Consider the following 57,671-nt stretch of genomic DNA (forward strand, 5'->3'; position numbering starts at 1 on the left):
GATATCCAGACCAATCGTCGAAATTGATTGCATAGGCTGCTCCTCCGAATCGTGGGAGCCTCAAACGGCGCCCCATCCTTGGCACTCTCGTGCCCGTGGAGGAGCCGTCCACAGCATCAGGAGCAGACACCAGCTCACCGCCTTCACGACAGACACGAGAAAAAATTCCCGTCGCGGCTATTTTTACGTTTGGTTGAATGCCGAACGGCCCGCCGATGCGCCGATCGTTCGCGGACAATATTGGTCGATCAAAAGAGACCGGGGAGCAGCATTGCGACTCGCTCGCGATACTTGCGGTACTCGTCCCCAAAGAAGGCGACCAAATCCCTTTCTTCCAGCCAAATTCCCAGGAAGATGTAACCCGTGGTGATCGATGCGAAGAGGAAGTGGCCGACCGTCATTAGCGGTGTGGACCAGAAGGCAATTATGAAGCCGAGATAGATCGGATGCCGAACCAAACGGTAAAGTCCCGGAGTCTTGAACTTGATGGGTTGGGCAACCCGCCCCATGAAGTGCGTGATCACCTGGGTCAATCCGAACAGCTCGAAATGGCTGATCAGGAACGTACTGTACAGCACGATGATCCAGCCGATCGCTGCTCCCGCGGCGACGGCGCCGGCGAAGACCGGGCCATCGATCTTCCACACAACGCTGGATAGCGGTTGCCACTGCCAGAACAGCAAGATCAAGCTAAGACTCGCGAGCAGGACGAAGGTACTGCGCTCGACGGCCGGAGCAAAGAAGCGCGCGAAGAACGACTTGAAAGCACGTCGTGCCATCCCGCTATGCTGCACGGCGAAGATCGACATCAGCGCGAGATTGATTGCCAGGGCCGTACTCCACGGCGCGGTCCTGCCGTCGTCGATTGTCTTTGGCACTAGGACCCCCGAAACGAAGCCGATGGCGTAAATGAACGTGCCAAGAAAAACAGCATACGAGAGCAGGCCGTAGACGAGGGCGAGCAATCTTGTCCTGCGGGAGGGAGTAGCCAGATCAAAATTTCGGTCGGAATGCAGTGGCATAGTCATCTCAATCTCCATCGCAATCGAAAAGGTTCGAGATACGTGCATTTTAAAATCGTCGGCCGCGGCCTAGCCGTGCTGCCGCCCAAGCGATCAGCTGGTCGAGGGGGCAGTAGGGAGTTGATCTTTGAACGAGTTGCGAACTCGCGGCGAGCCGCTGCTCCCTCAGCGCAAATTTCATCTGTTCGGCGATTGCGGCCGCAATCGCCTCGTTCGTCACCCGCCTTAGCCGAGCGGCCACGACCAGAACGCGGCGTGACAGGGAGAGCTTTCCCCTGAAACGAAAGGCAAGCAAAGACGACGCAAGTCGGTCAGGTCGCTTCACGCTGTGCGAAAGACGGGTGTGGACCTGAGGTAGGACGGTCATATGGCTTCTCCTGTTGAACGCCATTTCACCGGTCTGTAGATTGCGCTTGTCCGGACTGCTTGGCGGACTCCTTAAGGAAACTCTTATTTTTCCTTTACTTGGTCGTTCGTCCGCCTTGCATTAAGGGGCGCTGGTAATGAAATACCGTTTCGCGGACTTCGAAATTGATCTCGGGCAGCATGAACTGCGCCGGGGCGGCTCGACCGTTCATGCCGAACCGCAGGTTTTCGACCTAATCGTTCATCTGCTGCGAAACCACGATCGGGTCGTCAGCAAGGATGAGCTGATCGACAACATCTGGAACGGCCGGATCATCTCGGAAGCCGCGTTTTCGAGTCGCATAAACGGGGCCAGGCGCGTGCTCGGCGATAGCGGTACTGAACAACGCTTCATCAAGACCTTGCATCGCCGCGGCTTCCGCTTCATAGGCGAAGTCGAAGAAGTGCCGAGCTCGGACGCCGATGCCGTTGGGCTTGTGCCCAGCGAAGCCGTCGATCTGGAAAGTCCGCCGAATAGTTCGGTTAAGGTCGAGATTTCTCGCTTGGATGACGTCGTTTCGGAAGCAGTCAAGGCCGAGGCGATCACCCGACCTTCGATTGCCGTCCTTCCGTTCGCGAACATCTCGGACGATCCCGAAAACCAATACTTCAGCTATGGGCTCACTGAAGACATCATCCGGCTTCTCGCCAGAAACCGATGGCTTTCCGTGATCTCCCGCCATTCCACAATCGGCTTCCTGGGCACGACCGTCGACGCTCGCAAAGTGGGCGCCCAACTTGGTGCGACTTACGTCATGTCAGGAAGCGTTCGGAAGACTGACGACTCGGTGCGTATTGCCACGGAGCTCGCGAGGGCCGCAGACGGACAGCAGCTCTGGTCCGAAAAGTACGAATTTCAGCTGCTGAACATCTTCGACATTCAGGAAGAGATGGCAAGACAGATTGCCGCCACCATAGAGCCCGAGCTGTCGAAAGTGGAACAGCAGCTGGCGGCTCGCAAGCCGCCGGAAAGCCTTGATGCTTGGGACTGCTACCAGCGCGGCCTCTGGAATCTGTGGCGGTTTACGACGCCGGGTTTTGACATTGCGGAAGAATACTTTCAGAGGTCAATCGCCGCTGATCCGCGTTTCGCGAGAGGACACGGCGCGCTTAGCTATGTGAATATTCAACGTTCTCTCTACGATGCGCCGGAAGCCAGGGGCCCTCGGCTCAAAACCGCTTTGCACCAAGCCCGAACCGCCGTATCTCTCGACGAGTTGGATTGCTTCTGCCATTGCGCGCTGGGACGCGCTCTATGCCTCACTCGGCAGAACGAAGAAGCGTTCGCCGCGATCGGCTTGTCGTTGGAGCTCAATCCCAGCTTCGCACAAGGCTATTTTGCGCAAGGCTTCAACCTTCTATGGTGCGGACGCGAGATCGAAGCGGAAACACTGCTGGACCATGCCACGATCTTGAGTCCACGCGACAGCCATCTGTGGAGCTTCCACCACACCCGTTCATGGGCACACTTTTCCCTTGGAGAGTACGATATCGCTGCGGAATTCGCCCGCAGAGCGACGCGCCAAGCGAACGCGACGTATCGTGCCTTTGCGACCTTGGCCGCTTCGCTAGGACGCCTTGGTGACGAGGCGCAAGCAAGCGCCGCGTTGTTAGATTTGATGGAGCGCAAGAGTGATTACACGACCGGAACTGCCCGGAGAGAGCTCTTCTTCTGTAGGGACGCCCGATTCTTGACCAAGTACACTGAAGGACTGCGCTCGGCCGGCGTTCGCGAAGACTAGCTGCTACGCATTAAGTTGCGGCACGGACCTCAACGCACCCCGATGTACCTGACTCGTCCAGGTATTCGTTCAAAGTGAAAGTCAAAAATATGCGTGGGTGATCCGCTCGGCAACGATCGCGGGGGAGGCTTGATCGTCTTGTCTCTCCGGGTTCAAAGACTGCCCTCGTGGCAGGCATGAACTTGGTCTGGTTAGCCGACGGAAACGGACACGCTCGCGCTCTGGGTTAATGTCAGCCAAGGGCCACAAACGGAAGTCGATTGTTAGGGCGCTGCTGCGCGCTTCCACGCGGTTCGAAGCGTCATGCCGTTCGGCGTTCGGGGATTATCGAACTTGAGTTCGTCGGCGGATAGCAGCGTGATGGTTCTCTTCTGATTGGGAATAGCAGCAACGTTCGCGTAAGTACTGGCGGCAAGGTTGACCACCATCACCTTGGTCTGCTCGTCAATGGAGTAGGTGCCGTAATACGCGATGCTCGATGCGACGATGCTCTGAGCCTCTTCGGGCGTGGCCTTGGCACGGTCGTTGGCCGCAATCTTCGGGATTTCTGTACTTGATTGAAATAGGGAGAAGTGGCCGTCGTTCGAGAAGATGATTATGCCTTTTGGAGAGGGGCCGAACGGCTCTCCTTTTTTGCCGTCGTCCATCTCACTGGTAACAGACACTAGGGACCATGCGCCGACAATGGCGTCTTTAGCCGACTTCTGCTGACCAAATGCGGTCCCCGACAGGATGAAGCCGAGTGCAATGGTGACGAAAAGCCCTTTCATCGCAATTCTCCGTTTTGTAAGTATAAATTGTCAGCCGACGCCGACATCAGCGCAAGGCCGAAAGGTAGGCTTCGGATCAAAATCGGCGGTCGACGGCGCTTCTAGCCACTTCCGGTCTTCCCGCGACAGCCGACGCTCGGAGGAGCACTGAGCTAGGCAGCTTTGGGCCAAGAGCTGGCGTCCGTCGATGTTGGTTGTTGGCTAGCGGAAGGCTCTCTGTTGCGGCCAAGCTATAAACTGTTTGGTTACGTTGTCGCGACCCGCACTGGGCAGAACATCACAAGGGCGGTGATTGCTCGTGACTTTGCTCCAGATTTCTAGCAGATTGGATCTACTCGCACAGGTTGAAATTCGCCACTTTTCGGAGGATATCCTCGATGCCAAATATGACTGCCCTCGAACGGTGTAAGCACTTCGGCGTCGCGAACCTTCAGGGCATAGCTTACATGCCGGGTCCAACTAACTACACGAAAACTCAACCAGCAGGCTCGCTGTATGAGAATTCAGATTTCTACAACAACATCTTCGAGGAACTGTGGGGCTTCCTTAACCCCAACGGCATGGGCGAACGCGGACGAAGGGACCTCTATCGCTTTCGCCAGCAATTGGGCGTTAATTTCATTCATTGCTACGACTGGGCAGCGCCTATCTCGCAAAAAGATCAAAACGGCAAACTGATGCTGCTCAGACAGCACACCGGCTTCCTGCGTGTCTGCCACGATCAGGGCATGAAGGCGACTGTTCCAATCAGCAATTACACGATGATGCTCCTGAGCCAAAACAAGATCGCCGAAGCCCGAAAGAATGTCGAGGAGATCATTAGCGAGGTCTATTCGGTGGCTGTGCCCCCCAACAGTGCGCCTATTCCCGGTGTGGGGATGTGGAAGATTTTCAATGAGTATGAATTGTGGTGGGACAAAGATCCGGCGCACGTGGTCACTGTCATGACATGGATCGCTGAATGGGAGGGTAAGAACAACATCTTAGATCAGAATGCCCTGCCGGTGATGGTGTGCACATCGTTCGGTGTGGAAGACAATATTCCCGGCGCGGGCTATCTCAAGAAGGTGCGGGACGTCCTTCTCCAGCGCGGCAGAATCGGCAACCACGATTCGGCCAGTTTCTGGAACGAGCGCATCGTGTTTGCTACCAATCCGCAAAACCCCGGCTCCTACATCCGGGACTACTTGGCCAACAGCTTGCCGAACTACTGGAAGCGTTACGACATTTCCGCTCCGCCCGTCATGTTCACTGAGCTCGGCTCGAGCATCGAGCAGACTGGAGGTGAGGCCCAGCAGGCAGAGTGGCTCTTGGAGCAGATCGCGGCATCAAAGCCCGGTAGCAGCAACGGCATGATGTTGGGCGCCTGCGTATTCCTGAACGAGGAGCGTCCATGGGAAGCCGGCGCGGAGAAGACCTTCGGCCTCATGCGCTTTGGGCCTGATAGCAGCTGGGGATTTCCAAAGCAGAATTTTCAAGCGGATACCACGTATCCCCAGTGGGATCCAAGCGGCTGGTGGTGGCCAAAGGCCGCGACATATCCGGTCGAGCAGCAGGCGCCGAAGCTGAGCTATCGATCTGTCGCAAGGGCCTGGGGGCAGCAGTAACTACTTGCTGTCGGCGGCGTCGTGCGCCGCGCCGAGCGGCACTGCTACCGGATTTCCGCTCCACCTGCGATAGCGACATCGACCAGCACAGGATCCGTTTCGGGTCAAAATTGCGAAACTCAACCTGAGTAAATCTGGTCCGCCGTGTCTCAACAAGCGGACATCTATAGGGATGCCGCCACGTCGCCGATGGGCCAGGAGCGGAACTGATGAGCGGCGCGAACGCCAGAAATTGAGCGCTGCTGTGACCGACTCAAGTGATGGAGAACTGACGGATATCGGCACCACGCGCGGCGAGATCGACAACGTCGCCTCGCACCGAGGTATTGACCCTTGAAGCATCCGATCCGGTGAATGGCTGCGATATCTACCAACTGTGGACGGCCAGGTAGGACCGACTGACTTTCGGTAGAGGTCACGAGCGCTGGCTTGCTGCGCCGGAAGTCCCTTCAGGTCTTCCCTAGACACCAGACATTGGACTGGTGGCGGTAAGACCAGAAGGGGCTATTTCCGGATGTAAGCACCGTACCAGAGAGACGAAGCCTCTTCCTTTAACGGAACTGAGCAACGATACCAATGGTGGACCAGATCATCAATCGCGGGTTCACTAGACGGTTGACGTATCACGTCATGCTGCCCGGAATGAAACAGCGGACACGAGGATGTCCATCGATGTAGTGCTTCCAGACCATGGTCCGTCCAGCAAGATTGGGTTGCTTGATGACAGCGCCATCTGGCACGAGCACCCATTCGTCGTCGATGCGAACGCGATATTGTCCGTGATCGGACTCCCAATTCGGATCGGAGACGACGTAGGCGTCGGAGTCCTCACAGCACTTCCCGAATTCGCTTTGCAGACTCTCGAACCAAGGCTTTAGCGGGGAATTCGCATAGCGCCCGTCATCTCGCGCAAATGTCGCGGTCGACACCAGCAGCAGGCAGATTTGAGCCGCCAAGCGCTTCATCGCTCTGGTCGCCAGCATTTCATCACCTCTCGGAAAATCCGTTTCGATTTAGCGCAGCTGGCGTAATGGGCAAGGAGCGCAGGAACACGAAGCGGGAGGTCACTGGTATTTCCGCGTCGGCGCGGCCATCCTGGCCGATGAGAATGAGACCCGCTCCCCCATTTGCGACGGTCAGGATGACCTCTTCACCAGTCCATATCCGGATCGGGTTCATCCCGATGACGAGAAACTCGCCTACGGGCTGGTCCAGATATTGAAGTCTGAGCTGCGGAGCGATTTCGGGCGGTGCAAGACGAAAGCCGAGTTGCTGCGCGAGTTCGTACATCTGCCGCAATGGCACCGTCTCACCGCTGAAGCCCAGATCGGCGGCGGTCACTGTCAGAAGTGTTACCGCCGTTCTGGTACTGCTGAGCGCAAACGCCGGTCGGGCAAGAGCCTCCGCAGCCGAGTTACCGACGCCGCAACCAATCTTATTCAGCGCGGTGAGGAGAGCGAACGTATCCGGGAAGGTCCCGATGCTGATCGTTCTCCATTCGGCAACATCCGAAACGGACGTTACGGGACCCATGCGCGTCGGGACAACGGGCGCCGCCTTGAGCACTAACTGCCTCTGCAACACATCGCGCGCCGAGCATTGAGCGTGAGCGCGGTTCGCAGAGGCGAGAACGCATACGACCCAGATCAAGAGCCTCGCTGCTGTGGCAGCCCACGTCAGTGCAGCCGTCCGCCTCATGACGTCCTCCCTCGTGACGCGGGATCCGCAAGAAGTTTCTACTGCTCAGCCGCGCACGAGGATGCGCCAAGGTCATGAGAAGCGCTTTACAGGCGCCTTCCATTCTTCTTACCGTCTGCTTACATATCCGCTCCACGGGGTACGATCGTACCGCAGGAGGATGCATTTGCTTTACTCCTTTTCGGATTTCACGCTGGACACGGAACGGCGGGAGCTGCGGCAAGGAGCCGAGACAATCTCTGTCGCGCCGCAGGTATTCGACCTTCTGAACTATTTGATCCGGAATAGGGAACGCGTCGTCAGTAAGGACGAGCTCATCGCCGGCGTTTGGCATGGTCGCGTCGTCTCGGATGCCGCGCTGACGACGCGCATCAATGGTGCGCGGTGTGCAATCGGCGACACTGGTGAAAAACAGGACCTGATCAAGACGCTCGCGCGCAAAGGTTTCCGCTTCGTCGGTACAGTGCAGGAAGCGCAGAGGCCCGCAGTCGAGCCGGTTGGCTCGGCGGCCCATAGCGGCAGCACGACACCAAGCTCATCTTCAGCGCCGCGTCTCTCCATCGTTGTGCTCCCGTTTGCTAATATCGGCGGCGATCCTGAGCAGGACTACTTCGTCGATGGCGTGACCGAGAGCCTGACCACAGACTTGTCGCGAATTAGCGGCTCACTCGTGATCGGACGACACACTGCATTTACCTACGAAGGCAAGACGGTTGATCTCAAGCAGATCGGCCGCGAGTTGCCATCCGCTACGTACTGGAAGGCTCGGTGCAGCGGGGTGTCAACCGGCTTCGCGTGAACGTGCAGCTGGTAGATGCTGAAAAGGGCCATCATATTTGGGCCGAGCGGTTCGAGAAACCCATCACCGATCTATTCGATATGCAGGACGAGATCGTATCGAGGCTCGCCAACATCTTGAATGCCCAACTCATTGAGGCTGAGGCGCGGCGGGCGGAGCGTTCGCTGCATCCAGATGCGATGGAGTTGTATTTCCAGGGCATGGCTTGCTTTAACAAGGGAAGGACCGCCGAATACACGACAGGGGCGCGCGGCTGTTTTGAACGTGCCTTGGCGCTCGATCCCAAAAAATGTCGAGGCGCTGGTCGCCATGGCGGAAGTTAATGAAGCAACTGGTACCAGTTATTTGGCCGATGACCGGGCCGCGCGCTTCGCGGCGGCTGAGACGGCCTTGATCAAGGCTCTGTCGCTGGCCCCACAGCACGCGCGGGCCCATTGGCTTCTGGGACGCGTCAAGATGTTCACCAACCGCGCGGCCCAAGGCATTGCTGATTGCGAGCAGGCATTGGCGCTGGATCGAAACTTGGCTGGCGCGCACGGGGAGATCGGTCACGCCAAGTATTTTCTTGGTCGCGGGGCCGAGACCGAGGCTCACGTCCAAGAGGCACTCCGCCTCAGCCCCCGCGATACGGACGTCTTTGTTTGGATGATGGTCGCGGGCCTCGCCAAGCTACAGATAGGGGCTGACGAGGAAGCCGTCGCGCGGTTCCGTCGCTCGGTCGAGAACAACCGAAATCATCCACGCTCGCATTTCTTTCTCGCCGCGGCGCTGGCGCATCTCGGTCGGCTAGATGAGGCGCGATCCCGGTCCAAGCGGGGCTTGCGCTCAATCCAAGTTTCACTATCCGCCGCTTCCGCGCCGGCGCATTGGGTGACAATCCGACCTACCTCGCTGGGCGCGCGCATACCTGTGAGGGCATGTGCATGGCCGGGGTGCCGGAGGGGTAAGCGACCGACGATACGGTCATGTCTGTTTCGGGTCAAAACGCGAAGAAATCCGGTTGAGCAGATCTGGTCCGCTCTGGCTCAACGAGCGGACTTCCGACCGCCGAGGCGAAACTTCGCAAATGGGGCCACAATCAGACTTCTGGTTGAAGCGCATCCTTATGCAGACCCCCGCGGCCGTGAACGAAAGACCCGCACTGGTTCAGTCTAAGTTGGAACTGCCTCGATGACCTGGAAGTGCGGGCCTGCGGGGGCTGTGCCGCGCATCTCAAATCCGGCCGTTCGACATAGCGCCGAATACTCGTCGTAGCTCCGTTCAAGCGCCCCGAGCATCACTAGCATATTGAGGTCACTGAATTTCGAGATCGGCCCCTCGTTCGGCGGCTCTACCACACGTTCAATGAGGAGTAATCTGGCGTCAGCCGTCATAGCGCGGCGGCAGGTCTTCAGGATCGAAATCGCATCCTTATCGTCCCAATCGTGGATAATCGCCCGCATCACATAGGCGTCAGCCCCCTCCGGGACGGTTTCGAAGAAACTGCCTCCGACGATTTCGCATCTGTCGGCGACGCCGTGTTGGTTCAGAACTTCGGCCGCCTTGCCAACCACGTGCGGCTGATCGAACAGCGTTCCGCGCAGGCCCTTGTTTGCCGCGAGAATTCCCGCCAACAGTTGGCCTTCACCACCCCCGATATCCGCGACGTGACGAAAGCTGCTGAAGTCGTAGGCGGCAATAATAGCTTCGACCGCGCCGCGAGAATTCGCCGTCATGGCTCGGTTGAAGATCGCGTTCTCATCTGGACGGGTGCTGCGATACTCCCATACGCTCTTGCCATTGAGATGCCGAAAGGCACACTCGCCGGTGCGGACGCTGTGTTCAAGATGGCTCCAGGCCTGCCAGGCATAAGGTCGGCCGACATAGGCGGCCCAGCCGTCGAGTGGAGTCGGCGAGTCGGAACGAAGACACTCGCCCATCGGGGTGAGCGAGAACGTTTTGTTCTCGGCCTCATGGAAAACGCCGACTGAAGCCAGCGCCCGCATGAGCCGATAAAGTGTCCGCGGATGGGATCCGCTGAGCTGAGCAAGGTCATTGCTGCTTAGCGGCCCGCCACCAAGGTAGTCGGCTATGCCAAGCCGGGCCGCCACGTGAATGGCCTGCGAAATCTGATAACCGTTAATCAACCGCATAACGTCCGACAAAGCATTGGTCGCCATGGTCTCACCTCCTGCTGCTGTCCCGCACACAGTAAAGATGCATCGAGTACGAGATTGCCCGCAAACGAATGATATCTCAGAAATCGCGGTGCGCACGATGTAACACAATGAAGATCCTTCAGATTCGAGGCCCGCGTAAGGGCAAACTGCGAATAACGCCGGCTGAGTAAGTCTGGTCAGTTCTGCGGCAATAAGCAGACCTCTCTCGGTTGCGCGCTACCTCGCAGATAGGCGATGAGCCGACCTGTGCGCCATCGCCCAGTTGGGTGAACACGTCCCCCCCTGGCGAACTCAGGGAATAAGCGCGGCTGGCAGTGGACCTGTTGGTAGCGGTACAAATTGATTCTGCTGCCCCCGCGCCATCGCCAGGATCGCCAATGTAATTGCAAGGACCACGAAGAGTTTGGCCATCGATCAAATCCGCTGAAATCTTGTCCGTACGTACAAGATCTTGGCCTTTCGCTCCTTCGGAAAGGCAATCGTCGAACAGCGACCAAATCGACCGGTCACGATCAATACAAGCATGCCGAAGAAATCAGCACCGTAAACATGTCCACGGCGAACTCTTTCTCCAAGCTCAGCCCGAACTGCTCCAGCCATTTAGCCTGAGCCAGGTAGGCCGTCTTCTCTCGCGCCCGCGGGCACTCAAATTTGAGCTTTCCTAGATTCTGAAGGTGATGGACCATTTCGTGGACCAGGACCGATTGATCCGTCGGCGAAGCCCCAACCCAATCGTCAGGAAGCAGGATCGTGCTCGTATTGGTGTCGTAGAGTGCTACAACCTCGCGCTGATCTACTTGCCCATCGTTTCCTATGAAGCTTTGGGAAGAGGCAAGGTCCCTTGCACGCAGCCTCGCAAGCTCCATCCTCGATGTAAATTCAGCGGCAGGGCGATCTTTGATGGCAGGCAGGCCAAAATTTGATGAGAGCCAAGCCACAATGTCGTTCAAAAGGTCTTCCGGAGGTTGAACCGCATCAGAATGCAACAAAACCGAGCGCGGCCCAGTGGACGCGCTGCGCTCCAAAGCATATTCGCTATGAGCTCTTGAGGATGTCGCCAACGTGACACAGGCAACTACAGCGACCAAAAGGAATTGTTTGAACATGACCCTCTCCTAGAGGCTGTTCGGAATAGAGACGCTCTTCAAATACCCTCAGTCAGCAGTTGAATGGCTGGAGTCATAGCATTCGCTTGCCGGCGCCATTGTGAACCCATTCACAACCAGAGAAGGCCACAACGCCAGTCACCGAGTATGCTGGTGAGCGGCGCGGGTGGTACCTCGCCGGGATACGAACAGAGCGTCTATCGTAGTGACGGTGGGCACGCCTATTGCCCATTGCCGATCTAGGATGAACGAAAGTCGGTTGGGTCGATGGACGGGTTCGAGGCGACGAAGTCGATCTCACCGCGCGTGATACCAATGTCCATCAGCTCGCTGTCCGTCAGGCAACAAGGCTGCGTTCGCAGCCGCTCGCGTTTGCGCCACTCACAAAACGCATCCCAATATGCTTCGAGAGGGCTGTAATACTGCCGCCTTGCGGTTGCCGGTCCGAACTCAGTGGTCCCGTGGATCGTGCTCATCGCGGTATGTCCAAGTTGGGCTGTTTTCACCAAGCTAAAGCTGCCAGCACATCCGCTGGCGCGCTTAACAGGTGGCTTACATTCTCCTTACCAGCAGCTTATTCTTTGCGCTCCTGCGGCTTCAGAGGTGACCTCGAAAAGGAATGCCAGCTTGCGTTATCTCTTTGAGGACTACGCATTGGATACCGACCGACGCGAACTGCACCGCGCAACGGACGTGATTGTTGTCACACCTCAGGTGCTCGATCTGCTTGACTACCTGATCCGAAACCGGGAGCGCGTTGTCAGCAAAGACGAGCTCATCAGCTCCGTTTGGAACGGACGTGTCGTTTCCGATGCCGCGCTTACGACGCGTCTGAATGCCGCTCGCAGCGCCATCGGCGATACGGGCGAGAAACAGCGCCTCATCAAGACACTGCCTCGCAAAGGTTTCTGCTTTGTTGGTGCAGTGCAGGAAGCCCAAAGGCCGACTGTTGCCCCGGCTGGTTCGGCAGCGCAGTGTAGCGACAAAACGCCAAAGGCGACGGCGCCGCCACGTCTGTCCATCGTGGTGCTGCCATTCGCCAACATCGGCGGCGATCTCGAGCAGGATTATTTTGTCGATGGCGTGACTGAGAGCCTCACGACAGACCTCTCGCGCATCAGCGGCTCCTTCGTGATCAGCAGACATACCGCATTCACGTACAAGGAGAAGGCGGTCAACCCGAAGAAGATCGGGCGCGAGTTGAAAGTTCGTTATGTTCTCCAAGGCTCCGTCCACCGAAGTGGCAACCGGCTTCGGATGAACGTTCAGCTCGTCGATGCCGAAAGTGGCAATCACCTTTGGGCTGAACGGTTCGATAAACTAGTGTCCGATCTGTTCGACATGGAGGACGAAATCGTAGCCCGCTTGGCCAACACGATGGATGCTGAGCTCGTGACAGCCGAGGCCAAACGAGCCGAACACTCGCTAAGCATGGATGCAATGGATTTGTATTTCCAAGGCATTGCTTCATTTAACAGGGGGACTACGCCGGAGCACCTGACGCAGGCGCGCGGGTTCTTTGAACGGGCGTTGGCCTTAGATCCTGACTTTATCGAGGCACTGGTCGGCAGAGCAGGTGTGGAGGAGGCAATGGTCGCTGCCTTGTTGACCGACGAGCCAGCCCCACACCTTATGGCCGCTGAGGCAACCTTGAATAGGGTTTTGTCGCTGGCTCCGCAGCACGCGTTGGCACATCTTCGCTTAGGTATCGTTCTTGTTTTAGGGAACCGCGCGAAGCAGGGCATCGCTGAATGTGAACGGGCGCTAGTGCTCAATCGCAATTTAGCCCATGCTCACGCTTGGATCGGTCTCGCCAAAGTATACATCGGCCATGCAGCGGAAACCGAAGCCTGCGTGCAGGAGGCGCTTCGGCTGTCCCCTCGCGACTCCCGCTCCTACATTTGGCTGATGATCGTGGGTATGGCCAAGTTTCACCTCGACGCTAACGCGGAAGCCGTAGATTGGTTACGCCGCAACGTAGAGGCCAATCGGAACCATCCGCTCGCGCATTTGTGGCTCGGCGCGGCGTTGGCGCGATTAGGAGTGGTCGACGAGGCGAAGCGCGCGGCCCGCGAGGGGCTTGGTCTGAATCCTACTTTCACCATTAGCCGGGCGCGCACCCACCTGCCGAGCATTGATCCGACCTATCTGGCCGGCCGCGAGCGCTTCTATGAGGCCCTGAGAATGGCCGGGGTGCCGGAGGGGTAATGTCCGAATTGGGTCATCAGCGCCGTTTGAAAAGTCGGCCAGTTGCTTCCGGTCTACACCAATAAGCCGACAACTCATGACGCCGCCCGAACCTCGCCTACGCGTCAGTAGAAAAATCACCAGTCGGCGGGCCCCGGTCTATCGCCGCCTTACCACCCATCTCATCAGAACGTACGGGACAGCGAAACTGAGCACGACCAGAGCCGTTCCGAGGTTTTTCCACTCCCTAGGGCTATAGCCCCAGAATACATACCCGACGTAAGAGGCATAACAGACAAGCGGGCATACAATGGCGAACTCAACAAAGCCTGCGAAGACCGCTTCGCGCGGCTCTAATACGTCATACCACTGTGGCTCTTTCATCGCGGTGCCTAGTAACGAATAAGTCGCGCCTCGATCGCGAGAGGACATTCGCATAAGCGTAGGCCAAATATGCCCACCTTTGATGTTGGCGAACGCTCAATTTTGAACGAAGCTGCAAAGTCAACAAACTGAGCCCTTGTTGCGCGGGATCGCGGCTTCCGGTCCACCCTGACAAGCCGACTTGCTAGAAGCACATCAGAACTTCGCCGTCGGGCCAGAAACGGAAGCTCATCCGCCGCAAGGGTCCGTTTACCAGCCTCCTAATGCCGTTCAATGAGCCAACCAAACAGTCGCAACCGGCAATTATTATTGATACTCTTGCGGATGGCGGCGTCGGCAATGCTCAAAGTTTTTCGGGGCGTGAGCCTACTTTGCTTATGCGTCGTGGGGGCTGCGGTCGTTATAGCCCCCTTGGAGCTTCTCTTTTATCCTTTGCTGAAATCCATCGGGTGCAGTTTGTCCGACGGACAGCAAGGCTTCGCCTGCGACGGTGGCTGGATCGGCGGCTTCACGTCGACCGTTCTCAACCTGCCGATCTTGTTCTCTGACGCACGAGAGTTTACGTTTGGGCTGCGAGCGTTGTCTGGGCGCGGAGTGACGATCTATTTGTTCGACGCGATCTTCATTCTCGCGCTGGCGTATCCGCTGCTGATAATTTTTGCTCGGACAGGCAGCCGGCGAGGCAGCTAACGTCAGCAACGGGTCACCGGCACCGGTTTAAACGGCGCCGTGTCACTTCCGGTGTGCCCCGATCGCAGACCATATCTGAGCCGAACTTCGCCATCGCCGGTGCGGCTTACTGATGATATCTGGGCCGACGTGCAATCCACCATTGGCGTAGATATGGAACAAGTAGTTTGCGGGCAGATGATACTGCGCCGCGAGCGCGATCATTCGCGGAGCCTGGACATAGGTGAGCGGATCGCCGAAATCTATTATCGCGTCGGCGTGTTGGGCAGCGGCCGAGGCAAAGGCGAGGTCAAGTTCCTCGGCGGTTGTCGCTTCAACTGTCAGCAGCACTATGCCGAGCTTCCGGGCCACAAGGCGTGTCTCTTCCACTAAGTATAGCATTGGGTTGTTTGGATTGACCAAGATCGCGATTTTCGAGGCGCCGGGAACGAGTTCACGAAGGATTTCGAGACGTTTTCCGAAAAATTCTTCCGGAACGTTGGTCGCAATACCCGTTATGTTGCTACCCGGTCGCGATAGACTTTGCACAAGGCCGAGACGGACGGGATCGGCTACAGCCACGAATACAATTGGAATGGTGGAAGTTGCCGATTTCAGAGCTAGGGTCGCTTGGGGGTCCCGCAGCGATTAGCACATCGGGATTGAGAGCAATCAGCTCGGCGACTGAAGCTGGCAGTCGATCGGGAGGATGGGAAAAGCGGGTTTCGATAATCAGGTTTCCCTCCACCCAGCCGTGGTCTCGCAGGCCATCAAGGAAAAGACGCTCGGCTTGATTAAGGGCCTGCCCGCTCCCATCACCTAAAGCAAGAAAGCCAACCCGACGACGTGTCCCTTGCGCCAGCGAAGGCCGTGGCGAAACGAGCACTGCCGCAGTAGCCGCTATGAACTCCCGCCGCTTCATTCGATCCTCACCGCAGCTTGAGGACGATGGGGTGCAGAGTATCAGATCTTGACGTTCGTCGCACAACGTTAGGTGCAATTCTCCGTGGCGAAGCGGCGCGATGTCGCATGACTGTAATGGGTCACAGGCTGCCCTGGCCAGCTTGCATGGTCCTGTTCGGGTCACCTTCGGGGAGCAGACTTCGCTGCGCTCTGAGCTAAGGTCTGTCTAAGCAAGTAGCAACGCGGTACGATCCGCCGGAAGACGCCTCCAGTCGCATTTGAGCGCGACCAAACTCGAGCCGTCCTTCATTCTGGAAATCCCACCCTGCGAAGACCATCAGCGAATCTTGCATTGTACGTTAGCCAACCTGCATTGCTCGCCAACGACAGTTGCTGGGTCTGGAATTGGGCAATTGTTTTGCTCTTGGCCCGGTCGTCAGCGAGATAGGCCTTGAGCTCATCGCCTGCCTGGGCCCGCTGACCGCTCAAGGCCGATGCCGAGATCAATATCAAACTCGTGTAAGGGTCACGGTATGAGGCCAGCGCTAGCGATCGGCGGGCCGATTCAATTGCGTTGTCGTCCTGACGCAGGATGAAAAAAGCCTCGCTCCTTACCTGATAGAGCCCCGATAAGAACGGGTCGCGCGGACTCCGGCGGATTGCCCTTTCAGTCACCTCCAGAGATCGATCCGGTCGCGCCAGAAAGTTGTTGGCGACACCAATGACCAAATAGCCATCAATCGCGCTGGGATTGAGGTCGAGGGATTTTTCCGCCTCGGCGATCGCTTCCTCATGGCGGCCTTGTGCCATTAGGACCATGCCTTTCGCGACGTGACCGCCGGAGAGATTGGGATCGGCTGCGAGCGCCCATGAGGCGAGTTCGTCGGCCATCTTGACGGCATCTTTCGGATTGTCGCTCTGCGAAATGAAAACCGGGTAAATTGTTGCAAATGCCGAAAGACTAAGCGCAAGTGCATTTCCGCTGTCGAGCTGTATCGCGCGCCGACAAGAACCTATGGCCTCGAGATCTGTCGTTCTGATCAAGCTGGAAAGGCAATGTAGGGCCAGATCCTGTGCCTCCAGGTTTCCCGGGCGCGTCCGCATCGCGCGCCCAAGTCTAACATCGACGAACTGAAGGGACAGCGCGCGCGAGAGGCGAATGACGATGTCATCCTGCATCTCCAGGAGGTCAGAACGATCCGCATCGAACTGTTCTGCCCAGATGTGCGTCCCAGTTTCGGTGTCGATAAGCTGGGCGTTCACCCGCACCTTGCCACTACCGTATTGAGCGCTCCCTTCCAGCGCGTAACGCACGCCAAGCTCCCTGCCGACCTGTTTTACATCGACCCCCTTAGCCTTGTAGGTGAATGCCGTGCTGCGCGCGATGACGAATGCACCTTTGACACGAGACAAGGCGGTCGTTAGTCCCTCGGTAATGGCGTCGGCAAAATAGTCCTGGGCCGAATTGCCGCCAAGGTTTACAAACGGCAGGACGACTATCGAGATTCGCGACGAATCGGGAGCGGACTGCGGTGCTCTTGCCGACTTGATGCCAAACCAGAGACCGCCTGTGATCAGCAGGATCCCCGCAACGCATGCCGCGAGCACGGCAGGACGCTTTCGATACGAGGATCCCGGTGCTTCCGATGTCGAGGGGAACGCGGGCAGCGCCGCCACGGCTTCGGCACTCAGGGCGTAGACACGGACCGGCCGCGAAATATTCTTGAGCTTGTGCTCGCCCCTATCGACAAACGGATACGGAATCTTATCGCGAACCTGGTCATAGGCAGTGTGTGATATGCATATTCCACCGGGATCGGCTAGCGCTTCCAACCTTGCAGCGACGTTGATGCCGTCGCCGTAGATGTCGTTGGGCTCCACGATGACGTCGCCTAAGCTCACGCCGATACGAAATTCGATGCGTCGATCTTCCGGGACAGTGGCATTACGCTCTTTCATACGACGCTGGATTTCCACGGCGCAGCGCACGGCATTAACGACGCTCACGAACTCAACGAAGGCTCCATCGCCGGTGGTCTTGATAATCCGACCCTGGTGCTGGTTGATCCGGGTGCCGACCAACTCGCGCTGCAGCATGCTCAACCGCCGGTGGGTCTCCTCCTCATCCAATTCCATCAGGCGTGAATAGCCCGCTACGTCTGCGATCAAAACCGCAGCTAGCTTGCGCTCGACACGCTGCCGGACCATGAAACCGCCCTCTACGCCGTCACAGCTTGAAGTGTATCAGGCCGAAGCCCATTGGCCAGATCTCGCGACTTCCGAAATGGGTCAAAATCGGCCTTGCGATCATTCGAATTGGACGCAAGTACGTCTCCAATCGTCTAGAAGCGGACGCCGGATTGAAAGGGCTCCCGGTCGAACATGACCCGCCTCACTAGCTGAGGAAGTCAACATGACCATTACAGCAAGCACTGTCCCCACCGCCCCGAAGCACGCTCCTTGGAACAAGGGGAAGATCGTCGGCGCAAAGCCGGCGCTCCGTCCGAAGCACGTCTGGTCAATCCGAACCAAGCTCCAAGTCGAGGGGCGAACGCGCATTTGGCAATGTTCAACGTCGCCATCGATAGCAAGCTGCGCGGCTGCGACGTCGTAGCCTTGAAAGTTGATGATCTTGCGCCAGGCGGATATTCGGCCGACCGCGCGACCGTCCGACAGAAGAAAACCGGCCGGCCAGTCAAATTTGAACTGACGGAATCGACTCGGCAGGCAATCGACGATTACCTGCGGGCTACCGGAAAGAAGTCAGGAGAATACCTGTTCACGGGCCGCCGGCGGAGTGGACACATGACGACCCGCCAGTATGCCCGACTCCTATCTCACTGGCTCGCTGACATCGGATTAGACCCGCATCTGTTCGGAACCCATTCCCTTCGTCGGACCAAGGCGACATTGATTTATCGCCGAACCGGCAACCTGCGAGCCGTACAGCTCCTTCTGGGGCATGCGAAGATCGAGAGCACCGTTCGATATCTCGGCATCGTGGTCGACGACGCGATCGCGATAGCAGAACAAGTCGACGTCTGACTTCGGGGGCAGAGCAGACCCGCTCTGCGCTGCCCTCACAGACAGCTCCGGGCCAACAGGGGAACTCGGACAGTTCGGGAGATTGGCCGCGCGCCCACATATTTTTAATGGAGGCAAATAAAGCGAAACCTATTCGGGCAGCCCCGCCTTAGCCATTGCTTCGAAGAGTTCGGTTCTAAGTTTCGGCGAAAGGTGCGGGGCGGCGAAGGTTGACTGCCGTGAGCCGGGAGACAGGCGGAGGCCTGCTGCCATTAGTCTGCGAGCATCTTCAAATCGTTCAGCGCCGTTGTAGCAGAGAATGGCCTGAGCTGTTCCTGCATAGAACGCCGGAGGAAACGCTCGAACGGCTTTGTCTGTCCATTCACACGCTTTTGCATGCCTACCGGCATTATGATGCGCCAGAGCAAGGCCCAGCATCGCCTGATAACTAGCTGGGTCCCGCGGACTAAGACGCATCGCTAATTCAAGGTCCGCAATGGCAGCATCGGATTTCCCCTGCCAGCCACGAATCAGGCCCCTGTAGAGAAGCGCCCGTGATGGATTGGTTCCAATCGCGCGCTCTATGATGTCAATTCCGCCGTGGAAGTCGAGCGCGAACCAGAACAGAAGAAAGCCCACGAGGGCATCGTTTGTTCGAAGCTCTTTCAAACGCTCGGCGAATCCTAATACCCGCGCGTTGTCTCCGGCGACATCTCCAGGCCAATTGTTAGCGCGCCGCCAACCGATACAAGCTGCAGCGCCGCCATATGCGGGCGTAAAACTTGGATCAAGAGCAATTGCTTGCTCAAAACACCTCACAGCAGTCTCGTTGTTCTCTGGAGTGGTAGGATAAATAATCAGAGGCAAGCCACGATAATAAGCCGTCACCGCGTCTATCTTGCCGATCCGCTTTCCGATTGCTCGTTCGATCTCGGCCCGGTCAACTTCTGGCGCAATGGCGCCCACAACCTGTTGCGCGAGCCTGTTCTGCAGATCGAAAATGTCTCCCAGCGCGCCGTCAAATCGATCGGCCCAAAGGTGTGCGCCAGTTGAGACATCAATCAACTGTGCGTTGATCCTCAGCCGACTGCCTGCCTTTCGGACACTGCCTTCGAGCACGTAGCGCACTCCAAGCTCGTGTCCGACCTGTCTGACATCGACCGCTTTTCCCTTGTAGGTGAACGAGGAATTGCGAGCGATAACGAAGAATGATCTGAAACGTGACAGTGCGGTAATGATATCGTCCGCTAATCCATCGGCGAAATACGCCTGCTTAGGATCTGCCGACATGTTTTCGAACGGCATCACGGCAATCGCCGGTTTGTCGCATAGTCCATTAGCTGGTGTCGTAGGCGGAACTACACCATTTGAGGGGACAGCCTCATTCAGCTCAGTCACTTCACGCACCGCGCCGACGAACCGAAAACCTTTCCGGGGTAATGTTTTGATGAAGCGCTGTTCCTCGCCGGAATCTCCGATTGCAGCCCGGGCGGAATTTAGGCGGGTTGTCAGGGCCGCGTCGGATACGCTGCGCCCATTCCAAACTGCTCTGATGAGGTCGTCCTTGCTGACAACCCGCTCTCTGTTGCGGATCAGGTAATCGAGCAGGTCAAAAACCTGCGGTGTGACCGACACCGCATCGGTCTCCCGATGCAGCTCGCGCCGATCGGTATCGAATACGTACTCCTCGAATAGATAGCGCAAGGTGCCATCCTCGGATTGTCTGTCCTGGGGCTTAAGCCCCACAAAGATGCCGTTCTCCCACTCGGAATGCGAAAGGATAAGCCGCCGATAAGGAAAATGTAAGCCGCTTGTAAAGCGCATGGGCCCGGGATTCGGCACTCTAGCCGGGAGTGAGAGGAAGCGCCGAGGCCCCGATGAGCGCCACTTACGACGAAGACAGAATGGGATCGGCAGCGGCATCTGCAAAATGCGCGGTCCTACTTCTTTGCAGTACGCTTATCCTCGTACCTGTGGACAAGGCCAAGGCTCAATGCACCGCGCAGGATGTCCTGCGCAATCACCTGGCGCTTAAGGCGGCTGCGCCGGCCGCCACCTCCCCGGTTACAGTTAGCTCCGCCGCTGACATTCAACTTTGGAAAAAGGTTACGATAGGGACCTTCACGGATCTGGCCGCGCTTCGCAGCAGGATGGGTGCATTTGGCCGCAGCGTTGGAAGCTTGGCCGATGAGATTATTGCTCGGCCGGCCTTTACCCTCAGCGGCGAAAAAAACGAGGTGGACCTTGTTGCCATATCGGCCGCCGAACTCGGCTTCGAGGGTGAAATGGCACCACTGGGGAACATCTATGCGCACGCGCAACTGCTGGGTCTTCGACTTGCTCCCGCCGAAGTCGCGCCGCAGCTAAGGCTCCAGTATCTAGACCGGCCAATCGGCGAATTTCTAATTATCGCCATGAAGCCGATCAGGACATGGGCTGGTGAACCAGTCATCTTAACAGTGGCCAATGGTGGAGCAGGCCTTATCCTGATTGGTCAGAACGGCCAAGACGATTTGGAGGCGCCGGTGAGGTCGCGTTTTGTATTCGTGCGGACCGGTACATTCGGCCCGGCCCTGCCCGCAGGATTCGGGTCGATATCCCGTTAAAGCGTTTGTCGCACTTCCAATCCCCCCGCATGGGCGCCGAGGGGAGTTAGCAGACAACGTGCAGGAGGCCGTTTGCAACAGCGTGGAGACGACGGAATGTTCGCGAGAATACACGTATCGTTATTGCTAGGCCTGACTGCGCTGGCGACACCGGTGTTCGCCCGAGATGACGGGCGCTATGCCAATTCGCCTCTGAAGCCTTGGTTCGAAAAAACTGCAAAGCGAGTTTGGGAAGTGCTGTACGAATGCCGACGGTTACATAGTCCTTGACCCGGATTGGGAATCGGATCGCGGGCACTATCGCATCCGCATCGAAGGCGAATGGGTCGTGGTTCCTGACGGCGCAGTCGTAAAGGAGCCCAATCGGGCCGGACCGACTATGGTTTGGAAGCACTACGTCGACGGCCATCCGCGCGTCCGCTGCTTCCTGCCGGGAAACATGACCTGAGGACCACCAACTGGCTCACATGCGGCTAAGAGCGAGTTAGGCGATGATCGTGATGTATTTGCGGCGAGCGGCATCGTTTGGGCAGGGCGTTGCTGGCATCAACGCGGGCATATTGAATCGTATCGCATCCTGAAGGAGCGCCGCCATGCATTTGCGGTCATCTTTTCTTCGAAAAGCGCTTGCGCTCGCGATTCTCGTCGCCGCTTCGGCAGGCATAGTGTCGCCCTCGTTCGGCAACGAAAGTTGGCCGACCCGCAACGTCAAGCTGATCGTGCCGTTTTCCGCGGGCTCCGCCAACGATATCAGCGCGCGGCTGTTCGCCGATGGGCTCGCAAAGCGCTGGGGCAAACCAGTGGTAGTCGAGAACAGGCCGGGCGCGGACGCGATCGTGGGCGGCGCCGCCTTTGCCAACGCCAAGGACGACCATACGCTGCTTTTCGGCACCGCCTCGATGATCACTGTGAACCCGCTGTTGCAGGAAGGGCTCCCCTACGATCCGGCGCGCGACATGGTCCCGATATCTTCGGGAGCAAGTTCGATCCTTGTCGTGGCGGTTCACAATGCTGTACCGGCGAGGTCGCTGCGAGAGCTGACCGACCTCGTTCGCACCAAGCCCGATGCGCTGTCGTGGAGTTCGGGGCCGAGCCTGCCGCATTTCGTGTTTGCGGCGATGCTCAAGCGCCATCAGCTCAAGGCGATTTTCATCCCGTATCGCGATACGACGAACCAGCAGGCGGATTTCAGTGAGGGGCGCGTGCAAGTCCTTTCCCATGCCTGGCAGGCCGTCAGAGGCCCGGTCGAAGCCGGCCAAGCGAGACTACTTGCGGTGAGCGGTGATGAGTCCTCGGCGCGAGCCGGCAATGCTGGATGTGCCGACGGTGGCCGAGGCCGGCTTCCCGGAAATGGAGATGGAGGGGTTGGCGGGCCTGTTCGGCTGGCGCGACATGCCGCGCGAGTTGCGTGAACGGATATCGGCTGACATGCGGGCCGTCGCCGCCGACCCGTCGATCGCCGCGCGGATCGAGGCGGGCGGCCAGCACGTGCTCGGCAGCACGGCCACCGAATTTGCTGCGGCGATCGAGCGGCAACGAAGCCATATTCAGGAGATCAATCGCATCGTCGATCTGAGGAATGCAGCCAAATAAGACGGCTCCCTGCCGGCATGCAGAGGAATATCAATGACGGGCAAGCGGCTAAAGGTGGCCATCGTCGGGGGCGGCATCGGCGGGCTTTCAGCTGCGCATGCCATGCTTCAACGAGGGATCAACGCCACGGTCTGGGAGCAGGGCGACCCGCTCGTTGAAACCGGCACCGGCATCATGGTCTTTCACAATGCCTTGCGGCAACTGCAACGCATGAGATTGGGCGACGCCTTGTCCGAAGTCGGCGCCAGAATCGGCGAAGGTTCCGGATTTCGCCGCATGGACGGCAGCTTTGTCAGCCCGACCGTGATCGCGGATTCCAGCGGCTGGAACGGCATGTATGGTATGCACCGCGCCGACCTGCTGCGGGTGCTGGCGGAAGGTCTGCCATCTGGCGTGGTGCGCCGGGGTCGCCGCTGCATCGGATTCCAGCAGGATGCTTTGCTGGCGCAGTTGGAACCGGCCATGTCGAGACGGCCGACGTCGTCATTGCCGCGGATGGAATCCAGTCGAGCCTGCAGCAATACGTCGTCGCGCCTTCGAAGCCGGAATATTCCGGCTCGCGCGCCTATCGGGGCTGGATACCGCGGCATCTGGTTCCCGATTGGCCGAACGAGACCACCGAGGTCTGGATGGGCGATGGCAAGCACTTCATGGTGTATCCCGTCCGGAGCGGTCGGCTCTTGAACTATGTCGGTTTCGTTCCGACCCAAAACGAAACTGCTGAATCCTGGTCGGCGATTGGCGATCTCGGCGAACTGGCCGCGTCTTTCGAGGGCTGGACCCGCGCGTCGTCGGGTTGCTCGAAAAGGTGGAGAGCTGTTTCTGGTGGGGTCTTTGCGATCGCCAGCCATTGGCTTCCTGGACCAGAGGACGCCTTGCCCTACTTGGCGACGCGGCCCATCCGATGCTTCCGCATCTCGCCCAGGGTGCCAACCAGGCGATCGAAGATGGCGTAGCGCTCGCGGTGTTCCTCGAACGGCGGGGATCGGCTGCGGTAACCGATGTCCTGCGGCGCAAAGAGGCCTTTCGCCGCAAGCGCACCGACGTCGTCGAAGCCGAGGCGCGAAAGCAGGGCCTGCGGCTGGATTCGCGATCGGGCAGCCTGGCGCAGCGCGATCGGGAAATAGCCATCAAGGAGTTGCGCCGATGGCTCATCGACTATGACGTCGAGAAAGGGGCGATCGGCGAAGTCGGAGCTTGCGGCATCTCGTAGCCTCAAATCCTCACCATCTGATCTTCGGGAACTGCATCGCCACGACGATTCATCATGCAATCCGAGTGGCCGTTGGTTTCAAGTAGCCGGCTCTCGTCAGTCATGTTGGATGATGATGGCCGAATAAGTGGCAGCTCGGTTCACGGAAAGACAGCACATGATCGGTCGCGGTAACTTCACTTGGCCGCTCGGCTATCCCATCGATGTCCGCTTCGGGTCTTGGTCGTGTAAAAACGTCGGTCCCTAGGCAGTCGAGCGGAAGCCATGACCGGCTTGGTGTCAGGCCGCGATCGCAGCCATCAGCGGCTTGATCCCGACGATGTTCATGACCCGTGTCAGATTGTAGGCCAGGACGGAGAGCGCCATTTCGGCCGCCACTTTCGGAAGCGTTTTGGTCAGGAAGTGTGTCGCTCCCATGCGGGCTTTCATGGTGCCGAACGGATGCTCGACTGTTTCGCGACGCTGACGCATGGCGTGCGGGTTTGCATCAAGGCGATGCTGCACAGCATCGAGCAGATGCTCATGCTCCCATCGCGTAATCCGCCGTTCTGACCCAGGCGTGCATTGGGTCTTGAGCGAACAGCTTTGACAGGCCGTGGTCCAGTAGCGCCGCAGCACCTTGCCGTCTTCTTCATTCGTATAGCGATATGACAGCCGCTCCCCGGCCGGGCAGCGATAAGCGTCCTCCTCTGGCAAATAGGCAAAGTCCTGCTTACCGAAACGTCCGTCTGCCTTAGCGCCGGACGTTAGCGGTTTGGGCAGAGTTACCGTGATGCCTGCTTCGTGGCACGCGAGGATCTCTGGGCTGTTGAAGTAGCCGCGATCGGCCACAGCTTCGAGCGTCTCAGTCTTTAGAACAGCCTTTGCCTGCTTGGCCATATTGGCAAGTTGTGCCCCATCCGAGCCGCTGTTCGTTACCTCGTGCGTCACAATCAGATGGTGCTCGGTGTCTACGGCGACCTGTACGTTGTAGCCGACAACGCCAGAGCCGCGGCCGCTCGTGGCCATCGAGCGGCTGTCGGGGTCGGTCAGCGAGATTTGCTGGTCAGGCGAAGCAAGCATTTGCTTCTCGTAGACGGCAAGCTTGCCCATTTCCTCCTTCAGCTTTGTCAGCTTCTCGGTCAGCCTCGTCACCTTCGTGACCAGCGCCTCAGTCGGCTCCTGGCGGTCGGCCGCGTCAAGTTGGCTCAGATAGCGCGCGACGCTCTCCTCCAACTGAGCACGCCGTCGCTCCATCTTCGCGCGCGTGAAGTTCCTGTCCCGGTTGTTCACGGCCTTGAACTCTGCCATCGATGGCGACGCTCGCCGTCGCCAGCAGGCCCATCTCTCGGCAGAGTTCGACGAAGCGCGCACATACCTTGCGCAGCGCCAGGCCGTTGTCCTTGCGGAAGTCTGCAATCGTCTTGTGATCGGGCGCGAGCCGACCCAGCAGCCACATCACCTCGACATTGCGCCCGGCCTCTCGTTCCAGCCGCCGGCTCGACTGCACCCGGTTCAGATAGCCGTAAATGTAAAGCTTAAGGAGCACCGAGGGATGGTACGACGGCCGACCAGTGGCCGCCGGCTCCACACCCTCAAAGCCGATCTCAGCCAAATCGAGCGCATCGACAAATACGTCGATCACGCGAACTGGGTTGCTCTCGTCAATGAAGTCATCGAGGCATTCGGGCAGCAGCGTCCGCTGCCCACGATCCGCCTCTTCAACGAAGCGCCTCATCGATTCCCCCAAAGAATCACAGGAGAATCATAACAGCAGCCCAGTGTTTTCACACAGCCAGGGTCAGAAGCAGACTCGTGCATCGCAACTTTGCGACTCATTCGATTACTTCGTCTACGCGGGCCAACAGCATAGGGGAAACATTGACGCCCAGAGCCCTCGCTGTCTTTGAGTTGAGAACCATGAAATATTTCGAAGCTTGCTCCACCGGCAATTCAGCAGGCGTGGCCCCCTTAAGGATTTTGTCGATGTAGAAAGCGGCACGCCTATAGAGATCGTGTAGATCCGCCCCGTAGCTGACCAGGCCTCCCGCCTTCACGTTGGCCCTATTTGCGAATATGGCAGGCAACCGATGCTTCATTTGAAGTTCGGCCACCAGCTCAGCTTGCACGGTGTATAGAGGCGATGACAGGACTAGAACGCCGTTGCATCGATTGTGCGCCATGGCTTTAAATCCGTCCTGAACTTCTGAGACGGTGCTGGCTGAAGCAGGCACGAGCTCCAGTCCGAGCGTTCGTGCTGCGCGATCGACTGCCTTAACAGCGGTCGGATGCGAAGGTGTGGTTGGATTCCAGAGCAAGCCGACGCGCGTGGCACCTGGAAGTATTTCCTTCAAGATCTCCAGTTCTTTCACGGACACTTCTGTGAGAAGCATGGACATGCCCGTTATATTTCCGCCGGGCCGGGAGAGGCTCGTCACGTCTCCAAGCCCGACCGGGTCTGCGTGCTGAGCGAAAACGATGGGAATAGTGGCAGTTGCGCGCCGGGCGGGCCCTACCTGGGTGGATGCAGGCGCGAAAATGACGTCGACCTTCCTGTCGACGAGTTTCTTTGCGAGATCAAAGGTTTGATCGACTCGCTCGGCCCATTGAAAATCAATTCTGAGATTCCTGCCCTCGACGTATCCTAGATCGCGAAGACCGGCGCGGAAAGCCTCCACTTCGCTTGCCCAGTTCGATGCTTCGCCAAATCCCAGATACCCGATCTTCCAAACCCGTGGCGATTGTTGTCCAAGCGAGAGCGCCGGCCAAAACAATGCCGCTCCTGCCACAAGCGTCATGAAATGTCGGCGTTCCATGCGGTACCCCAAGGGGGCCGCTAGCTTATTTCAATTTTGCCCCAGATCCAACCTGGCAAGGACCGCTGGATCAAAGCGACCCTCGGCAGATTCATGAAGGAGGTCTGCCGGTGCAAGGCCGAGAGGGGAAGCCAGCCACGGGCCACTTGCGGCCGTCGCAGAAGCGACCGCTCAGGTTGAGCGAGGCGAGCAAAACATTTGCCGGGACGTGAACCAATTCATATCTGACGAGGCCACCCGGCGGCAGTATGAAGGCGGTACATTATCAGAACCAAGGCCCGGGGGAATGATTCACGCCCGAACGGCGACACTGGCAATGGAGCCTGGATCGACGAGTACGCGCGTTGACAGAGGAGGTCAGCGGCGTTCGACGATTGTCGATCCTTTCTGCTACGGAGTGCTCAATGAATGGCGAGCGGTGGCCGTACTTTGCCGGCTTTGCATCGATCATCTTAGCGATATCCTTTGCGTACTTGATTGAACGCAAGTGCCAAAGGGACCTTGCATTTCAGCGCTCCTTTCCGTCCGCTCTGTCCGAGCTAATTGTAGGAAGCGAGCCGATTAGGTGTTGGTTCAGTAATTGACCTATGTGGAGGCCGTCTTCTGCTCTGGGTCAAAAACAGACGGTCGGCCAGCTGCGCGACAAGGCCCGCTAAGGGCGAGTAAGTGATCTCAGTCAATCACCTGGTCGGCGCGGCCAAGCAGCATCGCTGGAATTTCGAGGCCGAGTATCTTTGCGATTTTTAGATTGATGACCAGTTCAAAGTCGGTCGGTTGCTCAACGGGAACATCAACCACCTTAGTACCTCGCAAGAGCTTCGCGACCTGACGAGTACATTGACGAAACACCACGCTGAGGCGGGGACCATACGCAATCAGGCCGCCCGCTTCGGCCGCTTCGGGCCACTGCCAAATGGCCGGCAGGCGACGCACGTCGAGTCGGTCACGGATCAGAAAACGGAACGACGATAGAATGGGTGATGCCAAAATGTTGACTGCCTCGATCGAGGCCGCCTTCATGGCATCTATCCCTCGAATGACTTCTCCCTCCGAGCGCGCTGTAAATGGAACGATCTCAATGTCGAATGCGCGGGCAGCAGTCTTGAGAGCGTCGATGCTTCGTATCGGCTCGTGATCCGCAAAAACGGCTATCCTTCGAGCCCTGGGGATCGCCTCATGCAACAGCTCCAATCGCTTTACATCGAGCTGGAATGCAAAGATAGCGACACCCGTTGTGTTCCATCAGGACGAGGCATGGAGGCTGTGCTTACGGTAATTCATTTCTCACAATACGAGAATATCCGGCAGCGTCGGTGGTTGGCCAAAGAAACCTGTAATCCGGCATATGCGGCCGTCGTGGTCAACTCACCGAAGTCACGTCCTTCAACGGTAACCTGTCCGTCCGGCCCCACCATTTTCCAAAAAAATGGAATGTTTGATGGTGGTGATCAGCACCACTAGAGAACGCAATTCTTGTTCCTGGCAAACGTCTATGGAAGTCCGCGATATGCCGGATCAATGCTTCCCGACCCGCCACGTTAGCCGTAGGATGCTGGTAAACTCCATGCTCGCTCCAAGACATTTGCAGGAGGCGACGACGTTCAGCTTCGTCGGGGCTCTAGCCAAGCTTTTCCATAAGCGCGGACAAATTCATTGACATTCGTCATATCGCCCCTGTTGTCAGGTGGCTGTTCCGAGCTCACCTTAATCTATCTGAGCTGATCTCCGTCTGCTGTCCGAGAGGTGCACGCGGGATGGATTGGTGCCCCTCCAAGGAAGTCAGGTGTACCCATCGTTCGGGTTGAAGGCCGCATCAGCAGCGAAAACGCCGGCGCCAGGGACGTAGTTAACCTCAAGTCGTATGCCATCCGGATCTTCGAAGAGAACATAATAGTATTTGGGGGCCCAAGTGCCTTCCAGCGGACCGCGAACAATGTGGGCGCCGACCTCGTTGAGAATGGCAGCGCAGCGATCTACGTCTTCTCGGGTGCGAGCGCGTAAACATAGATGATGCAACCCGACCCTCGTTTGGACAAAGCGTTCGCTTGCGTACTCTGGAGCACAAGGTTCGATGCCAATGGCGGTTCGGCCACCGACGCAGTAGAAAAACTTCTCGGTGTCGCAAACCGGAGTCATCCCCATCGCCGGTAGAAGCTTGCCGTAAAAATCTCGCGCAGCTGAAAAATTGGAGACCGTCAGGATTGCGTGGGCCATTCCGTTGATTTCCATCATCATTCAAATCCTTCCTTGGCAGAATGCTCGGGCAGACATTGTGCAATCGGGATGATCTCGCCTCGTCCATTAGATTGCACGAACAAGACCCGATGCCGACCAACCGCACACAATTACGGTGGTAGACCCATGTTGCGGCAAGCTCGCGTTATCTTTTCGAGGTGTTCCGCCCTATAAAATCTGGCGAGCTTGGGCACGAGCGTGGAGACGCGCAGAGCGGGCCTCGCTACCATGAGGCGTGCACCGATCAGCCGGGCTTCCTGGACCTTTCCAGACATTGCGTGGCATGCCGCCAAAATAAACTGTGCATTTAGATAGTTGGGCCGGTCTAGCACAGCCAACTTGGCCCACGATGAGCCGTCCTCGTATCGATCTGTCAAGAAATGAGCGAACGCGATCCCGGTCTGCATCAGAAAAAGAAACGGATCCATGGGGCTTAAGCGCCCGCCGGCAAGGAACTGCTTGAGCGCCGCCTCTATATTGCCGCTGCGAATGTGTTCCCAGCCAATCGTAATCCGTGCGACGGCCAAATTTGGGTCCAGTTCATGCGCTCGGACGACGAGGGCCACGCCTTCGTCCATCTCGTATAGCACGGCGGAAATTGCCTGCCCAGCCCTCACGAGTACAGTTGGATCATCCCTGTCGAGCTCAATTGCGCGCGTTGCCAACCAGCGCGTGTCGTTCAGTTCCTGATCCGCGTCAATCGTCCAGCCAAATATCTTTCGCTGCAGATAGCAATAGGCACCAAGCGCGTACGCTACGGCCAATCCAGGATCGATCTCGACGGCAAGCCGGATCAGTCTGAGGGCCTCAACGTTCTGTTCGCGCGTGAATTGATAGAAGCTCGAGAGTGCGCGAAGGTAGTAATCATACGCCTGAAGATTTTCAGTTGGTTTACGCTTTGCGCGTTCAATCTCGGCGCGCTCCAATTGAGGGAAGAGTGCGCCAATCACGCTACTCGTCACTTGATCCTGCAGATCGAATATGTCCTTCAGTTGGCTGTCGAAGCGGTCGGCCCAAAGATGGGCACCAGTCGTGGCCTCGATCAACTGCCCGGAAATGCGAACTCGATCGCCGGACTTGCGCACGCTGCCTTCGAGCACATACCGAACGCCTAGCTCGCGCCCGACTTGCCTAATGTCGATAGCCTTGCCTTTGTAAGTAAAAGTGGATTGTCGCGCGATGACGAACAGCGATTTGGAGCGTGAAAGGCCGGTGACGATGTCCTCGACCACGCCGTCGGCGAAATACTCCTGCTCTGGATTGGAGCTCAGGGAGAACGGCGAGTGACGGCTTGTCAGGAAGCGGAAGGTCAGGTTTAGCCGCTGCCCCTTGGCTGTCGGGTACTGCCACGGTCGGAGCGCTGCGAGCTTCCTGCACCGTACCGATGAACCGGTAGCCCTTCCTCTGCAGCGTCTTGATCAGACGCTGGTTCTCCCCGGAATCGCCAATTGCGGATCGAGCGGCGTTTAGTCGGGTCGTCAGCGCGGCATCCGATACGCGCCGTCCCTTCCAAATGGCCGTGATGAGCTCGTCCTTGCTAACCACGCGCTCGCGATTGCGGATGAGATAGTCGAGCAAGTCAAAGGCCTGTGGCGCCAGGGCAACAACGCTTGTATCGCGGTATAGCTCGCGACGGCCGGAATCCAGCTTCGTACTGTTCGAAGAGATAGCGCAAGACGCGAAATCCCTTTGGGCGTTCTCTGGCCAGACCCGGCAACGCTCGGAAAGCAAAGAATAAGCCGCCCGAAACGAAAATGTAAGCAGCACGTAAAGCGTGCTGGCCGGATATTGGCAGCTTGTCTGGGTGGAAACAAGGTACCCGAGGATGCTGCAATGAGCACGAGTTTTCAGAGGTCCAGACGACCATTACCGCAGCAACGCAATGTCTGCGTTTTCTAGAATTGGTGGATCGCTCTTCAGGAGTGGCGAAAATGGGAGAAGTTGCGGCTCGATCTTTGCAGTCTGAGTGATCAAGAGCTGATGGATATTGGGATTACGTATGCTGAGATCGACTACGTAGTCTCGAACCGAATTACCGACCCCCTAGGCGTACGGTCGACCGAACGATGCCGGCTGTAGGCAGCGATGGACGCGGCTGATGCCGCGAGAGGCTTGGAATTCAGCTCGCGCCGCCACCGCCGAGCGCCAGTGAGTATCCTGAGCGTCGGTGGGGACGCACTAGAAGCGCTTGGATCTCAACGTCAGCTCTGTTGACCGTTTTTCGAAACTTGCGATTAGATTCCCCTAGCTTTTATTGCGCTGACGATCCAAATTTCCAGAAATATACTGCTCGAATTTATTGGGGGACGGTGCGATGGCAAAGCTTGCCGTTTCCTGTGATGCCTTTCGCGGGTTGTTTGCTTTTTATGCGACGAAAGCTCATCACGGCCACAAGGACGATGCCGAACATCGTTTATTGAAGCTGTTTGGATCGGCTGAAGACCTCCTTGATAGCATGCTGGAGCAATGGTCGGAAGGAGCTGAGTTGCTTGGCTCGGAAACCGACCGCCGCATACTGGAGCCGTGCGCCCGCCGAACAGAAAATGGCAGCGCACGCTATGATCATGCAAGCGGCTTTCTCCACGCGCTCCTCAGAGACATGGAGCGAAAAATTCACTGTCGTTAGCCACACAAGACTTAACGGAGGATGTAATGGCGAAGAGAGCAATAACGCTCGGCGGTGGTGGACCAGCGGCCGGACTACACATCGGAGTTCTGGAAGCTCTCGCCGCACACAACATAACGTTCGATGTCTGGGCATTGTCCTGCATCGGCGCATGGGTCGGGATCGTCTATAACCAATGGGACGACCATGAAAACAAAGTCGAAAGGACTCACGAATTCTTTAGGAACGGCGTCTTTCGCGACGACGAAAGCTATAAGCATTTTCCAATAAACACAGTCTTCGGTCCGGATTGGCGCAGCAACATGAAGGCGCTGAACAGTTTCGTCGCCGATTCCGACAACTATAAGGACTTTCTATGGGATCCATACCGGTTGATGGACGTATTCCAAGACTCGATGGAGATGTTTTTCAATCAGCTGCCAGACAGGGACAGAAAGAAGAAGTTCACAAGATTGAATGAGGGAGATTTCAACAGATGGATTTTGAATCAAGCGATGGCAACCAATCCCTTCATCCGTTATTTGACCTCCTTGATGTACCTTTCCAACGTCAACGGCCTTTCAAGGATCAACTATCCGGATAGCGAGTTCATGAAGGGAATAGATTTCGCACAGCTGAAAAAGCCTGAAAAACCCGCAATCTTCCATAACGCCTGGAACCTCGATCAGCAGAAGCTCGCATTATTTTCCAATCGCCCTATGAAGAAGGCGAGCGAAAAGTCTTCGTTTGAAGGCCCTATCGATGCACGTACCTTGTGTGCGTGTTCGGCCCTTCCCTTCGTCGAAGGTACAGTAGAAATCGGCGGGGTAACCTACTGCGAAGGCGCGCTTGTCGACACGGTCAACTTCGAAAGCTTGCTGGAGGAGCACCCGGACGTGGAAGAGATATGGGTAAGCCGGATCGTCGATTCGAAGCAGATCCGCAAGCCGGAGAACCTTCATGACGCGCTGGCGAATCTTTGCCAGTTGTTCGCTTCGACAGTTGGCGAGGATGACGTCAAGCTTTTCAAATACCACATCCGGTATGACAAAAAATCGGAAGAGGAGAACGCTAGGCACAAGAAGCTCAAGATCATAGAGATTCACGTTCCGGGTCACATCAATTTCAAATGGAATCACAGCAATCTTGATAATGGGCGCAAGCTTGGAAAGGCCGCTGCAGAGCAGGCAATCGAGGCATTCGGAGAGCATGAGGCGCGCCCTGCGCACGACGGACCTCATTTCATCAACGAGAAGCCAGAGGGGCCGGCTTGGCAAAGTGTGTGTGAATATCACAAGGAGCTGAAGCGAGCCGCTGCATAAGGGCTCGAGCATGTTATTGAACGGCGAAAGTCTTCCGAACGGAAATCCTCAATCCGCTATAAGTCAACCAGCTGGTCAGATGCAATTGGCGATTTACCGGCGATACTCACCGCAGCTGGTCAAGCAGCGCCTTCGCTTTCTTCATATCTCTCGTGTCGAAGCCCTCAGTGAAGGAGTTATAGACCGGCGCAAGTAAGTCGAGCGCCTGCTCGCGTTTTTGCTGATCGATGCGCAGCGCAGCAAGGTCTATCGCGGCCCGAAGTTCAAGGGTCTTGGCGCGTTGGCTTCTTGCGATGTCCAAAGCTTGTTCGAGCAGCGACTGCCCCGCAGCCTCGGCATCTGGTCCCCTGCGGCCAATTAGCGCCGCTGCCTTGAGTCGGTACAATTCGGCTTCCAAAATTCGTTCGCTGTTGCGGTTACCTATAGCGAGGCCCGACTCGATCAGCTCTAGCGCGTTCTCGTAATCGCAATCGATCAACAGGCGCTCACACAAAAGTACCAAGAGTGCCGTAATGGCCAGCTGATAACCTGCGTGACGATACTCGTCCAACGCAGCGCGGATCTCTACGAGCGCGCCAGGTGAGGAATCGAGCGATGCCGTGCATATGCCCCGAACGGCGCGGGCTAAACGCCACTGCCGGAATCCGTGCTCCTCCGACAGGGCGATACAACGCTCAGCATACCTTTGCGCTATTAGGAACTCGCCGCGAAGAGCTTGGAGAATGCACGCATAATAAAACGCGTATGCTTGCGAATGCGGATGACTGATGGCATCGGCGCGCTGAATTGCAGCGTCCATTCGCACTATGGCCGTATCTTCGCGGCCGAGCAGCCAGAGTGGCCACGACATCAGCGCCAGGTCGGCCACGCCAGCATCTTGGCCGGCCACACGCGCTGCCAGTCTATCCTCCTCGCTGCTCAACTCGAAGGCTTCGAAAGCCTGTTCGATTGCTTCCTGGGCTCCGGTGATCTGTCCCATGAAAAGGCGGATCATCGCCTGCCCGCGCATCGCATTGAGTAAGGCTGGTCGATCGCGGCGCGTTTGAGAGAGATGAAGCAAACTGGCGATCGTTTCCTGGGCCAGCGGCAGCTCACCGCGAATGACACTGGCAGTGGTTAGCCAGAACATGACCTGAAGTTGCTCGGGAGGATTGCGAAGACGCTCGCATAGCTCTCGCGCGCGAGCAAAGGTAACCATCGCTTTGTTGGAGGCTGGCCCCTGGGTCGCAATCAGGCAGGGCCCCAAAGCGAATTGGAGGTCAAGTTCAAGCCTGTCGTTTCGTGCTTCATCGGGCCGGTGGCTCGTGGCCTCAATCCCTCGTTGGAAGTGCGCAATGGCCTCGAGGTTGGCGGAGCGCATGGCTGCCTTCTTGCCGGCTTGCAGCCAGTATGCCTCCGCCTTTTCGAACAGCCCCGCCTCTGTGAGATGGTGCGCAAGCGTCTCGGGCTGCGCATCGACGATTTCCGGGAACCGTTGCTCGAAAGCCGCCGCGATCGCGGCATGCAGCGTCGCGCGTCGGCTCTTCAGGAGCCCTGAATAGGCAGCGTCCCGCACCAGTGCATGCTTGAAAGTATACAGCGCCTGGGGTAACTCGCCGCGGCAGAAGATCAACTCCGATCTAGCCAACTTGGCGAGAGCCTCCTCCAGACTCTCTTTTGGCAACCCGGCCACCGTACTAAGCAATTCGTACGAAAACTCGCGCCCCACTACGGCGCCGATCTGAGCTACCTCCCTCACGGGGGCCAGTCGGTCGAGTCTGGCCATCAGCGATGCCTGTAACGTAGTCGGGATCGCCATCGCTGGTAGAGGGCGGCTTAAGATGTACTGGTCGTCCTGCTCTTGCAAGAATCCAGTTTCGAGCACTGTCTTGGTCAGCTCCTCTACGAACAGTGGCACGCCATCAGTGCGGGCGAGTATCTGATCCAAAACCTCCTTCGGGAGTGCCTTGCCGGCTGTGACTCGCTCGATCAACGCCGCTCCGTTGCGACGGTTAAGTCGCGTCAAAGAGAGCGTCGTAACATGCGCATGACCAGGCCAGGGTGGTGCGAACTCCGGCCTTGCGGTGATGAGCAGCAGCACCCGAAGCCGTGGCACTTGTTCCAAGGTCATCGTCAGGAGCTCAAGAGACGTTGGGTCTGCCCAATGGACATCCTCAACAATGACGAACACTGGTTGAAGTGCCGCCAAGCTTTTCAGCTGTGTCAATAGCGCCGCTAATGTCATCTCTTTGCGCTTTTGCGGGCTCAGCTCCGGCAGTCGGTAGCGCTCACCGATTGGCAAGGACAAAAGATTGGCCAAAGTCGCTACGCGATCTGCGTCAGTACCGGATCGACTGAGCAGAGCCTCAAGCTTATCGAATTTGGCCCTCGGCGCGTCACTCCGCTCGAACCGGGCGGCTCGTTCGAGTTGCCGGATAAACGGGTACAACGCACTATTAGTATGATGCGCCGAGCAGAATTGGCGTACCGTGATGTGCTCTTCTCCTTGTAGCCGCTCGTCGAGCGCCAAGGCGATATGAGACTTACCGATGCCCGCCTCTCCGGTAAGCATTACTGCGCAACCCTCGCCGCTCACGGCGCGCTGCCAGCGGCGCAACAGCAACTCGATCTCTTCCTCGCGTCCAATTGGCTGCGTCAATTGAGTTTTGTGCCGCGCCTCGAAGTGGCTGTCGATGCCGGTAGTGCCGAGCACCTGCCATGCCTGTGTTGGCTCCGCCCAACCTTTCAAAGCCACTGGGCCAAGTTTCCGGAACTCAAAAAATCCTTCAGTTAGCCGGTGAGTTCTCTCGCAGATCAGGACGGCACCCGGATCAGCGAGGGTCTGCAAGCGCGCAGCTAAATTTGGTGTTTCGCCAATAACCGCATGTTCTTTTGCCGCACCTTCTCCCGTCAAATCGCCTACGACCACCATCCCGGTAGCAATCCCGACGCGAACCTGAAGCTGGGTGGAAGGGAATGTCTGAAGGTTGGCCACGGCTTCGACTGCCGCCAACGCGGCGCGCGCCGCTTGCTCGGCATCATCTTCGTGGGCATGCGGATAGCCGAAATAGGCGAGCACCCCGTCGCCCATGTATCGCGCGATCATACCGTCATTCCGGGCGACCACCTCTGCAATGCAGCTGTGATAGGCGCCAATAACCGCTCGCAAATCTTCCGGATCAAGACGGGCCGAGAGCGCCGACGAGCCGACCATATCGCAAAACATGACCGTAAGTTGACGCCGCTCGGCTCCGTCCGGCGCCGCCTTGCCGCCTGCTCGAGGCGAGCGCGGTACGTCGCCCTTGAGCTCCGCGATAGCACGCAACATCTTGCGGCGATGACCGAGCAGCACACCGAGGTCCTTTAGATCTTGCTCGGTGAGGTCCCTAACAACTGACAGGTCAATGGCGTTCTCATCAAAGCGCTGAGCGTACGTCCCCAATCCGATCGATGATAGCCATTCTGTAATACCGGACATGGCACACCTATTGGCCGTTACAATCAGTGTAGCACGTCAAGAACGTAGGCGTAGGGACATCTGAGACGAAGGCGTGAATCCAGATCTTCCCGCAATGCAAAACTCGCACTTTTCCTGGCTAGGGCCGGCGCGGTAAAGCACGGTCTCTAAAGGTCAATCATGACGTTCGCCTTTGCAGATCATTTTGGCTGTTCCATGTCTAGGGCGCCAGAAGTGGAAGCCGCAGGTCGCGGCAATTAACACAGACGCTTACGCGGCCTCTACTGCCATCGCCGACATCACATCGCGCTCAGGGCCGACGATGTTCGCCTCTCCGAGGTCGAACCGCGGTTTCTCTGCCAGCGGTGCGAAGGCGGCCGCGATGTCAGGCCCGACCTCCCTTCAGGCGCCCATCGCAATTGGACGCGGCCTGCTCGCTCTAAGTTTGGGCTCGCGCATACCGGGGGCTTGCTAGGACGAGAAGTGGCGCAAGAGCAGAAAACGAGTTCTGAAAGTCAGCGACGAGATCAAATCGGCGGTTCAGCAACACGGCTTCTAGTTCGCAAGTCGTGGGTCGCACCTGGATCGAGCGCGCGCCAACCCGCTGCGGCACCGATGGGTACTGCCGCAGCGGTCTCAAGGCAAAAATTTCAATAGGCCAGACACACGCGATTACACGATGACCGAAAGCTTGGCCGCCTCCATCACAGGATCAAGGTCGTCGTCACCATCCAGGACGGTGGCTCCGTCGTAGGTGACCCTGTCCTGCTCGATTTCAACCACCTTTTTGCCGAAGCTCAGATAGCTGAACTTCCAGGGGCGCTCATGGTAGTCCCGCCGGCAGTGATACAGAACGCTCGTCGCGATCCGCTGCCCTAGGAGCACGGACGCGCTGTAGTCGGTACGCCAGTGAACGCCAGCCATGTTGCGTCCGATTGCTATGTTGGACGCGACCTTGTCGAGTTCGCCTGCAATCGTGAGCTGGTCAGCATCTGGCACTCCGACAGTTGTCAGGCCTGTTCCCGATGGCGTCGGGATAACGGGCGTGATCCCGACATCCTTGAGCTTCTGCGTCCCTGCAAAATAGGCCTTGAGCACGGTGACGCATGCGCCAGCGACAGTGGCATGGCCCGCGCCATATGAGCCGTGCGCTGGCGAACCGTCCGCAAAGCACATGGGCAGCAGGTAGGTGTCGGCGCCGTGAGCGGCATTCGCCTGTCTGATCCTCGCAACCGCGCCGCCCGAGGTATTAGACGCCTGCAACACTGCAAGCCCACTCGAAAGAGCCAATTGTGCCTCAGCGGCCTTCAGACCGGTGGGGTGCAGCGCACGATGGACCAAACCGCCATAGGCTTCCGGGCGCAGACGCAGGTTTCCGATAAATTTCTGATACCATACCGCCTTCAACGCACATGTCGCCACCTCGCAGACCAGCGAAAGAATAAACGGCGAGCCAAAGGTGCCGAAGCCTTCCTCATGCGGGAAGACTGGCGCATCCCGGTTGTAGGGATTTCCCGCATCCAGCTTAACGCCAGGGCTACCGAGCAAGATCAAGGCAGTGTTCAGGTAGGCTTCATACAGTGCGTCAAGATGGACGTATCGCGCGATGTCGCCCGCGTTCTGAATGTATCGCGGGGTAGCCGGGAGTTCGATCGATGACGGAAAGGCTTTCCCTCTCTGCACGTCGAGCCAATCGGCCCACGCGATCATGTGGGGGACGCCTCCAGGCTGATAGTCGGTGTTTACAACCCGCCCTTCGGTTTGCTTCATCAGCAAAGACCCGTACGGCACATCAAGCCAGAGAAATTGTGAAACGAGCGGCCCAAGATGCTCCTCGTTCGTTTGTCCCGATGGCGTCCATTCGCCGCCTCGAAAAAGCGTTGCCGGCGTGACGGGCCGGGCAGCGTAGTTGGGGTGGGTACTCGAGTCGGGATGAGCATATAGCTTGAGAGCGCTCAGTTCGCTGGCCGCGGCCTGTGCCACGGCGTTGCCCGGATAGTCCAGAAAATTTACGTCGCGGAGCAATGCCATCCAGTAAAGCTCTATCATCTCCGCGGCTGTGGTCTCGTGCTTGCCGTCCTGCTCCGGTGGTTTCGGGATGCGAAAATGCCAACCAGCCGAGGTGACCCGATCGGCGGCAAGGCCTGCTTGTGGATTTACGAGCGGACGGAGGCCGGCTGACTCGATGTTCTGAAAATCCGCCGGGCGATGCTCGTTCAGAGCTACTAAGAACGATCTGAATGAGCTCGGGATCACTCGCCCGTCGTTGTCGTGCTTGAGCGACTTGTGAAAGTGCAACTCCGCTGCCTGGACCACATCATTGGACGGAGTGTGAACCAGCTTATGAACAGCAGTATTAGCTGGTGCAGGTGATGGTGGATGTGGCTTTGGATAAGAAATTGCCATTTGAATTTCTCCTGATAGCCATCCCGCCACAATTGACGAGACCGGGCACCGGTGCCCTTGCGGAGTCGTATCTCGAATACTTCACAACCTTTGTGGGATGCTTCACAGGGCGGCTTTTCCAATTGGACCAGCTGCAGGCGGCCGGACTCACCAAGTTGTTCTGAGCACTCAGGAAAAATGAACGGCTAGACAAAATGCCGCAGATTGCTCTGCGGCCGAGATGTCTTGCGCCCCCGTCAGTTCTCAACGGTTACTGCGGGCCGGCAGTTTTCGGAAAGAAGTAGCGCTAAGGTTCGAATCTGCGTGTCCGAGACCGAACGACGTTTAAATCGCGCCCGTATATTCTCCTCTGGCTGAATAGTCGTTCTTAATGACGAAATCCAACGCCTGGACCATTTCGGAGAAATTGGGCCTGACGAACGGCATGGATTGGACGGAGAGATAATAGATCGTTTGATCGGGTCTGATCAGAAACACGCCGGGTTCAGAGAACAAAGTAGGCTCTTCGATTCCGATTGAGGTCTTTCCCCGAGATGTCGATATATACAGGCCCCAATTGCGAGCATCGCTCAGTCCTAGACCATATCCTACTCGCAGATTCTTGGCTTGGATCTTGTCCGCCATTTGGCGAGCTCGCTCCTCCCCATCCGAACTAATGGCGACGGTGGTAACGCCGCGGATGGCAAATTCCGGCGTCAGGCGTTCCAATTCCTTCAAGTAGTTGGCGCAGATCGGGCAATGCAAGCCGCGATAGAAGCAGATGAGCGTCATGCGCTCTGGGCTCTCAGTTGCCAGATCGAAGGGGCCGTGGTTGAGCGTGTTTACGACGAGGGGCGGCGCTTTCTGGCGAGGTGTAAGCATTTGGCTTCCTTTCAGGACATAGTGGCAGCACAGGACCGGTTGCTCCAAAATCCAGCTCATGCCACACTAGAGAGCATGAATAATCCAAAAAACGTGATTGAGAGTCCTGTGACGGCCAAGCGCGACAGGCTTTCCGCCTTCTTCGATGCCTTTGAAATGTCAGTGACGGTTCCTGTGAAGGGCGCCCGAGACGCGGTCGCAAACCTTATCGTGGTCGGAGAGGGCGGCTGCGCAAGGGACGTCATCTTCTGTCCCAACTGTGATGCGATGCCCGTTCGCGGCGACGCGATGATCCTGGCTGCGGCGACCATCGAATTTGGGGGCGTCACAAACCCGCTCATGAATGCGATGCCCGAACGGATCGTAATTCCCCTCAGCGAGGCTCCTACCCTGCAAGCTCTGACTGCAGCCCTTGTAGCTGAGGCCTCGGACATGCGATGCGGCAGGCAAGTCGCTCTCGATCGCTTGTGTGAGGTGATCATGTTGCTTGTCCTTCGGAGGGCAATCGATATGGGCTCAACGCGACCGGGACTTCTTGCCGGCCTGTCCCATCCAGCGATTCATAAGGCTCTGGTCGCTATGCATGATCACCCCTCTCGCTCGTGGCGCATCGAGGAGCTTGCGAGTATCAGCGGGCTATCGCGAAGCCGCTTTATGACGCTGTTTTCCAAAGTAACCGGCACTACACCGGCTGCCTATCTTAAGGCTTGGCGGCTGACACTTGGTCAGCGTGAGCTTCAGCGCGGCGAGCGGATCAAGTCCGTCGCCCGACGCGTGGGTTTTGGCAGCGCAGCGGCGTTCTCACGCGCTTACGCATTGGCATTCGGCCATTCACCGATCTCTTTGCGTAAGCCAGGTTCGGCGTCTCGTGATGTCGCTGCTGGCAACTAGCTGCACCCGGCCAAGGGATCATTAAACGTCAGGATGCATGTATTACTTGCGCTCGGGCTACTTGTAGGGCTTGGTCTCGGCGGCTTCGGTTTAGGCGCGCTTTGCGGAATAGCAAATGCGAGCCTCTTTGGTACCCAGCCTCCAAAGTGGGCGCGTAAGCTTCGGCAAAAGATCGACGAGGGTCAGGGATAGTATGCTTTGGGTCAAAATCGGCGGTCCACACCGCTGCGATCAGTTTCCGCTACACGCCTAAGAGCGACGCTCCAACGAGCATCGGCTGGGGCGCTCCGGGTTGGCAAGGAGAATCTTCACTTTGCGGCGTTGGTCGGAGCGGCCATGTGTTCGGCCTGTTTGCGCGGTTCACGTGACCGCTGGCCATAATGCCCTCCGCGGATCAGGTCCCGATCAAAAGCACGCATTCGAAGATGCCGTGGCCCGTGTGGGTTGTCCTGATCGCCGGATCGACCGGCGCTGCATTAAGTGCTGGTCGCCCTTCCAACCGTTACGTCACACCGGCAGGCCCGGCGTAATCTCGTTTACGCCATGAGAGCGGCGGGCTCCTTGTAGCGTTCGTTCCTCGCCATCATCGCCCAGGCTATCCTGGCGAGCTTGTTGGCAAGCGCTATGGCAGCGACCTTAGTTGCTCGCCGCGCCAGCAATGCGGAGAGCCAGGGTCGATGCCCTGTTCCATGGATCTTGGCATAGCGGATCACGGCGAGTGCGCCGGCCGTGAACAGGCTGCGCAAATAGCGATCGCCCTTCTTGCTGATGCTGCCAAGCTTGTCCTTGCCTCCGCTCGAGTTCTGCTTCGGCACGAGCCCAACCCAGGCCGAGAAGTCCCGCCCGGATCGGAAGGCTTGGGATCAGCGACGCTCGCGACCAACGCCGTTGACAGCGCCGGACCGACACCAGGGATCGCGTCCAGTCGCTTGCTCGTCGCGCTCGATCGATGCCAGGCGACAATGCGCCTGTCGAACTCCGGGATTTGGGCCTTTAGCCCCCGCAGTTGACTGCCGAGAGCAGCAAGACATGCGCGGGCCACCTCCGGGAGCCGGCGGTCAGCTGTATCGGCGACGACTTCCAGCAACTGCTCGACGCCCCGGCGCCCGACCGGGGCGACAATCCCGAACTCGGCAAGATAGGCACGGATTGAATTGATGACAGCAGTCTGCTGGCGGATGAAGAGGTGGCGCGCTCGGTGAAGCATCAGACAGCTCTGTTGCTCGATCGTCTTGCTCGGCACGAACCGCATGTTGGGTCTCGTGACCGCTTCGCAAATCGCCTCCGCGTCGGTGCTGTCGTTCTTTTGCCGCTTGACGTACGGCTTCACATAGGGAGGAGGCATCAATCGAACCGTATGTCAACTCACGGGACCAATAATGCGATGATGCGCAAGCCTCGATACCCACCAGGCACGGCGGCAACTTCTCAAAGAAGGACAGCACGAAACGGCGCTTGAGTTGACGCCGTATGACCACTTGCCTGGCTGCATCGACGCCATGCACTTGGAAGACCGACTTCGCAATATCAAGGCCAATCGTCGAAATTGACTGCATAGGCTGCTCCTCCGAATCGTGTGAGCCTCAAAACGGCACCCACTCCTTGGCACTCTCGTGCCGGTAGAGGAGCCGTCCACAGCATCAAAAGCGGCTGTCGCATACCGTCTCTTGAACTGGAAGGAGACGCCGCCTTGCAAACGGCATCTTCTTGGTGCGGGAAGGCGATGACGGAGGGGAGGTGCCGGGTCAAGACCTGACGAACGCGAGTAGGTCGGGGTTGAGGACGTCCGCATGCGTGGTGAGCATGCCATGGGGATAGCCGGCATAAGTCTTCAGCGACCCGTTCTTAAGTAAATCGACCGCACGCGGCACTGAACTTGCGAACGGGACGACTTGATCAGCCTCGCCATGCATCACCAGCACCGGCACGGTGATCTTCTTGAGGTCTTCGGTATAATCTTCGAGCCAGGAGTCGACGGTTGCGTAATGAGCGAGGGCACCGCCGGCCATGCCTTGGCGCCACCAGTTCGCAATGATCGCCTCCGAAGGCTTCGCCCCTTCTTGGTTGTAGCCGTAAAACGGATTCTCAGGGACGAAACGGTAGAACTCCGACCGGTTGCCCAACACACCTGCCCGGATCGCCTCGAACCACTCCGGCGGTTGACCGGACGGGTTGTCCTTGCTCCGGTACATGTTTGGCGTCAGTGAAGCGACCAGCGCCGCTTTCACGACGCGATCCTGGTGCCGAGCGACATAGCGAGCCACCTCGCCGCCGCCTGTGGAGTGGCCGATGTGGATCGCGTCGCGCAGGTTGAGATGCTCAGTCAAAGCCGCGAGGTCGGCAACCCAATGGTTCATGTCGTTGCCGGTCCCGGGCTGGTCGGATCGCCCGTGGCCGCGCCGGTCATGGGCGATCACCCGATACCCATGATGAAGGAAGAATGTCATCTGGGCATCCCAGTCGTCCGCTGTCAGCGGCCAACCATGGCTGAAAACGATCGGCTGACCCGATCCCCAATCCTTGTAGAAGATTTTTACGCCGTCTGTCGTCGTGATCCTGGGCATCGAGGTGCTCCATCTGCGCTAGTGGATTTAATGAAAGGTTTGCGGACGGGTGTCTAAAGAAAGCAAGCGAGCCCGAGCTGATCAGGCCACAGATCGCGCCCCATGGCTTTCCAAAAGACACGATGTTCAGCGGCCTCGCCGGCGAGCCCTTGCCGTGGCAACACCCGATCGCCGACGCGTTGTCGGCGGATCCCGCGCGGCGCTATTCGCCGCTTTTGCGCATTCGCGCGCATTTCCCTCTAAATTAGGGAAACCACTCTCGATCGCGCTGCAGAATTGTTGAGGCCATATCGCATTGCGATCACGCCGTGCCTATCGGCCTGGAGTGCTGGGATCACTTTGCTGAAGACGATACGAGGCTTCGGCGAAGACATTGTTCGTTGTCCTTTTCTTGGTTTGAAGACGACGAAACGGTAAATCCCTCTTTGGCTCCTGACCAAGACCTTGTAGGCTTCAAGCTATGCCTGGAAGACATACGAGGGATCATGGAGCTCCGGCACCTGCGCTATTTCGTTGCCGTCGCTGAAGAAGGCAGCCTGCTGAACGCCGCCGAGCGGCGACTGAACACCTCCCAGCCGTCGCTGAGCCGGCAAATTCGCGATCTAGAAGCCGAAGTCGGCGTCCAACTATTGGAACGCCAGGCGCGAGGCGTGACGCTGACGGCCGCCGGAAGGATATTTCTTGATCACGCGCGGCTGGCGCTGCTGCAGGTTGAGGCCGCGACGGAGGGCGCCCGGCAAACAGCGCGACCGCAACGGCCCGTCCTTTCGATGGGTTTTCTCGTCGGGCTGGAGGTGATGTGGCTCCCTCAGCTGCTGCGTATGCTCCGCGAGGAAGCACCCGATGTCGAAGTGACGCTCAGTACGCAATCTTCGCCAGAACTCGCACTGGCATTGATGCGGGGAAAGCTGGACATCGCTTTCCTTCGTCCGGAAAAAGACAACGACGGCGTCGTTTTCAAGATATTGGCAAAGGAGCCCTTAATTGCCGTGCTGCCGGCCGAACACCGCCTGGCGTCACGGAAGAAGATTCGCCCGCAGGATCTCGCCCGCGAGATCTACGTCAGCTCGGCAAGAACATCGCCTGTCTTGCAAGATGTCATACAGAACTACGCATCCCGAGTCGGCATTACCCTCAAGGCGAAGTATGAAGGTGAAAACATATCATCGGCCATGTCGCTCGTGGCCTCCACGGGCGGAATTAGCCTCGTCCCACTCTATGCGCAGAACATGCTTGCACCGAACGTCGTCGCCAGAGCGCTTGAGGGCGGCACTCCAACAGTCGATTTGGCCTTGGGATACAATCAGGCAAATCCGTCGGCCTTGCTGCGTCGGCTTTTATCCCGCACGGATGAATTGGTCGCGAACGTCCAGAATCAGAGCATCATCCGGTACGTTGAAGCTCAGTAGCTGGCGTTGGTAAACTTCCGCTTTGGGTCAAAGGCTGCCATCGACAGATCTATGACCGTGTTCCGCTCAGCTCTCTAAAGAGGACAGCGCAAGGCAACTGCGATCCATGTCGGCCAATTGCTTAAACAGAGCTTTTAAACTGCTCAGCTGCGCGTCGGCGGTGCGGTTGCTTAGCAGAATGCACCAGCCGCGCGAAAACGCTGCTGCGTCGCACTCCTGATCGACTGGCGTAGTCGCCCACGCCACGCTAATAAAAGGTGCACCTTTGCTGCATCGTTACTAGAGATAGATCCGTGGCATCAACGGATTCAGGAACCGGGACAAAATTGGCTCATAGGTATGGATCGCTGCTACACTGTTGCTCACTGCCAGCTTATTAAAGCGATGATCCGCCGCGAGCGGTGAGTATCCGTTCACATACCCATTTTCGTACGAACTAAATTGTAACTGCGCACGTACTTCAATTCGGTTGTGAGGGCTCAACTCATGACGAAGCAAGTTTCGAAGCGCATCGTGACTGATGTGTTCGTAATCGTCATATCTGTGGTGACAATCACGATCGCAGGGACATCATTGGGTCAGCCCATTTTGGCAGGCATCGCTGCTTCTATTCCGGGTCCATTTCATCTTGCGATGGAAAACACAGTTGGAAGTGCCGGACCGAGCAAACCGAAGCTCGCCCGCGCGCAAACAGGTTGCCAGCTACGACCTGCTCCTCTGCAATGGAACGTGGACTGGCTTTTTGGGCCGCCTTCGGCTCCGACACGATGAATTGCGTGTTTGGGCGCGGCAAAAAGGCGGCCCGTGTCTCCCAATTGACTGCCTTTCGAGAGTGACGATTGCATGGGAGGAACATCATGGAAGTCGACGAAGAACGCCTCAATCTTCTCATGGGGAAAATGATCGGAGATCTCGGTGCAGCTATGAACGCCTCGCTCATGCTGCTCGGCGATAAACTCGGGCTCTACAAGGCCCTCGCCGAGCGGGGGGCGATGAATTCGACGGAGCTCGCGCAAGCGACAGGTACTACGGAACGTTACGTTCGGGAGTGGCTCGCAACTCAGGCCGCCTCCGGCTACGTGGAATATGATCCGGAGAACAAAAAATTCTCGATGCAGCCCGAGCAGGTGCTCGCTCTAGCCAATGAAGACAGTCCTGTTTTCCTGGGTGCCGTCGGCAACGTGGTTGCCGCCACGTTTTTGGATGAGCCAAAAATTACGGACGCGTTCAAGAGCGGCAGAGGCGTTGGCTGGAACCGGCGTAGCGAATGCTTGTTCTGTGGCACCGCGCGCTTTTTTCGAACTCCCTACAATCATCATCTGGTGCAGGAGTGGCTACCTGCACTCGACAGTGTCATGGAAAAACTGAAGCGCGGGGCCAAAGTAGCCGATGTCGGCTGCGGCCACGGCGTGTCCACTCGGCTCATAGCGCAAGCCTTCCCGAATTCCCGCTTCTTCGGGGTCGATTACCACGAGGGCTCAATCGAGGCCGCACGGCTTGGCGCGAAAGAAGCGGGTTTATCAGACCGCGTCACGTTCGATGTCCACTCAGCGAAGAGCTATCCCGGCAACGCTTATGATCTGATCTGCTTCTTCGATTGCCTCCATGACATGGGCGATCCCGTGGGTGCTCTCAAACATGTGCACGAGACCTTGGCTCCGGACGGAACGTGCATGCTGGTTGAGCCGTTCGCGAATGACCGGCTTGAGGATAATCTTAATCCGATCGGGCGCATCTATTACGCAGCTTCGACCATGATCTGCACGCCAGCATCTCTCGACCAAGAAGTGGGCTTGGCGCTCGGCGCTCAGGCTGGCGAGGCAAGATTGCGAGAGGTGGCCCGGCAGGCCGGTTTTACGAGGTTCCGCCGCGCTGCCGAAACTCCGTTCAACTTGATCCTTGAGGCTCGTCCATAGCACTGCAACAGTGCGCCCCGCGTGGCAAACGCCACGTGGGCGCGAGGGGTGCAGATAGCCCAAGGCTCATCTAGGGCCGGGCCCGGCCTATCTGCATCGCTTTTTTCGTAACGGCGACAGTGTGCTTTTAACGGCAGTTCGAGTCCACTCGCTCGAAAAAGTAATTCAAGGTGGCCGATGAAATCTGAAATGAGCAGATTCAGCAGGATTACGAGTCCCGGGCATTAAAATCCTGGATTTCGAGTCCCGTCTGGCCCTCGTACAAGCGACGAATGAGGATGGGCTCTCCTGAGCAGGAGCATGGCCGGAGCATCCGATTAGCGGACAAGGTTAAGTTAGATTTTGAGAGTGGCAGCCGCTCGACCGTATCAGAGAACCGTTCATCTTGGTTGACTCGATGGGCAAGCAGCCGCCGCCCTTCGGGCGCCCCGGAATGATACCGAGAGAATGATCCGTCAGCATCGGAACAGTAGCTCGATGCTGCGCATCGCCCCAAATAACTGTTGAGGCCCCCGCACCTTGCCTCTGAACTTCCCCGACCGCTCGCGTTACTACTAGTCATAGTCGTGGTGGGAACCGAGGCTCGCTCCAGTGCTCGGCTTTGGGCAGGACACGCCAGCAATGGGAGAAATGGCCATGGGACGCGCGCCGCGGCCACCGCCGCAATACACGCCGCCGGGCCCGGTGGAACAGATGCCGAATATGGCGATGCAACCGCAGTGCTCACCACTTGCCAAGGTTCACAGCACCGCCGTCTTTCCCTACTTGGCCAATGAAGTCGCGACGTCCCGCACCGAGGTCGGCCATCTCGGTGTAGACGTCAGTCTGGTCCCGCCGGCCGGCATCTGCCAATATCTCATCATCTGGGATTTCGGCGTCGACTGGCGGCATCTCAAGAACGTTGCCAAGCGCGATCCGTTGTTGGCAGCGCAGCTCATCCGCTTCGAGACCGACAAGTCGTTGCAGTTTCAGATCGTCGGATACAGCGACAGCGCCGGGGGCGAACGGAACAACATCTTCCTGCGCACGGGCCGGGCCAGGAACGTCTTTCACCTGTTCGGCCCAAGCGCGGGCTCGCGCGTCTTCTCCGTCAAGCCCGCTTCACACTACGAGTATCTGAAGGACAACACGACCGTGATGAACAGGGCCGCCAATCGCGCCGTGGTCGTCGAAATCTTCGCCGGCGGCGGGACGATCTAGCCACTTCCCACAGGACGGAGGCTCTCATTTCCGCGCGCGAATATCCCGTTGTCGGACCGGACGAGGACAGGAGAACTAGACATGGCCGCCTTTCAAGAGGTCTTCCGCCGCTCCGGCATCGATGAGCGCCGCAGCCCGCCGGGCATGGTAGTGCCGTTCGGGGGCTCCAACATCGTGGCGCTGATCGACACCGGAAGAAAGCTCAAAGTCGATCCCAACCCCCATGCCCTCGGGATCAAGGAGATCGATGGCGCCGATACCCTTAGACGCGTAGTGCAAGCCAGAGACACCTTCTCCGAACCCGATATCGATCCGCAGCTCAGGGCGGCGTCACTTCCTGCCACCTTCAACGGCGATGCACGGTTCTTCGAAATCAATGGCCGGATTAAGCCGATTGGCTTTCCCGGCCTGGAGGTGGTGGCTCGGTCGGCTGGCCGGAAGATCGAAGCCAGGCTCCATGTGGCCGTGCTGCCAGAAATCAAGATCAAGGTGGCGTTCCGCAACGTCATGGTTCCGGGGATCGGCGGTACTCCGGCGTTTCACACCAAGAAGCCCTGCAACGAACAAGATGAATTGCTGACGATCAACAGTATATGGCCGCAGGCCAACATCCGCTTCGAGCCGATGCCAAGCGACTGGCTGGTCATCGACGACTCGCAGGCTGCCCTCAAGCAGGAGCTCGCCAATGCCGCTGCCATGAAGGACGCGAGCCTAGCGGCCTTTCCCGATGTGATCGAGGTCGAGAAACTGAAGAGCTTCTTCGTCAAATACAAAGTTAAGGGCGCCCATCTAACCATTTTCTGTGTCGATAAGCTTTGGTCCAATGGCTCGTCTCCCAATGGATCGTTTGCTCGATCGTTAGACCTTGCCTTCATAAGCTCACAACGCGGGCCGAACACGTCTGCCCATGAAGCCGGACATTTTCTCGGCTACTACTCGAAGAGCGCGAGCAAACCTTGGGACAGCCACACGGTGAAGACCGATCCAAAAACCGGAAAAGAAACAGGGCGGAAGACATCAAGATGCTGATGCGCGGGGGAGGCGCCGGGTGGAAAATTCCGTTCAATCTCGTCAAGGAGTTCCGCGACTTTCCCGGCTAACATTCCGAAGATCACATAGAAGCTGCAACTCCAGGCGTTGAATTTCTCCTTTGGGTCAGACTGCAAAGAACTCAACCTGGGCAAATGTCGTCCGCCATACCTCGATGAACGGACGCTCGTTAGCCGAGGCACCGGTTCGTCGAAGGGGCCAAAAGGCGACATGCTGCGGCCTGTTCGGTAGGTCCTCTCGCGATGCAGGCGATACCGAATGGCTTCGCTGCGACATCGCGATGAAGTCAACGCCGCGTACGCTCATTCCGCTCAAAACCACGGAGTGCCTTTTCGCTTCGCCATCACCAGCTTCGACGGTGTCGATGGCACCTTCAAGTAGCTGACGTGGTCTCTGAGGGCGACGATGAACCGCCATAACGTCCAGGGCGACCCATCAATACGCGGATCTTGCAATCTGAGTTCTACCGTCTCGAAGGCGGTCTCTCTGTAGGGAGATAAACAACATGGCATCACCCGGGAAAATCCAGGAGTACGGATCGCAGGCACTAAATGCGATTGCGGCGAAGTTATTCAACTTTGAAGTCGGCAAGTTCGCCATAAAGCCGGAACATTCCAGTTGGCTGATCAGTGTCGTCGCTCCGAAATTACGGGGCGGAGGAAGCCTTACCATTATAGGCCTTGCGAGTCGTACCGGCAGCGACGATTTCAACATGCAATTGTCGCAGAACAGGCTGCGGGCCGTGATTGATTTGCTTCGCAAGGAAGCGCCCAACAATTTCAAAGTTGCGCTCGAGGTGGCGAAAGGGGAGCGCGCGGCCATGTATGCGGGTGAAATGGATGGGGTGGAAGACGAAAGCTGGCGTGGTGTCATCATCTCAGTGTGGAACAAACCAAACCCACCACCTCCACCTCTTCCTCCGCCACCACCGCCGCCACAATCGAGACCTCAATATTATCCGGCGGAACGCAAATTCTTCAAGCGTTGGCTTGGCTTCGGTGTTAAGTCTGGCGGACAGTTGTTGATCGGCGGCATCGAGAGCACTACCGCGTACGTCGTGAACTTAGGAGATTTGGAGACTTTTGATCTCCAGATTGTCAGCAGTCGATGGGGACTGGGTCTTGGAGGCAGCGGAGGGGCCGTTGCTGTTATCGGCTTTGGTTTCCGCGTTCCGTACGAATTGCACCGTGAACCCTTAAATGACTGGGGCGTCAATGTCGCATTCACCGAGAAGCTAATCTCGAAATCGGCACTACAATCAATCCATCACAGCAAGTACTTCATCGATGGCTTGAAAAACGGTAAGTACGTGGCGCCCACGCTAAATGCGCGAAACGCCTTTACGGCTGTTGGCTTGCTTCAGAACGTGAGAAATGCACTCCACACGCTCTACGGAGGACTCGAGGCAGCCAAGGGCTCGGGCGTCATTGTGCTCGACCTGCCGTTTTTAGGTTTGGGACTTGAGTTGTCCGCTTTCTTAACGCGAGGAACTATGTACGTCTCGAATCCTTCCCATTGGGTTGAGCCGAGTTGAAGGCTCAGGCAGTGATGCTGTTTGATGCCGCAGTTTGGTCAGAGGCGGGCAAGCCAACAAGATCACGATTGAAGACGCGATCGCCGGCATTGAGGGCTTCGCTGCCGCCGCCCGCCAAGTACTGTTGGGTCTCCCGGTCGATGTGGCCGCACAACTCAACGGTGCGGCGACGGTAGAAAGAGAAGTCGCCGCGATCGCTGCCGTGCCTTTTGAACCTCAATAGCCCCAATGAGACCCATCGGAAAGCGCGCAAGGCGCCTGGTCCGGAGATCAATGGGAGGAGCGTATCATGGCGATCAACCTGAAACCCATCAACTTGATCGGCTTCTCCATCGCGGAATCCGTTGGCCTCAAGGGTTCGAACCAGCCGGACGATATCTTCGTGATCAAGACGCTGTTGAACGGCATCGCGCCCCAGGACGGCGGCGGCGATGGAACGCTCGATATCAACGATCTGACCAACACGCCGGAAGCCATGGAGCCGGTGATCGACGCGATACTCGTGTTTCAGAATGCCCAAACTGGCCTGCTGCACGACGGTCGCGTCGACCCCGAAAAGAATACGATCAAGCGCATGCGTCTGATGTTCAACCGTCGCAAGGGCGGCGGGCTCGACGTGAACGTAACGATTACGCCGGACGGTCCGATATTCGGGCCATGTGATGCGCGCGGATTCAGCGCCGCAAGGCGCAGGCTGGGCGGCGACGAATGGTCGGCATTTGACGGCCTTGCGCCGGTTCGCCAGATGGTTCCGATAGGCAAGACGCGGAAGCTGAAGTTGAAAGGGACAAACGGCGCCGCGGTGGGATTTGCCCTCGAGAGTTCCAGGGTGGAAATGCTCGAACGAACGAGCGACACCGTCACGGTAATCGGACGTTTGGAGGGTAATGCCGACTTGAGCGTAATCGTCGAAGGCCAGAGGGGGCCGATCCCGGTTCGCCTCCAGGTGCGCAAGGCATTTTCGATTCCGATCGACGTGGTCCATCTCGGTCGGGCGACGCTCGCCAACGGCCTCATGATCGCTACACAGCGCGCCGTTACCAGCGTCGTCAGTCGGATCTACGACAATCAGTCAAACCTGACGTTCACATCTGGCACAAGCCGAATCGTCGATGCCGTGACCACCGAAGGCCGGGTAGTGCCGATAGATCCGAACAAGAAGCTTAGCATCCGCTCCGGCTTCGGTCCATTGACTACGGCACAGGATTTCCGATTTGACGATCTCAAGTCGCTCGTCACCAATCCTGCGGCGATCACCATGTTCATTTCAACACAAATCATCGATGACCAAGACTCGAACATTGCCGGGCGGCGATCCCGGCAATCGAATGCTATGGTTCAATCCCGCAACGCCGGGAAGCGTGAACACCAATATTGTGCCCGCGCATGAGATCGGGCATGCCCTTGGTCTGGGCCACATCACGACAAAGAACAACACAGTGTTCCTGATGAACCCGGCCGTTCAGTTGAATAATATAATCATCCCATGCGAGACACTGGTCCAGCTCCCATCGTGACGACACGCCTACCTTTGATGCAGCAATAGTACAGGCGGTCAGATCACGCTCAACTGCCCGAACGGAGGCAATGTAGCACATCGCCAGAACAAGGCAGCTAAATACGGGAGACGTTCGGTAAGGCCGCACAAACGGCGCCCGGTAAAATTCCAAGCTCGGAAGGTCAGGCGCGTATCTCGTCGTCCATTGCGGTAGTCTGGCGCCGTCGTCTTCAGTTTGATCGCTATCGCATCACGCGACCAACAAGCCCAGCTTGCTAACCATCGCAAGCGAGCGTTCGACGCTCTCTCGGGTTGACAGCCACAGCGGCTCGGCAGGGCTTCCGTCCTTGTCCTTTTGTTCGATCCGGATGGTCGACCCGAATGCATCAGTCATTTCGGCCGTGATCTGGTCTATGGTACGAGCGCCATCGAGCAGTTGCAGGAAATACCGCGTCCGGTCGTCCTCCAACTGTACCGTTTGGTGGAGCAGGTTGGTGACCAGCGGACCTGTCTGCGACTGCTTGCGGGCCAGCAAGCTCGCCTGCGGGTGGTCGGTAACTTCCTTCAAGAGGAAAGGCGGCGAGACCAGGAAGGAGACCTCGCCGCTGCAGGCCAGGATGTACATCGCATCCGTCAGTGCCCGTTCGTCATCATTGGCTCGGCGGCCGTCCAGCAGCGCGCGCGCACCATCCAGCAGCTCACTGAATGACAGCGCCCGCGGCCAGGCTCGGCCGAGGCACAAATGTGCGGCCTTCAGAATCGGATTGGTCACTGTAATCCTGCTGCCGTCGTGGTTCTCGAACTCCATCGGGGAATCGTCGGTCAGGCAGGCCTCGGGATCGAGCGGGCTGGTCGTGCTCAGGAGGTGATATCGCCTGACGAAATCCACGTCGATCTGCCGGTTGACGGAAACGTCGTCGTGGCAGAACAAGGTACGACGGAAGCCGTTGCCGTCGACAAAGTCCTGATACTGGTCGCGTGCCATGAACTCGCTCTCCGGGAAGCGCTGCAGCGTGGCGCGGACCTCCTCGGAATGGCCGGCGAGATAGCGGCGCGCGAAATGAGAATCGCCGAGATACTGCAGGCCGTGGCGGCCGGCATCCTCGGCGACCTCGTGCAGCAGGAAGGCGGTTGCGTCGTCGTCGAGGTCGTCGTGAAACAACAATTCGTCCGGAGCTTTGAGCACACGATTGTACTGGTCCCGCATGATCGCGCCGTGCACCGTGTTGGCCTTGGAGCCCTCGCTCAGGAACTTCAGGATCGCGCGGGCCTGTCCGACCTTCTCCTTCATGCCGGTGAGGCGGCGGGTGTGATACCGCATCATGTCGCGGACCATGTCGCGAAGATGGGAGAATGGGTGCGCATTGTAGCTGACATAGCAGACCCCGCGCGGCGCCAGATTTTGCTTGAAGATCGCCATCATCTTCTCGCGCACGTGGGGCGGTACCCAGGAGTAAACGCCGTGCGCAATGATGTAGTCGAACTTCCCGAAGCTTGTGTCGACATTCATGATGTCGCAGTGCAGAAGCTTGATGTTGTTCAGACCCAAGGTCGCGATATTCTGCTGGCCGCGCGCGATCGTCACGCCGCTCAGGTCGACGCCGACGAATTCACTGTCCGGATATTGAAAGGCCATCGGCAACAGGTTGCCGCCAACGCCGCAGCCGAGCTCCAGTACCCGACAATGCTCGACCGGAGCAGGCTGCATGCCGTAAACGGTGGCGATCGTTGCGAGATGATTGGGGTGGGTGAGCCCGTAGACGTGGCCGGGGTAGTAGACCTCGTCATACGGTGTGGGGCCGGTAACGGGCTGGCGATGCTCCGACTGAATGTTCATCGCGCTCAGCTCCACGAATATGCGAACTTGTCGTCCGCGATCGAGACGCGTGTCTGCCTGATCTCTTCCTTCGCAAGCGATTTGCTGAGGAACTCGCGCGACAGCTCCGGCAGCAGGGTATTGGTGATGATGTTGTCGATCATGCGTCCGCCGGAGTCCGGATCGTTGCAGCGTGACACGATGTGCTCCACGACTGCATCGTCGTAGCTGAAGGCCGCGTTGTGATTGTCGCGCAGTCGCCGTCCGATGCGGTCGAGCTGCAGCCGGGCGATGCCGGCGAGCATCTCGTCCGAGAGCGGGAAGTAGGGGATCGAGACGATGCGCCCAAGCAGCGCGGCAGGAAATACCTTGAGCAATTCCGGCCTCAGCATCTTGGCGAGTTCTTCCGGCTCATTGCGATACTTCGGATCGCGCGAAAGCGCCATGATCAGATCGGTGCCGACGTTGGTGGTCAGGATGATCAAGGTGTTCTTGAAGTCGATTCGTCGCCCGTTGCCGTCCTCCATGACTCCTTTGTCGAACACCTGGAAAAAGATCTCGTGGACGTCGGGATGGGCCTTCTCCACTTCGTCGAGCAGGATGACACTGTAGGGCTTGCGCCGGACAGCCTCCGTGAGGCGACCGCCTTCGCCATACCCGACATAGCCGGGAGGCGCTCCCTTGAGGGTCGAGACGGTATGCGCCTCCTGGAACTCCGACATGTTGATCGTAATCATGTTCTGCTCGCCGCCGTAGAGGGTTTCGGCGAGCGCCAGGGCGGTTTCGGTTTTACCAACCCCGGACGGTCCGGCCAGCATGAACACGCCGATCGGTTTCGACGGGTTGTCCAGCTTGGCACGGCTGGTCTCAATTCGCTTGGCGATTATCGTCAAGCCATGGGACTGGCCGACGACGCGGCGGTTGAGGATCTCCGGCAGCTTCAGCACGGTTTCGATCTCGTCCCGTATCATCCGGCCGACAGGGATGCCGGTCCAGTCGGACACCACGGACGCCACCGACTGCTGGTCCACATGGGCGTAGACCATCCGTTTTTCCGGATTGATGCCCTCTAGCGTCTCGAACTTGCCGCGCAGCTCCGCGCGCTTGGCGGCCGGATCCTGATCTTCCTTGGGTTCGGACAGGATGTCACGAATGCTGCGGATGTCCTTGACCAGCTCCTGCTCCTTGGCCCAGTCGCCCTCGAGGTTCGTCAACTTGTGCTTCAGGGTTGCGATATCGCTGTCGATCGCGGCAACGCGCTCGCTGTCCTCGATGCCCAGGTCGCTGTCGTTGACCAGCGCCGATTTCTCAGCTTCGCGAGCGGTGATCGCGACGCGCGTATCCTCGATCAAGGCCGGCGTCGCGCTCTGGCTGATCGCCACGCGGGCGGAAGCGGTGTCGATCAGGCTGACGGCCTTGTCCGGTAGCTGTCTAGAGGGAATGTAGCGGTGCGAGAGGTTGACGGCTGCAACGATTGCAGCATCGGAGATGCGAACACCGTGGTGCTTTTCCATCGGGCCGAGAAGGCCCCGTAGCATCACGCAGCAGGTCTCGACGTCAGGCTCGTCGATCTGGATCGGCTGGAAGCGCCGCGTGAGCGCGGGATCCTTCTCGATGTACTGGCGATACTCAGCCCACGTGGTGGCGGCGATCGTGCGTAGCGTGCCACGGGCGAGGGGAGGCTTCAGGAGGTTGGCTGCATCACCGGTGCCGGCTGCGCCGCCGGCGCCGATCAGTGTGTGGGCTTCATCGATGAACAGGATGATAGGGGTCGGTGAACTCTGCACCTCATCGATCACCGAGCGCAGCCGCTGCTCGAATTCGCCCTTCATCGAGGCGCCGGCCTGCATCAGGCCGATGTCGAGCGCGCAGAGCCTGACACCGCGTAGCGGTGGCGGCACGTCGCCGGCGGCGATTCGCTGGGCGAATCCCTCGACCACGGCCGTCTTGCCGACGCCGGCTTCGCCCGTGAGGATCGGATTGTTCTGTCGCCGCCGCATCAGAACGTCGATCAGCTGGCGGATCTCTTCGTCCCGACCCAGGATCGGGTCCATCTCGCCCGACTTGGCCTTGGCTGTGAGATCCTGCGAGAACCGGTCGAGCGGCGTCGTCCCCTTGGTGCTTGCCTGATCCGCGCCCTCGGGACCGGCGCCGACCAGCCCCGAGCCGTCCATCGGACGCATGGATTCCTCGTCGGAGCCGGCCCAGACGGCGCGGCGCTCCGCGGCCAATGCGTCGACGTTCACCTTTGCAAATTCCTGGGAGAGGTTGTTCAGCGTGCGGCGGATGTCATTCGACTTGAGCCCGGCCACCAGCAGATGGCCGGTGCGGATCTGGGTTTCGCCGAAGAAGAGCGTGGCGTAGTGCCAGCCGCGATCGAGAAGATCGATGACCGGATTGGCGACGCCCGGCATATCGGTTTCGTTCTTGCGGAAGCCGTTGATCACGCCAGCAAGGTCCGACAGCAACCGTGACCGGTCGAGCTTGTAATGGTCGACCGAGAGGCTAAGGTCGGTGCGGTCCTGCTGCAGGATATGAAAGAGCCAGTGCGCAAGCTCGACGTTGCGGTTGCCGGCGCTTTTGGCGTGGCGGAGAGCCTGTATGAAGGCGTCATAGCCAGCGCGGTTCAGTTTGCCGGTTACCGCTTCAAGGCTGATGTCGGTCACGGCGGCCCCTCCTGCTCAATTGCTCCGCGGATGCCTCGCACCTGGCGGAATTGCCTCGAATCCCATGATGTTAGGACGACAGGGGCGGCCGATAGGTTCAAATCGCCGCGGCATCCGCTGCGCTGTTCCGACGGGCCCTCAGGCGCTCGCCAAGCTGAAAGCGGGCATCGCGGCGATATTCTTCCGTGGACGTCCAGTTCGGCGAGACCCAGGTGGTCCATCCAAGTCGTCCGCTCTGGCCGAGTCTGACCGGGGCGACCTCTCCCGCTGGAATGGCGAGTTCAACCTCCCACTCCAATTCGTCGCCGATATAAAAGAAGACGGCGTCCGCCAGCGGCTCCGACAAGTTGCGGCTTTCGGTCGGCAGAAACTGCTCGTATTGAGCAAAATTCTTGACGAAGACCCGAACCCTGATCTTGTCCTCGACGCTGAACACCCGTGAGCCGAGAAGGGCGTCTCTACCGAGGCTGGCATGTGCCTGCCCGATCCGGCTGCAGTGACTTGGGTCGAACGCGAGCCAGGTGCCGACAAACTCGTCGATCTCGACTTTGACATCGAACAGCCCCTGCAGGAACCGCGTCAGCCGTGACGCGCACTTCGCCCTTGGGGCGATAAGCCCGGCGAAGCCGAGCTTCGCCATGTCCGGTACGGTGTCCCGATTGGCGAAGACGTCGGAGCCTAGGCCCGCGAAGGAGCCGACATAGGCGATGAAGCGATCCTCTGCCGGCCGATCGTGCTGCGCGATCGGCCGCGCATCGGCCCAGGCGCGAAAGAACAGCTGCAGGAAGCGCCCGTTGAGCAGGTCGAGAAATCGCGGGAAAGCGTCATCCCGCATCAGCCACCAGCTGAGACTTTCATCCGTGGTGGCAAGCGGCAGCGCGCCCTGGGGCCCGAGCAGACCCAGAAACTTGACGAGTATCCTGAGCCGGCCGTCCTGATCGTCGACCGCTGCAAGATTGGAGGCGGGGAACTCCAGATAGGGCACCTGACCGAGGTCGACATACTCCTCGCGGCGAGCGGCGCTGTCACCGATCCGCGGTCGATCCCGGTTGGCTCGCTCCAGCTGGCGCAGCGTATTGAAGAAATCGAACCGCCAGGGTTCGGACTTCATCTGGTCGATCAGCGTCACAACGGTCTCCGCGTGCCCATGCGCGGTTGCCACCGCATGATCTCGCCGCGCTCCGGCGTGGAGATGACTGTCTGGGTAAACGTGTTGAAGCCCGAATAGTCGGCGAAGAATCGCTCCAGTACGGCTCCAAGCAAGAACACGCCGCTCCCCTCGAAAGCCTTCTCGTCGAGTACGACGGTGATCTCCAGCCCGCGCGCTGCGCCGCTACCCGTGCGCTCTCGCACCCGCCGCACCACCGGCCGGCTTTCGATCGAGCGCACGCCGCGGATCTTACGTTCCGTGGCTTCGTCGTACTGGTCGGCGAACAAAGACAGCATTTCGCGCAGCGCCCCGGCGTTCTTGCCGCCACCACGCTCGACAAGGCCAAGGTAGTTCAGGCTCAGCATGTTGATCAGCCGCCAACTGACAACTCCGCTATTGGCGATCTCGCTGCGGCTGCGCAACTGAGCCA

General features: G+C 58.2%; 46 protein-coding genes and 5 pseudogenes (1 of these 51 running past the window's edge). 25 read left to right on the plus strand and 26 right to left on the minus strand.

Going from position 1 to position 57,671, the window contains the following annotated elements; all coding sequences use genetic code 11:
* Positions 1-248: 248 nt before the first annotated feature.
* Positions 249-1,028: a methanethiol S-methyltransferase gene (gene mddA / locus GGD65_RS33225; protein ID WP_183237998.1), complete on the minus strand. Its 780-nt coding sequence runs from the start codon at positions 1,026-1,028 to the stop codon at positions 249-251.
* 497 nt (positions 1,029-1,525) lie between these two features.
* On the opposite strand from mddA, the gene GGD65_RS33230 reads away from it, so the two are divergent.
* Complete coding sequence (locus GGD65_RS33230) at positions 1,526-3,169, plus strand: winged helix-turn-helix domain-containing tetratricopeptide repeat protein (protein WP_183237999.1); 1,644 nt, start codon at positions 1,526-1,528, stop codon at positions 3,167-3,169.
* A 263-nt stretch (positions 3,170-3,432) separates the two neighbouring features.
* On the opposite strand, the gene GGD65_RS33235 is transcribed toward GGD65_RS33230, so the two are convergent.
* The gene (locus GGD65_RS33235; protein WP_018318191.1) at positions 3,433-3,939 is read right to left on the minus strand and encodes a lipocalin-like domain-containing protein; all 507 of its coding nucleotides are present in this window, start codon (positions 3,937-3,939) and stop codon (positions 3,433-3,435) included.
* A 377-nt stretch (positions 3,940-4,316) separates the two neighbouring features.
* On the opposite strand from GGD65_RS33235, the gene GGD65_RS33240 reads away from it, so the two are divergent.
* Complete coding sequence (locus GGD65_RS33240) at positions 4,317-5,546, plus strand: hypothetical protein (protein WP_183238000.1); 1,230 nt, start codon at positions 4,317-4,319, stop codon at positions 5,544-5,546.
* Positions 5,547-6,169: 623 nt separating this feature from the next.
* On the opposite strand, the gene GGD65_RS33245 is transcribed toward GGD65_RS33240, so the two are convergent.
* Positions 6,170-6,511, minus strand: a complete 342-nt coding sequence (locus GGD65_RS33245) for a hypothetical protein (protein ID WP_409362775.1) — start codon at positions 6,509-6,511, stop codon at positions 6,170-6,172.
* A 22-nt stretch (positions 6,512-6,533) separates the two neighbouring features.
* Positions 6,534-7,244 (minus strand): hypothetical protein, encoded by a 711-nt coding sequence (locus GGD65_RS33250; RefSeq protein ID WP_183238002.1) that lies wholly within the window; start codon positions 7,242-7,244, stop codon positions 6,534-6,536.
* A 160-nt stretch (positions 7,245-7,404) separates the two neighbouring features.
* Between GGD65_RS33250 and GGD65_RS33255 the strand changes: the two are divergent.
* Positions 7,405-8,990 (plus strand): annotated as a pseudogene (locus GGD65_RS33255) (winged helix-turn-helix domain-containing protein).
* 204 nt (positions 8,991-9,194) lie between these two features.
* Here the strand turns inward: GGD65_RS33255 and GGD65_RS33260 are convergent.
* The 3 genes from GGD65_RS33260 to GGD65_RS33270 form a co-directional block, all read right to left on the minus strand.
* Positions 9,195-10,202, minus strand: a complete 1,008-nt coding sequence (locus GGD65_RS33260) for a methyltransferase (RefSeq protein WP_183238003.1) — start codon at positions 10,200-10,202, stop codon at positions 9,195-9,197.
* A gap of 512 nt (positions 10,203-10,714) precedes the next feature.
* Positions 10,715-11,308 carry a DUF6647 family protein gene (locus tag GGD65_RS33265; protein WP_183238004.1) on the minus strand — a complete coding sequence of 198 codons (594 nt, stop codon included), beginning with the start codon at positions 11,306-11,308 and terminating at the stop codon, positions 10,715-10,717.
* Between the two features lie 239 nt (positions 11,309-11,547).
* The gene (locus tag GGD65_RS33270) at positions 11,548-11,784 is read right to left on the minus strand and encodes a DUF1127 domain-containing protein (protein WP_183238005.1); all 237 of its coding nucleotides are present in this window, start codon (positions 11,782-11,784) and stop codon (positions 11,548-11,550) included.
* A gap of 151 nt (positions 11,785-11,935) precedes the next feature.
* Between GGD65_RS33270 and GGD65_RS33275 the strand changes: the two genes are divergently transcribed.
* Positions 11,936-13,516 (plus strand): winged helix-turn-helix domain-containing protein, encoded by a 1,581-nt coding sequence (locus GGD65_RS33275; RefSeq protein WP_183238006.1) that lies wholly within the window; start codon positions 11,936-11,938, stop codon positions 13,514-13,516.
* 636 nt (positions 13,517-14,152) lie between these two features.
* Positions 14,153-14,569, plus strand: a complete 417-nt coding sequence (locus GGD65_RS33280; RefSeq protein WP_183238007.1) for a hypothetical protein — start codon at positions 14,153-14,155, stop codon at positions 14,567-14,569.
* Positions 14,570-14,611: 42 nt separating this feature from the next.
* On the opposite strand, the gene GGD65_RS40485 is transcribed toward GGD65_RS33280, so the two are convergent.
* On the minus strand, positions 14,612-15,130 hold the full coding sequence (locus tag GGD65_RS40485; protein ID WP_312017758.1) for an ABC transporter substrate binding protein: 519 nt from the start codon (positions 15,128-15,130) through the stop codon (positions 14,612-14,614).
* Positions 15,131-15,757: 627 nt separating this feature from the next.
* On the minus strand, positions 15,758-17,659 hold the full coding sequence (locus GGD65_RS33290; protein WP_183238008.1) for an adenylate/guanylate cyclase domain-containing protein: 1,902 nt from the start codon (positions 17,657-17,659) through the stop codon (positions 15,758-15,760).
* 205 nt (positions 17,660-17,864) lie between these two features.
* Between GGD65_RS33290 and GGD65_RS33295 the strand changes: the two are divergent.
* Positions 17,865-18,496 (plus strand): annotated as a pseudogene (locus tag GGD65_RS33295) (tyrosine-type recombinase/integrase).
* A 129-nt stretch (positions 18,497-18,625) separates the two neighbouring features.
* Here GGD65_RS33295 and GGD65_RS33300 read toward each other — a convergent pair.
* Positions 18,626-20,179, minus strand: a complete 1,554-nt coding sequence (locus GGD65_RS33300) for a winged helix-turn-helix domain-containing protein (RefSeq protein WP_183238009.1) — start codon at positions 20,177-20,179, stop codon at positions 18,626-18,628.
* A 173-nt stretch (positions 20,180-20,352) separates the two neighbouring features.
* Between GGD65_RS33300 and GGD65_RS33305 the strand changes: the two genes are divergently transcribed.
* Positions 20,353-21,081 carry a hypothetical protein gene (locus GGD65_RS33305; protein WP_183238010.1) on the plus strand — a complete coding sequence of 243 codons (729 nt, stop codon included), beginning with the start codon at positions 20,353-20,355 and terminating at the stop codon, positions 21,079-21,081.
* Positions 21,082-21,177: 96 nt separating this feature from the next.
* Positions 21,178-21,529 (plus strand): annotated as a pseudogene (locus GGD65_RS40490) (hypothetical protein).
* A 36-nt stretch (positions 21,530-21,565) separates the two neighbouring features.
* Here the strand turns inward: GGD65_RS40490 and GGD65_RS40860 are convergent.
* A complete protein-coding gene (locus GGD65_RS40860) occupies positions 21,566-21,988 on the minus strand; it encodes a hypothetical protein (protein WP_283813739.1) in 423 nt (140 codons plus the stop codon).
* Here GGD65_RS40860 and GGD65_RS41245 point away from each other — a divergent pair.
* The 4 genes from GGD65_RS41245 (at position 21,882) to GGD65_RS40015 (ending at position 23,887) form a co-directional block, all read left to right on the plus strand.
* Positions 21,882-22,493: a Bug family tripartite tricarboxylate transporter substrate binding protein gene (locus tag GGD65_RS41245; protein WP_409362778.1), complete on the plus strand. Its 612-nt coding sequence runs from the start codon at positions 21,882-21,884 to the stop codon at positions 22,491-22,493. The two genes, GGD65_RS40860 and GGD65_RS41245, sit on opposite strands and share 107 nt — an antisense overlap.
* A complete protein-coding gene (locus tag GGD65_RS40865; protein ID WP_283813740.1) occupies positions 22,390-22,674 on the plus strand; it encodes a tripartite tricarboxylate transporter substrate-binding protein in 285 nt (94 codons plus the stop codon). Before GGD65_RS41245 ends, GGD65_RS40865 begins: the two co-directional genes overlap by 104 nt.
* A 33-nt stretch (positions 22,675-22,707) precedes the next feature.
* On the plus strand, positions 22,708-23,358 hold the full coding sequence (locus GGD65_RS40010) for an NAD(P)/FAD-dependent oxidoreductase (protein ID WP_210317442.1): 651 nt from the start codon (positions 22,708-22,710) through the stop codon (positions 23,356-23,358).
* Positions 23,359-23,578: 220 nt separating this feature from the next.
* Positions 23,579-23,887 carry a hypothetical protein gene (locus tag GGD65_RS40015; protein ID WP_283813741.1) on the plus strand — a complete coding sequence of 103 codons (309 nt, stop codon included), beginning with the start codon at positions 23,579-23,581 and terminating at the stop codon, positions 23,885-23,887.
* A gap of 279 nt (positions 23,888-24,166) precedes the next feature.
* On the opposite strand, the pseudogene GGD65_RS33320 reads toward GGD65_RS40015, so the two are convergent.
* The 3 genes and pseudogenes from GGD65_RS33320 to GGD65_RS33330 form a co-directional block, all read right to left on the minus strand.
* Positions 24,167-25,604 (minus strand): annotated as a pseudogene (locus GGD65_RS33320) (IS1182 family transposase).
* Positions 25,605-25,701: 97 nt separating this feature from the next.
* Positions 25,702-26,682: an ABC transporter substrate-binding protein gene (locus GGD65_RS33325; protein ID WP_183238011.1), complete on the minus strand. Its 981-nt coding sequence runs from the start codon at positions 26,680-26,682 to the stop codon at positions 25,702-25,704.
* Positions 26,683-27,354: 672 nt separating this feature from the next.
* Complete coding sequence (locus GGD65_RS33330; protein ID WP_246783494.1) at positions 27,355-27,864, minus strand: ABC transporter substrate binding protein; 510 nt, start codon at positions 27,862-27,864, stop codon at positions 27,355-27,357.
* On the opposite strand from GGD65_RS33330, the gene GGD65_RS33335 reads away from it, so the two are divergent.
* Complete coding sequence (locus tag GGD65_RS33335; RefSeq protein ID WP_183238012.1) at positions 27,859-28,143, plus strand: hypothetical protein; 285 nt, start codon at positions 27,859-27,861, stop codon at positions 28,141-28,143. The two genes, GGD65_RS33330 and GGD65_RS33335, sit on opposite strands and share 6 nt — an antisense overlap.
* Before the next feature lie 318 nt (positions 28,144-28,461).
* On the opposite strand, the gene GGD65_RS33340 is transcribed toward GGD65_RS33335, so the two are convergent.
* The 3 genes from GGD65_RS33340 to GGD65_RS40495 all read right to left on the minus strand — a co-directional run bounded on the left by GGD65_RS33340 (position 28,462) and on the right by GGD65_RS40495 (position 30,684).
* Entirely contained in the window at positions 28,462-28,917 is a 456-nt protein-coding gene (locus tag GGD65_RS33340; protein WP_183238013.1) for a VOC family protein, read from the minus strand.
* Positions 28,918-29,027: 110 nt separating this feature from the next.
* Entirely contained in the window at positions 29,028-30,149 is a 1,122-nt protein-coding gene (locus GGD65_RS33345; protein ID WP_246783495.1) for an adenylate cyclase 3, read from the minus strand.
* Positions 30,049-30,684, minus strand: coding sequence for a transcriptional regulator (locus GGD65_RS40495; protein ID WP_312017759.1), 636 nt, complete (start codon positions 30,682-30,684; stop codon positions 30,049-30,051). The genes GGD65_RS33345 and GGD65_RS40495 overlap by 101 nt, the downstream gene beginning before the upstream one ends.
* 547 nt (positions 30,685-31,231) lie before the next feature.
* Here GGD65_RS40495 and GGD65_RS33350 point away from each other — a divergent pair.
* Together GGD65_RS33350 and GGD65_RS33355 are read left to right on the plus strand one after the other, a co-directional pair.
* Positions 31,232-31,543: a hypothetical protein gene (locus tag GGD65_RS33350; RefSeq protein WP_183238014.1), complete on the plus strand. Its 312-nt coding sequence runs from the start codon at positions 31,232-31,234 to the stop codon at positions 31,541-31,543.
* A gap of 26 nt (positions 31,544-31,569) precedes the next feature.
* Positions 31,570-32,844 (plus strand): patatin-like phospholipase family protein, encoded by a 1,275-nt coding sequence (locus tag GGD65_RS33355; protein WP_183238015.1) that lies wholly within the window; start codon positions 31,570-31,572, stop codon positions 32,842-32,844.
* 106 nt (positions 32,845-32,950) lie between these two features.
* Here the strand turns inward: GGD65_RS33355 and GGD65_RS33360 are convergent, their stop codons facing one another.
* From GGD65_RS33360 to GGD65_RS33370, 3 genes are all read right to left on the minus strand, one after another.
* Positions 32,951-36,301 carry an AAA family ATPase gene (locus GGD65_RS33360; protein ID WP_183238016.1) on the minus strand — a complete coding sequence of 1,117 codons (3,351 nt, stop codon included), beginning with the start codon at positions 36,299-36,301 and terminating at the stop codon, positions 32,951-32,953.
* 651 nt (positions 36,302-36,952) lie between these two features.
* A complete protein-coding gene (locus GGD65_RS33365) occupies positions 36,953-38,686 on the minus strand; it encodes a vanadium-dependent haloperoxidase (protein WP_183238017.1) in 1,734 nt (577 codons plus the stop codon).
* Between the two features lie 324 nt (positions 38,687-39,010).
* Entirely contained in the window at positions 39,011-39,547 is a 537-nt protein-coding gene (locus GGD65_RS33370; protein WP_183238018.1) for a peroxiredoxin-like family protein, read from the minus strand.
* On the opposite strand from GGD65_RS33370, the gene GGD65_RS33375 reads away from it, so the two are divergent.
* Positions 39,494-40,438, plus strand: coding sequence for an AraC family transcriptional regulator (locus tag GGD65_RS33375; RefSeq protein ID WP_312017760.1), 945 nt, complete (start codon positions 39,494-39,496; stop codon positions 40,436-40,438). The two genes, GGD65_RS33370 and GGD65_RS33375, sit on opposite strands and share 54 nt — an antisense overlap.
* A 536-nt stretch (positions 40,439-40,974) precedes the next feature.
* Here GGD65_RS33375 and GGD65_RS33380 read toward each other — a convergent pair.
* Positions 40,975-41,994: pseudogene (locus tag GGD65_RS33380) on the minus strand (IS110 family transposase).
* Between the two features lie 189 nt (positions 41,995-42,183).
* Positions 42,184-43,002: an alpha/beta fold hydrolase gene (locus GGD65_RS33385; RefSeq protein WP_183238019.1), complete on the minus strand. Its 819-nt coding sequence runs from the start codon at positions 43,000-43,002 to the stop codon at positions 42,184-42,186.
* Positions 43,003-43,487: 485 nt separating this feature from the next.
* Between GGD65_RS33385 and GGD65_RS33390 the strand changes: the two genes are divergently transcribed.
* From GGD65_RS33390 to GGD65_RS41250, 9 genes are all read left to right on the plus strand, one after another.
* Positions 43,488-44,411, plus strand: coding sequence for a LysR substrate-binding domain-containing protein (locus tag GGD65_RS33390; RefSeq protein WP_183238020.1), 924 nt, complete (start codon positions 43,488-43,490; stop codon positions 44,409-44,411).
* 486 nt (positions 44,412-44,897) lie between these two features.
* On the plus strand, positions 44,898-45,182 hold the full coding sequence (locus GGD65_RS33395) for a hypothetical protein (RefSeq protein ID WP_183238021.1): 285 nt from the start codon (positions 44,898-44,900) through the stop codon (positions 45,180-45,182).
* An 86-nt stretch (positions 45,183-45,268) separates the two neighbouring features.
* A complete protein-coding gene (locus GGD65_RS33400; protein ID WP_183238022.1) occupies positions 45,269-46,327 on the plus strand; it encodes a class I SAM-dependent methyltransferase in 1,059 nt (352 codons plus the stop codon).
* A gap of 591 nt (positions 46,328-46,918) precedes the next feature.
* Positions 46,919-47,527 carry a hypothetical protein gene (locus GGD65_RS33405; protein WP_312017761.1) on the plus strand — a complete coding sequence of 203 codons (609 nt, stop codon included), beginning with the start codon at positions 46,919-46,921 and terminating at the stop codon, positions 47,525-47,527.
* Between the two features lie 81 nt (positions 47,528-47,608).
* Positions 47,609-48,556: a hypothetical protein gene (locus tag GGD65_RS33410; protein WP_246783497.1), complete on the plus strand. Its 948-nt coding sequence runs from the start codon at positions 47,609-47,611 to the stop codon at positions 48,554-48,556.
* A gap of 526 nt (positions 48,557-49,082) precedes the next feature.
* Positions 49,083-50,111: a hypothetical protein gene (locus tag GGD65_RS33415; protein ID WP_246783498.1), complete on the plus strand. Its 1,029-nt coding sequence runs from the start codon at positions 49,083-49,085 to the stop codon at positions 50,109-50,111.
* 34 nt (positions 50,112-50,145) lie between these two features.
* Positions 50,146-50,334, plus strand: a complete 189-nt coding sequence (locus GGD65_RS33420; RefSeq protein WP_018318186.1) for a hypothetical protein — start codon at positions 50,146-50,148, stop codon at positions 50,332-50,334.
* Between the two features lie 66 nt (positions 50,335-50,400).
* A complete protein-coding gene (locus tag GGD65_RS33425) occupies positions 50,401-51,501 on the plus strand; it encodes a hypothetical protein (protein ID WP_183238023.1) in 1,101 nt (366 codons plus the stop codon).
* On the plus strand, positions 51,440-51,628 hold the full coding sequence (locus GGD65_RS41250; protein WP_409362776.1) for a matrixin family metalloprotease: 189 nt from the start codon (positions 51,440-51,442) through the stop codon (positions 51,626-51,628). Before GGD65_RS33425 ends, GGD65_RS41250 begins: the two co-directional genes overlap by 62 nt.
* 231 nt (positions 51,629-51,859) lie before the next feature.
* Here GGD65_RS41250 and GGD65_RS33435 read toward each other — a convergent pair whose 3' ends face one another.
* The 4 genes from GGD65_RS33435 to tssF all read right to left on the minus strand — a co-directional run.
* Positions 51,860-53,446 (minus strand): class I SAM-dependent methyltransferase, encoded by a 1,587-nt coding sequence (locus tag GGD65_RS33435; protein WP_183238024.1) that lies wholly within the window; start codon positions 53,444-53,446, stop codon positions 51,860-51,862.
* 5 nt (positions 53,447-53,451) lie between these two features.
* The gene (tssH, locus tag GGD65_RS33440; protein WP_183238025.1) at positions 53,452-56,091 is read right to left on the minus strand and encodes a type VI secretion system ATPase TssH; all 2,640 of its coding nucleotides are present in this window, start codon (positions 56,089-56,091) and stop codon (positions 53,452-53,454) included.
* Positions 56,092-56,188: 97 nt separating this feature from the next.
* Positions 56,189-57,253 (minus strand): type VI secretion system baseplate subunit TssG, encoded by a 1,065-nt coding sequence (gene tssG / locus GGD65_RS33445; protein WP_183238026.1) that lies wholly within the window; start codon positions 57,251-57,253, stop codon positions 56,189-56,191.
* Positions 57,217-57,671 carry the 3' end of a type VI secretion system baseplate subunit TssF gene (gene tssF, locus GGD65_RS33450; protein WP_183238027.1) on the minus strand. Its footprint extends 1,513 nt past the window's final position, so 455 of the gene's 1,968 nt are visible here — the last part of the coding sequence; its start codon lies off the right edge, out of view — the gene reads right to left on this strand; it ends in the stop codon at positions 57,217-57,219. The genes tssG and tssF overlap by 37 nt, the downstream gene beginning before the upstream one ends.

The organism is Bradyrhizobium sp. CIR18, assembly GCF_014198295.1.
Classification (GTDB): Bacteria; Pseudomonadota; Alphaproteobacteria; order Rhizobiales; family Xanthobacteraceae; genus Bradyrhizobium.

Bases quoted from the DNA above. Each gene is read 5' to 3' on its own strand.
- mddA (WP_183237998.1), bottom strand. From the start codon at position 1,028: ATGACTATGCCACTGCATTCCGACCGAAATTTTGATCTGGCTACTCCC.
- GGD65_RS33230 (WP_183237999.1), top strand. From the start codon at position 1,526: ATGAAATACCGTTTCGCGGACTTCGAAATTGATCTCGGGCAGCATGAA.
- GGD65_RS33235 (WP_018318191.1), bottom strand. From the start codon at position 3,939: ATGAAAGGGCTTTTCGTCACCATTGCACTCGGCTTCATCCTGTCGGGG.
- GGD65_RS33240 (WP_183238000.1), top strand. From the start codon at position 4,317: ATGCCAAATATGACTGCCCTCGAACGGTGTAAGCACTTCGGCGTCGCG.
- GGD65_RS33245 (WP_409362775.1), bottom strand. From the start codon at position 6,511: ATGAAGCGCTTGGCGGCTCAAATCTGCCTGCTGCTGGTGTCGACCGCG.
- GGD65_RS33250 (WP_183238002.1), bottom strand. From the start codon at position 7,244: ATGAGGCGGACGGCTGCACTGACGTGGGCTGCCACAGCAGCGAGGCTC.
- GGD65_RS33260 (WP_183238003.1), bottom strand. From the start codon at position 10,202: ATGGCGACCAATGCTTTGTCGGACGTTATGCGGTTGATTAACGGTTAT.
- GGD65_RS33265 (WP_183238004.1), bottom strand. From the start codon at position 11,308: ATGTTCAAACAATTCCTTTTGGTCGCTGTAGTTGCCTGTGTCACGTTG.
- GGD65_RS33270 (WP_183238005.1), bottom strand. From the start codon at position 11,784: ATGAGCACGATCCACGGGACCACTGAGTTCGGACCGGCAACCGCAAGG.
- GGD65_RS33280 (WP_183238007.1), top strand. From the start codon at position 14,153: ATGAGCCAACCAAACAGTCGCAACCGGCAATTATTATTGATACTCTTG.
- GGD65_RS33290 (WP_183238008.1), bottom strand. From the start codon at position 17,659: ATGGTCCGGCAGCGTGTCGAGCGCAAGCTAGCTGCGGTTTTGATCGCA.
- GGD65_RS33305 (WP_183238010.1), top strand. From the start codon at position 20,353: ATGAGCGCCACTTACGACGAAGACAGAATGGGATCGGCAGCGGCATCT.
- GGD65_RS40865 (WP_283813740.1), top strand. From the start codon at position 22,390: ATGCTGGATGTGCCGACGGTGGCCGAGGCCGGCTTCCCGGAAATGGAG.
- GGD65_RS40010 (WP_210317442.1), top strand. From the start codon at position 22,708: ATGACGGGCAAGCGGCTAAAGGTGGCCATCGTCGGGGGCGGCATCGGC.
- GGD65_RS40015 (WP_283813741.1), top strand. From the start codon at position 23,579: ATGCTTCCGCATCTCGCCCAGGGTGCCAACCAGGCGATCGAAGATGGC.
- GGD65_RS33325 (WP_183238011.1), bottom strand. From the start codon at position 26,682: ATGGAACGCCGACATTTCATGACGCTTGTGGCAGGAGCGGCATTGTTT.
- GGD65_RS33335 (WP_183238012.1), top strand. From the start codon at position 27,859: ATGCAACAGCTCCAATCGCTTTACATCGAGCTGGAATGCAAAGATAGC.
- GGD65_RS33340 (WP_183238013.1), bottom strand. From the start codon at position 28,917: ATGATGATGGAAATCAACGGAATGGCCCACGCAATCCTGACGGTCTCC.
- GGD65_RS33350 (WP_183238014.1), top strand. From the start codon at position 31,232: ATGGCAAAGCTTGCCGTTTCCTGTGATGCCTTTCGCGGGTTGTTTGCT.
- GGD65_RS33355 (WP_183238015.1), top strand. From the start codon at position 31,570: ATGGCGAAGAGAGCAATAACGCTCGGCGGTGGTGGACCAGCGGCCGGA.
- GGD65_RS33360 (WP_183238016.1), bottom strand. From the start codon at position 36,301: ATGTCCGGTATTACAGAATGGCTATCATCGATCGGATTGGGGACGTAC.
- GGD65_RS33365 (WP_183238017.1), bottom strand. From the start codon at position 38,686: ATGGCAATTTCTTATCCAAAGCCACATCCACCATCACCTGCACCAGCT.
- GGD65_RS33370 (WP_183238018.1), bottom strand. From the start codon at position 39,547: ATGCTTACACCTCGCCAGAAAGCGCCGCCCCTCGTCGTAAACACGCTC.
- GGD65_RS33385 (WP_183238019.1), bottom strand. From the start codon at position 43,002: ATGCCCAGGATCACGACGACAGACGGCGTAAAAATCTTCTACAAGGAT.
- GGD65_RS33390 (WP_183238020.1), top strand. From the start codon at position 43,488: ATGGAGCTCCGGCACCTGCGCTATTTCGTTGCCGTCGCTGAAGAAGGC.
- GGD65_RS33395 (WP_183238021.1), top strand. From the start codon at position 44,898: ATGACGAAGCAAGTTTCGAAGCGCATCGTGACTGATGTGTTCGTAATC.
- GGD65_RS33400 (WP_183238022.1), top strand. From the start codon at position 45,269: ATGGAAGTCGACGAAGAACGCCTCAATCTTCTCATGGGGAAAATGATC.
- GGD65_RS33410 (WP_246783497.1), top strand. From the start codon at position 47,609: ATGGCCGCCTTTCAAGAGGTCTTCCGCCGCTCCGGCATCGATGAGCGC.
- GGD65_RS33415 (WP_246783498.1), top strand. From the start codon at position 49,083: ATGGCATCACCCGGGAAAATCCAGGAGTACGGATCGCAGGCACTAAAT.
- GGD65_RS33425 (WP_183238023.1), top strand. From the start codon at position 50,401: ATGGCGATCAACCTGAAACCCATCAACTTGATCGGCTTCTCCATCGCG.
- GGD65_RS41250 (WP_409362776.1), top strand. From the start codon at position 51,440: ATGCTATGGTTCAATCCCGCAACGCCGGGAAGCGTGAACACCAATATT.
- GGD65_RS33435 (WP_183238024.1), bottom strand. From the start codon at position 53,446: ATGAACATTCAGTCGGAGCATCGCCAGCCCGTTACCGGCCCCACACCG.